This is a genomic window from Labrys sp. 22185 (assembly GCF_052045555.1).
Lineage (GTDB): Bacteria > Pseudomonadota > Alphaproteobacteria > Rhizobiales > Labraceae > Labrys > Labrys neptuniae.
The window spans coordinates 222032-279702 of the sequence record NZ_JBQEPH010000009.1; the positions used below are offsets into that span (position 1 = coordinate 222032).

General features: G+C 64.2%; 51 protein-coding genes (2 of these 51 running past the window's edge). 26 read left to right on the top strand and 25 right to left on the bottom strand.

The genetic code is table 11. The features are described 5' to 3' along the window. From ACTJKX_RS19475 to ACTJKX_RS19500, 6 genes are all read right to left on the bottom strand, one after another. Positions 1-371, bottom strand: the 5' end (the start) of a protein-coding gene (locus ACTJKX_RS19475) for a Gfo/Idh/MocA family protein (protein WP_311940979.1). Its footprint begins 763 nt before the window's first position; the window shows 371 of its 1134 coding nt (coding positions 1-371); it begins with the start codon at positions 369-371; its stop codon lies off the left edge, out of view. A 120-nt stretch (positions 372-491) separates the two neighbouring features. Next, a complete protein-coding gene (locus tag ACTJKX_RS19480; RefSeq protein WP_440726200.1) occupies positions 492-1250 on the bottom strand; it encodes a sugar phosphate isomerase/epimerase family protein in 759 nt (252 codons plus the stop codon). Between the two features lie 193 nt (positions 1251-1443). Then, positions 1444-2538, bottom strand: coding sequence for an ABC transporter ATP-binding protein (locus ACTJKX_RS19485; protein WP_440726201.1), 1095 nt, complete (start codon positions 2536-2538; stop codon positions 1444-1446). A gap of 5 nt (positions 2539-2543) precedes the next feature. Next, a complete protein-coding gene (locus ACTJKX_RS19490; RefSeq protein WP_440726202.1) occupies positions 2544-3431 on the bottom strand; it encodes a carbohydrate ABC transporter permease in 888 nt (295 codons plus the stop codon). Continuing rightward, a complete protein-coding gene (locus ACTJKX_RS19495; protein WP_440726203.1) occupies positions 3428-4342 on the bottom strand; it encodes a carbohydrate ABC transporter permease in 915 nt (304 codons plus the stop codon). Before ACTJKX_RS19495 ends, ACTJKX_RS19490 begins: the two co-directional genes overlap by 4 nt. A 138-nt stretch (positions 4343-4480) precedes the next feature. Next, positions 4481-5749, bottom strand: coding sequence for an ABC transporter substrate-binding protein (locus ACTJKX_RS19500; RefSeq protein WP_311940993.1), 1269 nt, complete (start codon positions 5747-5749; stop codon positions 4481-4483). A 179-nt stretch (positions 5750-5928) separates the two neighbouring features. Between ACTJKX_RS19500 and ACTJKX_RS19505 the strand changes: the two genes are divergently transcribed. The 9 genes from ACTJKX_RS19505 (at position 5929) to truB (ending at position 17092) form a co-directional block, all read left to right on the top strand. Next, positions 5929-6996, top strand: a complete 1068-nt coding sequence (locus tag ACTJKX_RS19505; protein ID WP_311940996.1) for a LacI family DNA-binding transcriptional regulator — start codon at positions 5929-5931, stop codon at positions 6994-6996. Beyond that, on the top strand, positions 6993-7955 hold the full coding sequence (locus tag ACTJKX_RS19510) for a hypothetical protein (RefSeq protein WP_440726204.1): 963 nt from the start codon (positions 6993-6995) through the stop codon (positions 7953-7955). The genes ACTJKX_RS19505 and ACTJKX_RS19510 overlap by 4 nt, the downstream gene beginning before the upstream one ends. A 70-nt stretch (positions 7956-8025) precedes the next feature. Continuing rightward, positions 8026-8970, top strand: a complete 945-nt coding sequence (locus tag ACTJKX_RS19515; RefSeq protein WP_440726205.1) for a hypothetical protein — start codon at positions 8026-8028, stop codon at positions 8968-8970. A gap of 173 nt (positions 8971-9143) precedes the next feature. Then, the gene (gene rimP / locus ACTJKX_RS19520) at positions 9144-9845 is read left to right on the top strand and encodes a ribosome maturation factor RimP (protein ID WP_440726206.1); all 702 of its coding nucleotides are present in this window, start codon (positions 9144-9146) and stop codon (positions 9843-9845) included. Positions 9846-9857: 12 nt separating this feature from the next. After that, on the top strand, positions 9858-11468 hold the full coding sequence (gene nusA, locus ACTJKX_RS19525; RefSeq protein WP_311941008.1) for a transcription termination factor NusA: 1611 nt from the start codon (positions 9858-9860) through the stop codon (positions 11466-11468). 6 nt (positions 11469-11474) lie between these two features. Then, positions 11475-12215: an RNA-binding protein gene (locus tag ACTJKX_RS19530; protein WP_367625298.1), complete on the top strand. Its 741-nt coding sequence runs from the start codon at positions 11475-11477 to the stop codon at positions 12213-12215. Positions 12216-12257: 42 nt separating this feature from the next. Continuing rightward, positions 12258-15605, top strand: coding sequence for a translation initiation factor IF-2 (gene infB / locus ACTJKX_RS19535; RefSeq protein ID WP_440726207.1), 3348 nt, complete (start codon positions 12258-12260; stop codon positions 15603-15605). 144 nt (positions 15606-15749) lie between these two features. Continuing rightward, positions 15750-16175, top strand: a complete 426-nt coding sequence (gene rbfA, locus ACTJKX_RS19540) for a 30S ribosome-binding factor RbfA (protein ID WP_440726208.1) — start codon at positions 15750-15752, stop codon at positions 16173-16175. Further along, entirely contained in the window at positions 16172-17092 is a 921-nt protein-coding gene (gene truB, locus ACTJKX_RS19545) for a tRNA pseudouridine(55) synthase TruB (protein WP_440726209.1), read from the top strand. The genes rbfA and truB overlap by 4 nt, the downstream gene beginning before the upstream one ends. Positions 17093-17233: 141 nt before the next feature. Here truB and ACTJKX_RS19550 read toward each other — a convergent pair whose 3' ends face one another. After that, positions 17234-18550 (bottom strand): class I SAM-dependent methyltransferase, encoded by a 1317-nt coding sequence (locus ACTJKX_RS19550; RefSeq protein ID WP_394313824.1) that lies wholly within the window; start codon positions 18548-18550, stop codon positions 17234-17236. A 225-nt stretch (positions 18551-18775) separates the two neighbouring features. Next, complete coding sequence (locus tag ACTJKX_RS19555; protein ID WP_440726210.1) at positions 18776-19702, bottom strand: LysR family transcriptional regulator; 927 nt, start codon at positions 19700-19702, stop codon at positions 18776-18778. Between the two features lie 93 nt (positions 19703-19795). On the opposite strand from ACTJKX_RS19555, the gene ACTJKX_RS19560 reads away from it, so the two are divergent. Continuing rightward, positions 19796-20587: an NAD(P)H-dependent oxidoreductase gene (locus tag ACTJKX_RS19560; protein ID WP_440726211.1), complete on the top strand. Its 792-nt coding sequence runs from the start codon at positions 19796-19798 to the stop codon at positions 20585-20587. A 22-nt stretch (positions 20588-20609) separates the two neighbouring features. On the opposite strand, the gene ACTJKX_RS19565 is transcribed toward ACTJKX_RS19560, so the two are convergent. The 3 genes from ACTJKX_RS19565 to ppk2 all read right to left on the bottom strand — a co-directional run bounded on the left by ACTJKX_RS19565 (position 20610) and on the right by ppk2 (position 23029). After that, complete coding sequence (locus ACTJKX_RS19565) at positions 20610-21527, bottom strand: cation diffusion facilitator family transporter (RefSeq protein WP_311944231.1); 918 nt, start codon at positions 21525-21527, stop codon at positions 20610-20612. A 129-nt stretch (positions 21528-21656) separates the two neighbouring features. Continuing rightward, complete coding sequence (locus tag ACTJKX_RS19570) at positions 21657-21896, bottom strand: DUF2934 domain-containing protein (RefSeq protein ID WP_311944229.1); 240 nt, start codon at positions 21894-21896, stop codon at positions 21657-21659. Positions 21897-22135: 239 nt separating this feature from the next. After that, complete coding sequence (ppk2, locus tag ACTJKX_RS19575; RefSeq protein WP_367625303.1) at positions 22136-23029, bottom strand: polyphosphate kinase 2; 894 nt, start codon at positions 23027-23029, stop codon at positions 22136-22138. A 199-nt stretch (positions 23030-23228) separates the two neighbouring features. Between ppk2 and ACTJKX_RS19580 the strand changes: the two genes are divergently transcribed. The 7 genes from ACTJKX_RS19580 (at position 23229) to phoB (ending at position 30187) form a co-directional block, all read left to right on the top strand. Next, the gene (locus tag ACTJKX_RS19580; protein WP_311944227.1) at positions 23229-24548 is read left to right on the top strand and encodes an ATP-binding protein; all 1320 of its coding nucleotides are present in this window, start codon (positions 23229-23231) and stop codon (positions 24546-24548) included. 366 nt (positions 24549-24914) lie between these two features. Further along, positions 24915-25961, top strand: a complete 1047-nt coding sequence (gene pstS / locus ACTJKX_RS19585) for a phosphate ABC transporter substrate-binding protein PstS (RefSeq protein WP_311944226.1) — start codon at positions 24915-24917, stop codon at positions 25959-25961. A 73-nt stretch (positions 25962-26034) separates the two neighbouring features. After that, complete coding sequence (pstC, locus tag ACTJKX_RS19590) at positions 26035-27039, top strand: phosphate ABC transporter permease subunit PstC (protein WP_311944225.1); 1005 nt, start codon at positions 26035-26037, stop codon at positions 27037-27039. 11 nt (positions 27040-27050) lie between these two features. Beyond that, positions 27051-27893, top strand: a complete 843-nt coding sequence (gene pstA / locus ACTJKX_RS19595; protein WP_311944224.1) for a phosphate ABC transporter permease PstA — start codon at positions 27051-27053, stop codon at positions 27891-27893. After that, a complete protein-coding gene (gene pstB / locus ACTJKX_RS19600) occupies positions 27890-28717 on the top strand; it encodes a phosphate ABC transporter ATP-binding protein PstB (RefSeq protein ID WP_311944223.1) in 828 nt (275 codons plus the stop codon). The genes pstA and pstB overlap by 4 nt, the downstream gene beginning before the upstream one ends. A gap of 35 nt (positions 28718-28752) precedes the next feature. Then, a complete protein-coding gene (gene phoU, locus ACTJKX_RS19605; RefSeq protein ID WP_068299159.1) occupies positions 28753-29472 on the top strand; it encodes a phosphate signaling complex protein PhoU in 720 nt (239 codons plus the stop codon). Between the two features lie 13 nt (positions 29473-29485). Next, complete coding sequence (phoB, locus tag ACTJKX_RS19610) at positions 29486-30187, top strand: phosphate regulon transcriptional regulator PhoB (protein ID WP_068299173.1); 702 nt, start codon at positions 29486-29488, stop codon at positions 30185-30187. Between the two features lie 148 nt (positions 30188-30335). Here phoB and ACTJKX_RS19615 read toward each other — a convergent pair whose 3' ends face one another. The 9 genes from ACTJKX_RS19615 to ACTJKX_RS19655 all read right to left on the bottom strand — a co-directional run bounded on the left by ACTJKX_RS19615 (position 30336) and on the right by ACTJKX_RS19655 (position 40304). Then, a complete protein-coding gene (locus tag ACTJKX_RS19615) occupies positions 30336-31598 on the bottom strand; it encodes an RNA polymerase sigma factor (RefSeq protein ID WP_440726212.1) in 1263 nt (420 codons plus the stop codon). Continuing rightward, on the bottom strand, positions 31595-31951 hold the full coding sequence (locus tag ACTJKX_RS19620) for a YciI family protein (RefSeq protein ID WP_311944220.1): 357 nt from the start codon (positions 31949-31951) through the stop codon (positions 31595-31597). The genes ACTJKX_RS19615 and ACTJKX_RS19620 overlap by 4 nt, the downstream gene beginning before the upstream one ends. A gap of 85 nt (positions 31952-32036) precedes the next feature. Further along, a complete protein-coding gene (locus ACTJKX_RS19625; RefSeq protein WP_311944219.1) occupies positions 32037-32987 on the bottom strand; it encodes an aldo/keto reductase in 951 nt (316 codons plus the stop codon). Between the two features lie 82 nt (positions 32988-33069). Further along, positions 33070-33516, bottom strand: a complete 447-nt coding sequence (locus ACTJKX_RS19630; RefSeq protein WP_440726213.1) for an RrF2 family transcriptional regulator — start codon at positions 33514-33516, stop codon at positions 33070-33072. 165 nt (positions 33517-33681) lie between these two features. Beyond that, positions 33682-33987: an RNA-binding S4 domain-containing protein gene (locus ACTJKX_RS19635; RefSeq protein WP_367625305.1), complete on the bottom strand. Its 306-nt coding sequence runs from the start codon at positions 33985-33987 to the stop codon at positions 33682-33684. An 82-nt stretch (positions 33988-34069) separates the two neighbouring features. Then, a complete protein-coding gene (locus ACTJKX_RS19640; protein WP_440726230.1) occupies positions 34070-37549 on the bottom strand; it encodes a helicase-related protein in 3480 nt (1159 codons plus the stop codon). Between the two features lie 857 nt (positions 37550-38406). Further along, entirely contained in the window at positions 38407-38757 is a 351-nt protein-coding gene (locus tag ACTJKX_RS19645) for a hypothetical protein (protein WP_394313815.1), read from the bottom strand. Between the two features lie 215 nt (positions 38758-38972). Next, positions 38973-39446: a cyclic nucleotide-binding domain-containing protein gene (locus ACTJKX_RS19650; protein ID WP_367625307.1), complete on the bottom strand. Its 474-nt coding sequence runs from the start codon at positions 39444-39446 to the stop codon at positions 38973-38975. 171 nt (positions 39447-39617) lie between these two features. Further along, entirely contained in the window at positions 39618-40304 is a 687-nt protein-coding gene (locus tag ACTJKX_RS19655) for a response regulator transcription factor (protein WP_440726214.1), read from the bottom strand. A gap of 299 nt (positions 40305-40603) precedes the next feature. Between ACTJKX_RS19655 and ACTJKX_RS19660 the strand changes: the two genes are divergently transcribed. From ACTJKX_RS19660 to ACTJKX_RS19670, 3 genes are all read left to right on the top strand, one after another. Then, the gene (locus ACTJKX_RS19660) at positions 40604-41134 is read left to right on the top strand and encodes a L,D-transpeptidase family protein (RefSeq protein WP_440726215.1); all 531 of its coding nucleotides are present in this window, start codon (positions 40604-40606) and stop codon (positions 41132-41134) included. 53 nt (positions 41135-41187) lie between these two features. Further along, positions 41188-41634: a hypothetical protein gene (locus ACTJKX_RS19665; protein WP_440726216.1), complete on the top strand. Its 447-nt coding sequence runs from the start codon at positions 41188-41190 to the stop codon at positions 41632-41634. A 77-nt stretch (positions 41635-41711) separates the two neighbouring features. After that, positions 41712-42569: a lysozyme inhibitor LprI family protein gene (locus ACTJKX_RS19670; RefSeq protein WP_440726217.1), complete on the top strand. Its 858-nt coding sequence runs from the start codon at positions 41712-41714 to the stop codon at positions 42567-42569. A 203-nt stretch (positions 42570-42772) separates the two neighbouring features. Here the strand turns inward: ACTJKX_RS19670 and ACTJKX_RS19675 are convergent, their stop codons facing one another. After that, positions 42773-43435 (bottom strand): YggS family pyridoxal phosphate-dependent enzyme, encoded by a 663-nt coding sequence (locus ACTJKX_RS19675; protein WP_440726218.1) that lies wholly within the window; start codon positions 43433-43435, stop codon positions 42773-42775. A gap of 239 nt (positions 43436-43674) precedes the next feature. On the opposite strand from ACTJKX_RS19675, the gene ACTJKX_RS19680 reads away from it, so the two are divergent. From ACTJKX_RS19680 to holA, 6 genes are all read left to right on the top strand, one after another. Beyond that, positions 43675-44466, top strand: coding sequence for a hypothetical protein (locus ACTJKX_RS19680; protein ID WP_440726219.1), 792 nt, complete (start codon positions 43675-43677; stop codon positions 44464-44466). A gap of 310 nt (positions 44467-44776) precedes the next feature. Then, entirely contained in the window at positions 44777-45331 is a 555-nt protein-coding gene (locus ACTJKX_RS19685; protein WP_440726220.1) for a hypothetical protein, read from the top strand. Positions 45332-45470: 139 nt separating this feature from the next. Further along, complete coding sequence (locus ACTJKX_RS19690; protein WP_440726221.1) at positions 45471-46562, top strand: nucleoside hydrolase; 1092 nt, start codon at positions 45471-45473, stop codon at positions 46560-46562. A 291-nt stretch (positions 46563-46853) separates the two neighbouring features. Beyond that, positions 46854-49481, top strand: a complete 2628-nt coding sequence (gene leuS, locus ACTJKX_RS19695) for a leucine--tRNA ligase (RefSeq protein WP_415086937.1) — start codon at positions 46854-46856, stop codon at positions 49479-49481. Continuing rightward, positions 49468-49998: an LPS assembly lipoprotein LptE gene (lptE, locus tag ACTJKX_RS19700; RefSeq protein WP_311944200.1), complete on the top strand. Its 531-nt coding sequence runs from the start codon at positions 49468-49470 to the stop codon at positions 49996-49998. The genes leuS and lptE overlap by 14 nt, the downstream gene beginning before the upstream one ends. A gap of 14 nt (positions 49999-50012) precedes the next feature. After that, positions 50013-51041, top strand: coding sequence for a DNA polymerase III subunit delta (gene holA / locus ACTJKX_RS19705; protein WP_440726222.1), 1029 nt, complete (start codon positions 50013-50015; stop codon positions 51039-51041). Positions 51042-51106: 65 nt separating this feature from the next. Here holA and ACTJKX_RS19710 read toward each other — a convergent pair whose 3' ends face one another. The 4 genes from ACTJKX_RS19710 to ACTJKX_RS19725 all read right to left on the bottom strand — a co-directional run. Continuing rightward, complete coding sequence (locus ACTJKX_RS19710) at positions 51107-51844, bottom strand: outer-membrane lipoprotein carrier protein LolA (RefSeq protein ID WP_367625320.1); 738 nt, start codon at positions 51842-51844, stop codon at positions 51107-51109. Positions 51845-52202: 358 nt separating this feature from the next. Continuing rightward, complete coding sequence (gene lpdA / locus ACTJKX_RS19715) at positions 52203-53603, bottom strand: dihydrolipoyl dehydrogenase (RefSeq protein ID WP_440726223.1); 1401 nt, start codon at positions 53601-53603, stop codon at positions 52203-52205. Between the two features lie 176 nt (positions 53604-53779). Next, on the bottom strand, positions 53780-55018 hold the full coding sequence (gene odhB, locus ACTJKX_RS19720) for a 2-oxoglutarate dehydrogenase complex dihydrolipoyllysine-residue succinyltransferase (RefSeq protein WP_440726224.1): 1239 nt from the start codon (positions 55016-55018) through the stop codon (positions 53780-53782). Positions 55019-55205: 187 nt separating this feature from the next. Further along, positions 55206-57671: the 3' portion of a 2-oxoglutarate dehydrogenase E1 component gene (locus tag ACTJKX_RS19725; protein ID WP_440726225.1), read on the bottom strand. 483 nt of this gene lie beyond the right edge of the window; only the last 2466 of its 2949 coding nucleotides appear in the window; the start codon falls outside the window, past its right edge — the gene reads right to left on this strand; it ends in the stop codon at positions 55206-55208.

Consider the following 57671-nt stretch of genomic DNA (forward strand, 5'->3'; position numbering starts at 1 on the left):
AGCACGGTATCGGGCGCGCAGCCGACCCTCAGCCCCTTCGATTTCGCCGCCTCCATCAGCGCAACGCCGTCGGTGAGGCGCGTGGCGAGCGGCTTTTCACCATAGACGTGCTTTCCGGCCGCAATCGCGGCGCGCGAGACCTCGGCATGCGCCTCGGGCACGGTAAGGTTGAGCACGATGTCGACATCGTCACTCGCCAGCAGCGCCTCGATGCTGCGCCGCTGCAGGTTGTATTTCTGGGCCTGTTTCTTAGCTGCTTCCTCCCTGAGGTCGGCGCAGGCGACGAAATCGAAATCGCGAAACAGGGCGGCGTTGAGAAGGTAGATGTCCGAAATATTGCCGCAGCCGATCAATCCGACGCGTAAGGGCATGGTGGTCTCCAGGAACTTTGGTGCGCCGGACTTCGGACCCGGCATAATTCTTCAAAATCAGGTGCCGGTCCCACGACATCGACAGTCAGTCGATGTCGCTGAGAGGGCCGGCACACTGCGTCACACGCCGGCCAGCTTGCGCATGGCCTCGCCGCTCACCGTGGCAAAACGCTTGAGGTCCGAGGGATTGTCGTGCTCGGCAACCATGATCTCCGCGCCCGCGGCCACGCAGAGCGGCCAGATCGTCGCCCAGTCGACCACGCCGGTGCCGACATCGGCCCAGCCATCCTCATTGACCTTCTCGCCGGCCGGCGCGATGTCCTTGACATGGACGAGCGGCATGATGGCGCCATAGCGCGCGATCCAGGGCTTGGGATCGGCATTGGCCCGTACGATCCAGGCGATGTCCGCTTCCCACTTCACGCCCTCGACCAGCAGGTGCTCGATCGGATAGGAGCCATCCGGCAGGGCGATGAACTCGAAGTCATGGTTGTGCCAGGCGAAGCCGTAGCCGGCCTGACCGGCCTTGCGAGCGACCGCCGCCAGCCGGGCACCGAACGCCTGCCAACCAGCAGTGTCGGTGGGGCGGGCGTCGGGCATCAGATAGGGCGCCACGATGGTTTCGATGCCCAGCGCCTCGGCAATGCGCAGATTGCCGTCGAGATCGGCCTCCAGGGCATCGATGCCGAAATGGCCGCTCTTGGCGGTCAGGCCGAACTGCTTGAACAGCCGGGCCGCGGCGGGCACGTCCTGGTAGAAGGCGCCATAGGGCTCGACATTGCTGAAGCCGGCCTCGGCGATCGTCCTGAGCTGCCCCTCGAGCGGTGGGAAGTTGCGGCCCGAATAGAGCTGGAACGACAGGGGATATTGCAAAGCCATGATAGATCCTTTCATGAAATGAGAAAAATCAACGGGTTGGGTGAAAAGAAGAGACTGTCATCCCGTGCGCGATGCAGCATGAAATGCTGCGTCGCAGACACGGGACCGCACGCAGAATGAATCTTGATCGGCGCGCGGTCCCGGATCTGCAACGCACCACTGCGTGCTGCGGCGCGTCCGGGATGACATCTCTTCACAGGCGTTCTCCGCTTTGTGCGTCGAACAGCGAGGCACGCCCGACGTCGAAGTGAAAACCGATCTCGTCCCCGGGCCCGCTTTCATTGTCTCCGTCGACGCGGATGGTAGCGGGCTTGCCGGCGAAGCTGGTCCACAACACCGTCTCGGCGCCCATCGGCTCGACGATGTCGATTTTTCCGCGAGCGCCATGCCGGCCCGACGGCGCGGAGCCGACATCGATATGCTCGGGCCGGATGCCCAGCACCGCCTTGCGTGCGCCGGGATCGGCAGAGAATGCGTAGGCGGCAAGGTCGATGCTCTCGCCGTCGGCTTCGAAACGCCAGCTGCCCGGCCCTCCCGAAAGCCGGCCTTCGATGAAGTTCATGCCGGGCGAGCCGATGAAGCCCGCCACGAACTGGTTGGCCGGCTTGTGGTAGATCTCGAGCGGACTGGCGAGCTGCTGGATGACGCCGCCCTTCATCACGGCGATGCGGTCGGCCAGGGTCAGGGCTTCGATCTGGTCATGCGTGACATAGATCATGGTGTTGCCGAGGCTCTGGTGGAGCTTCTTGATCTCGACCCTCAGCTCGTTGCGCAGCTTGGCATCGAGGTTGGACAGCGGTTCGTCGAACAGGAAGACGTCGACATTGCGCACCAGAGCGCGGCCGATGGCGACACGCTGGCGCTGGCCGCCCGACAATTCGGAGGGCTTGCGCTGCAGCAGCGGATCGAGATGCAGGAGCTTGGAGGCCTTGGCGACACGCGCGGCGATCTCCGCCTTGGGCACGCGGGCCATTTTCAGGCCGAAGGACATGTTGCCCTCCACGCTCATGCGCGGATAGAGCGCGTAGGATTGAAACACCATGCCGATGCCGCGGTCGGCCGGCTCGGCCCAGGTGACGTTCTTGCCGGAGATCCAGATCTCGCCGTCGCTGATCTCCAGCAGGCCGGCGATGGCGTTCAGCAAGGTGGACTTGCCGCAGCCCGAGGGTCCGAGCAGCACGATGAACTCGCCCTGGCGGATGTCGAGCTGGAGATTGTCGATGACGGAAACGGCACCATAGCGGATCGACAGGTCCTTGACGGTGACGGAGGAAGGCGTGGTGTGCATGCGCTTTATCCCTTCACCGCGCCGGCGGCGATGCCGCGCACGAACCAGCGTCCGGAGACGAAATAGACGATGAGCGGCACGGAGGCCGTCAGCAGGGTCGCCGCCATGTTGACGTTGTAGGCCCGCTCGCCCGTGGTGGAATTGACGATGTTGTTGAGCTGCACCGTCATCGGCGAATTGGCGCCGCCGGCGAAGGTGAGGCCGAGGATGAAGTCGTTCCAGATGCCGGTGACCTGCAGGATGGCGGCCACGATCAGCATCGGCGTCGACATCGGCAGGATGACGTGGAAGAAGATCTGCCAGAAGCCGCCGCCGTCAACGCGCGCCGCCTTGAACAATTCGGCCGGCAGGCTCGCATAGTAGTTGCGGAAGATCAGCGTCATCAGCGGCATGCCGAAGATGGTGTGCACGATCACGATGCAGGGCAGGGTCTGGAAGATGTTGGCGAGCGAGGAGATGCGCACCAGCGGATAGATGAAGACCTGATAGGGAATGAACGCGCCGACCAGAAGAATGCCGAACAGGAGGTTAGCGTAACGCACGTTCCACAGCGACAGCGCGTAGCCGTTGATCGCGCCGGCGGCGATGGAGATCACCACGCTCGGGATCAGGATCTTCACCGAATTGAGGAAGCCGACGCTGATGCCGTTGCAGGCCAGGCCCGTGCAGGCGGAGGACCAGGCCGTGCTCCAGGCTGTGAGGTCAAAGGCCTGCGGCAAAGCGAAGATCTGGCCCAGGCGGATCTCGTCCATGGTCTTGAGCGAGGTCAGCACCATCACCACGGCGGGCAGCAGGAAGAAGGCTGCGGCGACGACGAGGAAGACATAGAGGCCGATGCGGCCGGGGGTGAGGCGCGAGGGCTTGCGCCCGCGCGGTGTCTCAAGGGCGCTCATGCCGGCCTCCTCGACTGCCGGTGGAAATAGGTATGGTAGAGCCAGGGCGAGATCACGCAGATCACCGTGATCAGCATCACCGTCGAGGCTGCCGTGGCGAGGCCGATGTTCTGGCGCGCCCCGAGATTGTCCATCACGAACTTGGCCGGCATTTCCGAGGCCGTGCCCGGCCCGCCATTGGTGAGGGCGACCACGAGGTCATAGACCTTGATCACCGCGATCGAGAGCAGCACGGTGGCCGTGGTGATGGTGGGGGTCAGGATCGGCAGGATGATGGAGACATAGACCCGCCAGGTCGGGATGCGATCGATCTTGGCCGCCTTCCACAATTCGCTGTCGACGCCGCGCAGCCCCGCCAGCATCAGTGCCATCACCAGGCCGGAAGCCTGCCAGATTGCGGCAATCACCAGCGCGAACACGGCAAGGTGCGAATTCACCGCCCAGTCGAAGGTAAAGCTCGTCCAACCCCAGTTGCGCACCGTGTTCTGGATGCCGAGATTGGGGTTCATCAGCCACTGCCAGACCAGGCCCGTGACGATGAAGGACATCGCATAGGGATAGAGGAAGATGGTGCGGAACGTGTTCTCGAAGCGGATCTTCTGGTCGAGCGCCACCGCCAGCAGGAAGCCGACGATCAGGCAGCAGACAATGAAAAGCACGCCAAAGACGGCCAGATGCCACACCGAAACCTGCCAGCGATCCGAAGCAAACAACCGGACATACTGGTCCAAACCGACAAAATTGTAGACCGGCAGCAGCTTGGAACCGGTGAAGGAGATGACGATCGTCCAGATCACCGTGCCGATATAGGCGGCTACGACGATGATCCAGGCCGGTATCAAGGCCAGCGCCGCCATGCTCAGACGGTGAGGCCGACGATTTGGACGCGACAATCTTGCAGGCTCGGCCATTGCGACCTCCTTCAGGATCCGTCTTGCGGTGGGAATTGGGGCCCGGTCTTCTCGGCGATTTGACGGAAAAGTCGCAATCGCGAGACCGGCTTGCCGGTGCGCAGGCCGGGCGGGCCCGAAGACCCGCCCCTGAGTAGCTTACTGCGCCGACTTCAGCGCATCCGCGAACTTGGCGGTGAACTCGTCCGGCGTCTGGCTCTTGTTGTTCCAGAAATTGGTAATGACATCCTCGAGCGCACCAACCAGATCGGCACTGGCCAGCATGTCGATCACCGGCGTCTGATGCGCGGGATCGGCGAGCAGCTTCATGCCCTTCTGCGCGCATAGATCGAACTTGCTGGCGTCGACGTCGGTGCGCACCGGCATCGAGCCTTTCTGGATGTTGAACAGCACCTGGGTCTCAGGCGACAGCATGGTCGAAGCGAGGAGGTTCTGCGCCTTGACCTGGGCTGCATCGGTCGTCTTGGGGAAAACGAAGACGTCGCCGCCGATCACCAGTTCCTTGTCGTCGATGCCGATCTGGCAGTAGAAATCCTTGCCGGCCTCCTTGTTGGCCGCCTTGAATTCACCCTTGGCCCAATCACCCATGAACTGCACGCCGGCCTTGTTGGTGATCAGGAGAGCCGTGGTATCGTTCCAGTTGCGTCCTGGCGACCCGGCATCGGTGTAGGCACGCAACTTACCGAAAATCTCGACCGATTTCTTGAACTCGGGCGTATCGATAGCAGTGGCGTCGTTCTTGGCATAGAGCCGCATGAACGTATCCTTGCTGACCGATTGCAGCACGACATTGAACAGCAGGCGCTCCTGCCAGGGCTCGCCGCCTTGTGCCAGTGGGGTAAAGCCGGCCGCCTTGATCTTGTCGAGAGCAACGAAGAAATCGTCCCAGTTGGTGGGCACTGCGGTGACACCGGACTTATCGAGCACTTCCTTGGAATAGAAAGCCCAGTTCTGGCCATGCACGTTCACCGGAACGGCATACATATGCCCCTCCCGGCTCGCGGCTTCGATGAAGGAAGGCGGCAGGAAGCTCTTCCACTTGCCTTCCTCGGCAACCTGGTCGACGGTGTTGAGCAGGCCCTGGCTGACCAGATCGTCGAACTGCTTGCCGGTGTTGAACTGCGAGGCCGTGGGCGGATTGCCGCCGACGATGCGATTGATTGCAGCGGAGCGCGCGGCCTGGCCGCCGGCAACCGCCGAGTCGACCCAAATACCGCCGGCCTTGGTGTACTGGTCGGCGAAGACCTTGACGGCGGCGGCCTCGCCGCCCGATGTCCACCAATGCATCACTTCGGCCTTGGGCTTGTCCTGCGCCACGGCCGGCCCAGCGAGCGCCAGCGCAGCAAGTGCACCGACAAGCATGGAACGCACCGGAGCCCGTTGCGGAATCGCCCTCAATTTTTCCATGGACATCCTCCCTAAAGGATCGCATGCTGTGTTTATGTAATCGATTGCACGCGTCGGGATATTGATTGCGATCGGGGTTCGTGTCAAGGGGATTGACTCAGGGCTCCGGTCGCACCCGCAACAGGCAGATGGCAGAGCTTTTTCGAAGTTTTGCCAGCAGGTTGGAGAACGGTGGTCCCATGCCGCCCGCCAAGGAACGCACCAGACGCATCCAGAGACGCGCACCGCGCGATGTCTCTAAGACCCGCATCGGCGACGTCGCCCGCGCCGCAGGCGTCTCGACTGCCACCGTCAGCCGCGCCCTCACCTTTCCTGATCGTGTCCAGGCCGAGACGCGTGAGCGCGTGCTCGCTGCCGTGCGCGAACTCGGCTACATCCCCAACAGCGCTGCGCGGCAGTTGCGCGCCGGTTCTTCCCGCACTGTGCTGGTGGTCGTCGGCCCCCGCCGCAATCCGCCTTTTTTCAGCGAAGTTCTCCGGGGCATCGACGTCGCCCTCTCCCAAGCCGGCTATGCCGTGCTGATGGGCAATCTCGACAGCATCGATGGCAAGGAGAAATATCTGGTCGACCTCGTCTTCGGCGGCCATATCGACGGTGCCCTGGTGCTTGCCTCGACGGTGCCCTCGCATGCCGGCCGCACCATTGCCGATTCCGGCCTTCCTATCGTCGGCATCTGCGCCGAGACGGACGTTCCCGGCATACCGGCGGTGGTGGTCGACGACGAGGTCTGCTGCCGGGCCCAAACCCGCTATCTTCTCGACAGGGGCCATCGGCATCTGGCCTATCTCGCAGGCCCCAGGGGCAACTACAACGAACGCCATCGTTATGCCGGCTTCCAGGCCGAGATCGCCGCCGCCGGCCTTGGAGCCGACGATTTCGTGCGCTTCGAGGGCAATTACGACTTCGCCTCCGGCGTCGCCTCGGGCAGGGCCTTCCTGGCCCTCGACCGCCGGCCGACCGGCGTGGTCGCCACCAGCGACGAAATGGCGATCGCCTTCATGACGACCATCCGCCGCGGCGGCCTCAAGGTGCCGCAGGATGTGTCCATCGTCGGCTTCGACGGCATCGAGTTCGGCGATTTCGTCGAGCCCACCCTGACCACCATTCGCCAGCCGCGCTTCGAACTCGGTTCCACCGGCGCAGCTCTGCTTCTGGCGATGATGCGGGGCGAAACCGTCCCCGACCGCCTGACCATGCTGAAGGGTGCGCTCGACGAGCGGGAGAGCGCAGGATCGGTGATCGAGTGAGTGGCAGCGAGGGCAATAGAACGGCAAGATCGAAGATCGCCCCCTCCAGCACTATTCCTCTGCCGGGGCGCGGGCCCGGTTGGTTCGAACTTGCCTACGCAGTCACCCTGGATGGCCGGCTGGCCTGCCTCGATACGAATCGTGACATGCTGGCCCTGGGGGACGAGCCATCCTCCAAACCCATGTCGACGACAGGAAGGCTCACGAGCTTCGACGGCGAGTGGCAGGGAAATCAAACGCATTTTCCCTTGGAATTCGACTATCCGGCTTTCGACGAATTGCCGGGCGGTGGCTGGATCGTCGCCGATGCGCGCTGTCGCCAGGGGCAGGACAATGCCCGCCATCTGGCCGAGGACGGCACCGTGCTGCGGCATTTGTGCCTGGGCGATGCCATCGAACATCTGCAATGCGACGACGAGGGTAGGATCTGGTGCGGCTATTGGGACGAAGGCGCCTTGATCAATCGCGCCTGGGGCCGAGGAGGGCCGGGCATGCCGGCTAGCGGCCTGATGCGCTTCGACACCGACGGAACTGCGTTGTGGTCGCAGGGCATGGCCCGGGCTGGTTTGCCGATGGTGGACTGTTATGCGCTCAATGTCGGGCGCAGGGAGATCTGGAGCTGCTACTATACCGATTTTCCCCTCCTGCGCGTCGACGGGTCCGGCCATTGCCAGCTCTGGTCGAATGAGATCAGCGGTGTCAAAGCCGTCGCCATCGATCGCCACCTCGGCCTGCTGATCGGCGGCTATGGAGAAGACAGCCACCGCATCGCGCTGTTCCGGCGTGGCGGCCATGAGATCACGATTCTCGCCACCTTCGATCTCGACCTCGGCTATAGCCGCGAAAAGCCGGCGCGGCTGTTTGCGGCCCGCCACGACATGTTGCATGTCGTGTGGAACGAGCAATGGCACCGCCTGAGCGTGATGGATGTGGCTCTGGCCGCCGGGGTCTATTACTGAAACAGGCACAGGCCTCTCGCCGCTCCGTCAAATATGCGGATCCCCTTCCCCAATTCCTGCGTTCGGTGCCATGGCAGTCCAATCCAGAACAATGCAGGGCCTGTCGATTCCCCTGCCTTCCCCGGAAAACGGCTGGTTCGACATCAGCCAGGCCGTAACGCAGGCGGGGGCGCTCGCCATGCTGCAGGCCGATTGCGATGTCGCGGCGCTGTTTCGAGCCCGCAAGCCCTTGCCGGCCGGGGTGCGGGCACGCTTGTTCAGCTTCGACGGCAAGGCACGGGGCAAAACGGCGGAATTTGCCCTGGAGGACTGGTTTCTCCTTGTCGACCAGTTTCCCGATGACAGCTGGATCGTTGCTGGTGCGCGATGCCCGGTCGGACATGACAATGCCCGCCACCTTGCGGCCGATGGCACGCTCGTCAGCCGCTTCTGCCTCGGCGACGGCATTCAGCATCTGCAATGCGACACGGATGGCGGCATCTGGTGCGGCTATTTCGATGAGGGCGTCTACGGCAATCTGGGATGGGGCAATGCCGGCGGGCCCGAGCCGATCGGCGCCCCCGGCTTGCGGCGTTTCGATTGCCAGGGCCGTCCGTCCTGGTCCTATTCCTGGGAGGGTACGGGCTCCGTCATCGACGACTGCTACGCCCTCAATGTCAGCGGCAACCAGGTTTGGGCTTACTACTACTCCGACTTTCCAATCATGCGGATCGACGAAACCAGGCAATGCCGCCAATGGCCGACACCGATCCATGGCGCCGGCGCGGTTGCGGTGGATGGCTCCCTGGCCATGCTCGTGGGTGGATATGGCAAGGCCACCGACCTCGTCCTGCTGCGCTTGGGAACCGATGGCGCGGAAGTGCTGACGGAAGAAATCGCCGGCATCGCCTTCGACCGGGAGAACGCTCCTTCGCTCTTCCAGGCTCGGCACGACACCATGCATGTCGTCCAGGCCGGGCAATGGCGCAGGTTCAGCGTCGCTCAAGCGGCCGAGGCGGCTGGAATTGTCCCCTGAAATGGGCTTTGCGCGTCGCTCATCAACAAGGTGAACAAATCCTTCCTTGCATGACGGCAAAAAATCCCTATATTGCGCCTGTCTCGATGAGACATCTCATAGATGGTCCTCTGGATCATTGGTTTTGAGAGTGGGCCCCACCCGGGACCCGCTCTTTTTGTTTCGAGGGTTGCGTGACCGAACCCGAAGCCATTGTCAGCCAGGCCGATTCGTCGGCCGACGCGTTGAACGAACCGCGCCGTCTCACCGAGACGGGCGTTGCCGCGCGCGTGGCAGAAATCACCGAGCGCACCATCCTGCCGCTCGGCTTCCGTCTCGTGCGGGTGCGCCTCAACGGTAATAACGGCGGCACCGTGCAGATCATGGCCGAACGCCCCGACGGCACCATGACGGTGGAGGATTGCGAGCTGATCTCCAAGACGCTCTCGCCCGTCCTCGACGTCGACGATCCGATCGGCAAGGCCTATCACCTGGAGGTCTCCTCGCCGGGGATCGACCGCCCGCTGGTGCGCGTCAGCGACTTCCAGCGCTGGGCCGGGCACGAGGCCAAGATCGAGATGACCCTGATCGTGGCCGGCCGCCGCCGGTTCCGGGGCATCCTGCTGGGCGCCGAAGGCAACAAGGCCAGGATCCGCCGTATCGATGCCGGCCCCGGTGAGGCCACCGACGTGGAATTGAAGGTCGATGAGATGAGCGAAGCCCATCTCATTCTGACCGACGCGCTGGTGACGGAATCGCTGCGCCGGGCCAAGGCTGCTTCCAAGGCGCTGGCCGCACAACTCGAGGCTCAGGAAGCCGCCGAGCTGGAATCGGACGACAGCTCCGATACGGAATCGCCGTCCAAGCAGCCGCATAGACAACCAAAAACCCGCTGAGAGGAAAGAATCATGGCCGTCAGCGCGAACCGCCTGGAACTGTTGCAGATTGCCGACGCCGTCGCCCGCGAGAAGGTGATCGATCGTCAGATCGTGCTCGCCGCGATGGAAGACGCGATTCAGAAGGCCGCCCGCTCGCGCTACGGCCAGGAGACGGAAGTCCGGGCCGAGATCAATCCCAAGACCGGCGAGATCCGCCTGTCGCGGCTGCTGCAGGTGGTCGACCAGATCGAGAACGACGCCGTCCAGATCCTGCTCGAAGACGCCCGCCGGAAGAACCCGGCCGCGCAGGTCGACGACTGGATCGCCGAAACCCTGCCGCCCTTCGATTTTGGCCGCATCGCCGCCCAGTCGGCCAAGCAGGTCATCGTGCAGAAGGTGCGCGAGGCCGAGCGTGACCGCCAGTTCGACGAATTCAAGGATCGCGTCGGCACCGTGGTGAACGGCCTGGTCAAGCGCGTGGAATATGGCAATGTCGTCGTCGATCTCGGCCGCGGCGAAGCCGTGGTGCGCCGCGATGAGTTGCTGCCGCGCGAAGTCTTCCGCCCCGGCGACCGTATCCGCGCCTATCTCTTCGACGTGCGCCGCGAGCAGCGCGGTCCGCAGGTCTTCCTGTCGCGCACCCATCCCCAGTTCATGTCCAAGCTCTTCGAGCAGGAAGTGCCGGAGATCTATGACGGCGTGATCGAGGTGAAGGCCGTCGCCCGTGATCCCGGTTCGCGCGCCAAGATCGCCGTGATCTCGCGCGATTCCTCCATCGATCCGGTCGGCGCCTGCGTCGGCATGCGCGGCTCGCGTGTGCAGGCGGTGGTCGGCGAACTGCAGGGCGAGAAGATCGACATCATCCCCTGGTCGCCTGATGTGGCCACCTTCATCGTCAACGCGCTGCAGCCGGCCGAAGTGTCGAAGGTGGTGCTGGACGAGGATTCCGAGAAGATCGAAGTCGTCGTGCCCGAGGCCCAGCTGTCGCTGGCCATCGGCCGCCGCGGCCAGAACGTGCGCCTCGCCTCCCAGCTCACCGGCTGGGACATCGACATCCTCACCGAGGCCGAGGAAAGCGAGCGCCGCCAGAAGGAATTCGTGCAGCGCACCCAGACCTTCATGACCGCCCTGAACGTCGACGAGGTCGTCGGCCAGCTGCTTGCCTCCGAAGGTTTCCGCACCGTCGAGGAAGTCGCCTATGTCGACCCCTCCGACGTATCGTCGATCGAAGGCTTCGACGAGGAGACGGCCGAGGAGATCCAGACCCGCGCCCGCGATTACCTCACCGCCGTCGAGGAAGAATTCGATGCCAAGCGCAAGGCGCTCGGCGTGGAAGACGAACTGAAGACGGTCGAGGGCGTCTCCACCGCCATGCTGGTGGCGCTAGGCGAGAACGACGTGAAGTCGGTCGAGGACCTTGCCGGTTGCGCCACCGACGATCTCGTCGGCTGGACCGAGCGCAAGGATGGCGAGACCACCAAGCATGCCGGCTATCTCGATGCCTTCGAACTCAGCCGCGACGAGGCCGAGGCGATCATTATGGCCGCCCGCATCAAGGCAGGTTGGGTCGAGGCTCCTGCCCCGGCCGAAGAAGAGCCCGCCGAGGAAGAAGCCTCCACACTCTCCGAGCATGGAGCATGACCCATAGTGCTGACAGAACGCATCGAGGATGACGATGACCGCCGGGCGCGCGAGCGCCTGTGTGCGGCCACGCGCCTCGTGCGTCCTGTCGATACGCTGATACGCCTCGTCGCAGCGCCCGACGGCACCCTGACCCCGGATCTCAAGCGCGTCCTGCCCGGACGCGGCGTCTGGGTCACCGCCAACCGTGCCAGCGTCGAGGAAGCCATGCGCAAGCGGGCCTTCGCCCGCCTGCTCAAACGCCCGGTCGAGGTGCCGACCGATCTACCCGATGTCATCGAGCGGCTCCTGCGCAAGGCGGCCCTCGACATGCTCAGCTTTGCCAACAAGGCCGGACTCGTACTCTCCGGCTTCGCCAAAGTGATGGATGCCATCGACTCCGAACGTGTTTCACGCCGCCTCGTGGCCGTGATTCAAGCGCGTGACGGTGCCGAAGACGGTGGCCGCAAGCTTGCACAAGCCGTCAAACGGGCCTATTGGGATAAAAATGCACCAAACTTCATTACGATTTTCGATTCTGCCCATTTGGATTTGGCATTAGGGCGGACAAATGTGATACATGCTGCGCTCTGCGCGGGCCCGGCGGTTACCGGATTCCTGGATCGCGTTGCAGCGCTTGCTTTCTGGCAGGATGGCGGACTGGCTTCGGCTGAACCACATCCATCCTCCGAAGCCCCGCTGCAGGCGGACGACGAACCCTCAACGCAAGATGCCGCCCCGTCGCAAGACGGCGACGACGTCAGCTGAACTTTCGAATGAAACGGGGCGACCCGCAGGATTTGGCACGGAATGACTGATACGAAAAACCCGGGCGATACGCTGACTGTTCCGCCCACCAAGACGCTGACACTGAAGCGGCCCTCGAGCGCGCCGGATACGGTTCGCCAGAGCTTTTCGCATGGCCGCTCGAAGACTGTCGTCGTCGAGACGGTGAAGCGCCGTCCGTCAGGCCCCGTTACACCGCCTGCCGCACCGCCGCCTGCCGCGCCGCCCCCGCGCCAGGCCGCCCCCGTCGCGCAACCTCCGCGGCCGGCCGCACCTCCGGCGGCGGCAGTGCCCCAGCCGGCTCCGCCTCCGCGCGCTGCCGAGCCGGCGCCCGCACCGCCGCCCGTGGAAGCGCCCAAGGCCCCGACGCCCGCGCCGGTTCAGCCCGCGCCGGCCGCTGTCGAGAAGCCTGCCGCTCCGGTGGCTGCCGCTCCGGCTCCGACCCCGGAGGCAGAAGCACCGGCCCCGCGTCCCGCGGCTCAAGCTCCGGCTGCAGCGCCCCCGGCGGCTCCTCGCCCCGCGGCTCCCGCCGCTGCCGCTCCCCCGGCACCGCGTCCGGCCGCTCCCGCCCCGGGACGTTCCGGTGGGCCCCAGCAGGGTGGACGGCCCGGACAGCCGATGGGAGGCCGCCCCCAGGGGCAGCGTCCGAACCGTCCGGGTGCCGGCATGGTTCTGCGCACGCTCTCCAGCGAGGAAATGGATGCCCGCACCCGCGTGCTGGCAGAAGCCCGTGTCCGCGAAGCCGAGGAGCGCAAGCGCGCGGCCGAGGAAGCGGTGCGCCGCGCGGCCGAGGAAGCTCGCCGTGAGGAAGAGCGCAAGGCCGCCGAAATCCGCAAGCGCGAAGAAGAAGAGCGTCATCGCCGCGAGGAAGAAACCCGCCGTCATGGCGAGGCCGAGGCACGACGCCATCTTGGCGAAGCCACACCTGCGCCCCGCGAAGGGGCCGCACCGGCCCGGCCGAGCGGCTATGGCGACCGGCGCGAAGGCTCCGGCGATCGTTTCGGTGACCGGCGCCCGCCGCGCGAAGGCGGTTCCGGCTTCGGTGACAGGCGTCCCCGTGAAGGCGGCGCAGGGCCGGCCGGTGAACGCCGCGGTCCGCCGCGTGAAGGCGGTTCGGGCTTTGGCGAGCGCCGTGGTCCCCCGCGTGAGGGTGGAGGCTTCGGCGAACGCCGTGGTCCGCCGCGCGAGGGCGGCACCGGTTTCGGTGAACGTCGTGGTCCGCCGCGCGAAGGCGGTGGCGGCTTCGGTGACCGCCGTCCCGGCGGCTTCGGTGCCAATCGCGGCGCCACGGCCTTCACCCCTTCGGAGCCGGCCATCACGCCGCCCGCCGGCCGCAATGTCGGTGGACCGGTTCGTGCTCGCGCCGTTGCGGATGACGATGACGGCAACCGTGGCGTTCGTCGCGGCCCCGGCAGCGCCGGGCGTGGCAATGCCGCCGCGCCGCGTCGCGAGGCAACCCCGCGCACGACCGAACAGAAGGGCCGCGGCCGCCTGACCGTCACCAGTGCGACCGGGGACGAGGACGAGCGTACGCGCTCCGTCGCCTCCTTCCGCCGCCGCACCCAGCGCATGACCGGCCATCGCCATGTCGAGGCCAAGGAAAAGATCATGCGCGAGGTGGTGATTCCGGAAGCGATCACCATTCAGGAACTCGCCAACCGCATGTCGGAACGCGCGGTCGACGTCATTCGCCTGCTGATGAAGCAGGGCGAAATGAAGAAGATCAACGACGTCATCGACGGCGATACCGCACAGCTGATCGTGGAAGAGCTCGGCCATACCGCCAAGCGCGTCTCGGAAGCCGACGTCGAGGAAGGCCTGTTCGCCGAAGCCGACATCGACGATCATCTGGAGCCGCGCCCACCGGTGGTGACCATCATGGGCCATGTCGACCACGGCAAGACCTCGTTGCTCGACGCCATCCGTTCGGCCAATGTCGTCTCCGGCGAAGCCGGCGGCATCACCCAGCATATCGGCGCCTATCAGGTGACCTCGCCGCTCGGCGGCAAGATCACCTTCATCGACACGCCCGGCCACGCCGCCTTCACCGCCATGCGCGCCCGCGGCGCCAAGGTGACGGATATCGTAGTGCTGGTGGTGGCGGCCGATGACGGCGTCATGCCGCAGACGGTGGAAGCCATCAATCACGCGACCGCCGCCAAGGTGCCGCTGATCGTGGCGATCAACAAGATCGACAAGCCCGATGCCAAGCCGGAACGCGTGCGCACCGAACTGTTGCAGCACAACATCCAGGTGGAATCGATGGGCGGCGAAACCATCGAGGTCGACGTTTCGGCCAAGCAGCGTACCAATCTCGACAAGCTGCTGGAAATGATCCAGCTGCAGGCCGAAATTCTCAACCTGCAGGCCAATCCCGATCGTCCGGCCGAAGGCTCGGTGATCGAAGCCAAGCTCGATCGCGGCCGGGGTCCGGTTGCTACCGTGCTTGTGCAGCGCGGTACGCTCAAGGTCGGTGACATCGTCGTCGCCGGTGCCGAGTGGGGCCGCGTGCGCGCTCTGGTCAACGATCTGGGCGCCACGCTTCCGCAAGCCGGCCCGTCCCTGCCGGTCGAGGTGCTCGGCTTCAACGGCACACCGGAAGCGGGTGACCGCGTTGCGGTGGTCGAGAGCGAAGCGCGAGCCCGAGAGATCACCGAGTATCGCACGCGTCAGAAGCGCGAGAATACCGCGGCACGCCTTGGCGCCGGTCGTGGCACGCTCGCCGACATGATGGCGGCGGTGAAGGCCGGGTCGGGTGCCCGTGAACTGCCGCTGGTCGTCAAGGCCGACGTGCAGGGTTCGCTGGAAGCCATCATCGGTGCCCTCGACAAGGTGGGCAATGACGAGGTGAAGGCTCGCGTCATCCATTCGGGTGTCGGCGGCATCACCGAGTCGGACATCACTTTGGCCGAGGCCTCGGGCGCTGCCGTGATCGGCTTCAATGTGCGTGCGCACAAGGAAGCCCGCGAGGCGGCCGAGCGTACCGGCACCGAGATCCGCTACTACAACATCATCTACAACCTCGTGGATGACGTGAAGGGCGTGCTCTCCGGTCTGCTGGCGCCGACCCTGCGCGAAGAGTTCCTCGGCAATGCCCAGATCCTCGAGGTGTTCAACATCACGAAGGTCGGCAAGGTCGCGGGTTGCCGCGTCACCGACGGCCATGTCGAGCGTGGCGCCAATGTCCGCCTCATCCGCGACAATGTCGTCATCCACGAAGGCAAGCTCTCCACGCTCAAGCGCTTCAAGGACGAGGTCAAGGAAGTCCAGGTCGGCCAGGAATGCGGCATGGCCTTCGAGAACTACCAGGACATGCGCTCGGGCGATGTCATCGAGTGCTACCGCGTCGAGGAAATCAAGCGTACGCTCTGATCGATCTCGGCAGAAAGTCGCGCAATGGCCGGGTGCAAGCCCGGCCATTGCTGTTTTATGGAGCGCGGACATCCTGTCCGCTCTTGTTTCGGACAGCGCTCCAGCCCATGAAAAGAAAAGANTCCGCGCTCCCAGAAGAACACCATGCCCCGTCTTACCCCCTCCTCTTCCAAAGCCCCGTCGCAGCGGCAATTGCGTGTCGCGGAACTGATCCGCCACGCCATCGCCGATATCCTGCAGCGCGGCGAGATCATGGATCCCGTGCTCGAAGGCAAGGTCATCACCGTGCCCGAGGTCAGGATGTCGCCCGATCTCAAGGTCGCCACCGTCTATGTGATGCCGCTGGGCGGCGGGGACGGCGAGGCCGTGATCAAGGCGCTGGCCTCCCATGCCAAATATCTGCGCGGCCTGATCGCCCGGCGGGTGACCATGAAATACGCCCCCAATTTCCGCTTCCTCATCGATACGACCTTCGACTACGCCTCCAAGGTCGACACGCTCCTGCGCCAGCCGGACGTCAGCCGCGATCTCGAGCAAAAGCTGCCGGGCCGGGAGGAGGACGAGGAATGAGCGCTCCCCGTTCTACCCGTGTCGAGGTCAATGGCTGGATCATCCTCGACAAGCCCGTCGGCATGACCTCGACCCAGGGCGTCTCGGTGGTCAAGCGCGTGTTCAACGCCAAGAAGGCGGGCCATGCCGGCACGCTGGATCCCCTGGCCTCCGGCATCCTGCCCATCGCGCTGGGCGAAGCGACCAAGACGGTCCCCTATGTCATGGACGGCCGCAAGGTCTATCGCTTCACTGTGGCCTGGGGCGTGGAGACCAATACCGACGACACCGAGGGCGGCCCGGTGGCAACCTCCGACGCCAGGCCTGAAAGGGCCGAGGTCGAGGCTCTGCTGCCGCGCTATACCGGCGTGATCAGCCAGGTCCCTCCGCGTTTTTCCGCCATCAAGATCGATGGCGAGCGCGCCTATGACCTGGCGCGTGACGGCGAGGAGGTCGAGCTCGAGGCCCGCAACATCGAGGTGCACGCCCTGCGCATCGTGGAATATTCCCGCGAGGCCACCACCTTCGAGGCGGAGTGCGGCAAGGGCACCTATGTCCGGGCGCTTGCCCGCGACATGGGCCGGGATCTCGGCTGCTACGGCCATGTCACCGCCCTGCGCCGGGCAGTGGTCGGCACCTTCGACGAGCAGGATGCGGTGACGCCGGACGAACTGCGCGCCATGAAGGAAGGTGCCACCGATCTGCCGCCACTGACGGAAGCCTTGCTGCCGGTCGAAACCGCCCTCGAGGCCTTGCCGACCCTGGTGGTTTCCCAGCACGACGCCGGCCGCCTCGCCCGCGGCCAGGGCGTGATCCTGCGCGGACGCGACGCGCCGGTCTTCGAAGGCGTGGCGGCGGTGATGTCCGGCGGCACGCTGGTCGCCCTCGCCGAACTCGATAGCGGCGAATTGCTGCCCAAGCGCATCTTCAGACTATAGGGCGTCGTGCCAAAAGGCGGACACCGGTTTTTGGCAAAGACGACGATGCGACAGTCCCCACGGCATCGGACCTGGTCCCTGAACCGAGTCCGATGCCTTCATGTCTCGCAGGCCGATGAATTTACGATAGACAGCGGACATTCAGACTTCCTGAAACCACTCCGCTCTTCGCAGGGGCAGGATCGATGGACCATGAATGCGCCGGGTTGCCACGGTCTGGAACACATTGATACCGCCGCGCTGGAAACTGATGCAGCACATCGACAAATAGAGCAGCCATAGCCTCGTGCGTTCCCAGCCGACCATGGCGCTGGCCCTCTCCCGGTTCGCCCAGAGATTGTCGACCCAGCGCTTGAGGGTCAGGTAAAAATGCATGCGCATCGGCTCGATGTCGTGGATTTCGAAGCCATGCCGCTCCAGATTGGTCGCGGTCATGCCGATATGGTCCATCTCGCCCCCCGGGAAAATATAGCGACGGATGACCCTCATATAGGCCGTTTCCCGGCCGAACTTGGACATGTCGAACAAGGCACGCCGCACGCTGGCCTGATGGAGATAGCGGCCGTCGGGGGTCATCAGGTCACGCATGTGGATGAAATGGCGGTCGTGATTCTTCAGCCCCACATGCTCGAACATCTCGATCTGCGCGACCGCATCGAACTGCCCCGATGGCTCGATGTTGCGATAATCGCGCAATTCCACCTTGACCTTGTCTCCCAGCCCCTCCCGTTCGATTTTCGCCTGGCAGAATTCCAGCTGGCGCTGCGCCAGGGTCACGCCATAGGCCGTGACGCCGTAGTGCCTGGCGGCGTGGCAGACCAGCCCGCCCCAGCCGCAACCGATGTCGAGCAATCGGTCACCGGGTTTCAGCTGAAGCTTCTGGCAGATACGGTCGAGCTTGGTCCGCTGCGCATCTTCGAGCGAGGCTTCCGGGCTGGGGAAATAGGCCGCCGAATAGACCATCTCGGGATCGAGGAACAATTGATAGAACTCGTTCGAGACGTCGTAGTGGAACTGGATCAGTTCCTTGTCGTCCCGCCCCTTGGCATAGTGCATCGGGACGGAGCCATCGAAGCTGGGCAGCGGGGCTGCCTTGGCCATGCGGCCGAACAGGAAGGGCGTGGCAAACCCCAACAACTTCATTTTGGGGAATGACCGCCCCGTGGCGAGTGCCTTGCTGTGATTCCAGCGTGCCGCCGCCTGGAGGGGACTTCCGCCGACGATATCGACTTCCTGTTCGGCGTATAGCTCGAACAGCGTCATCAGCCTCGGGCGCGTCAACATCCGGCGTATCGCCTCGGGCGAGCGCAACACGAAGCGGATATCGTCTCTGGCATGAGGCCCGAGCGGCAGAACTTCGCCGTTCCACAATTCGAGGCTGAGATCCGCCCCAAGCTTGTCGGCGACCTCCCCGACGAGCCTACGCGTAACTGCAAGACGCTTTTCTTCCAGATTCATGGGCGCCGCTTCATGGGTTGGGAGGCCTGGCTGCACTCACCCCACCCGGCGTGAAGGCAATGCAGCGACGCGTCCCGAATCGATCAGCTCGGGCAAACGTCTCTCCATCCTTCTTTTGACAGGTTTGATATTACCTGCAACCCAGAGGTGCATTATCTCGCCATCGCAAGGAACCGGAACGATGCACGGCTGAGGCGCACGGCCATGGCGTTAGGGCGACAGCCCTCAGGGGGCCTTGGCGTCGATGCCCGGCAGGCGGGCAATCGCGCCGACGAGAAATTCGATCAACAGCCTGACACGCGCAATGCCGGCGCGTTCGGGCACGATGAGCATGTTCAAAGGTGTCGGCAGCGGCGCATAGTCAGGCAGGATCGGCTCCAGCCGCCCTTGCTCCAGGAGATCGTCGACCAGCCAGACATGGGTCGGGCCGAAACCGCGGCCGGCAGCAAACGCTTCGCGCGCCGCAAGTCCGTGGTCGACCTGCAGGCGACCGCCGAAGGGCACGGCATGGCGGCTTCCGTCCGGCCCCTCGAGAACGAGCGTCTCGCTGCCCGCGATGTTCGACATGCGTATGCCCTCGAGGCCTGCCAGGTCCTCCGGAGTCTCGGGCCGGCCGTGCCGGGCCAGAAAGTCCGGCGCTGCCACGAGGACCCGCCGGCTTCGGCCCAGCGACCGCCTCTTCATCGAACTCTCGCTCAGCGGTCCGAGCCGCAGCGCCAGGTCGACGCCTTCTCGGACGAGATCGATTCGCTCGTCCGTGAGACTGAATTCAACCCTGATGTCGGGATGACGATCCTGGAAGGCGAAGAGCAGGCGGGCAATATGCCGAACCCCGAGAGCCGCCGTGCAGGACAGGCGCACCGTGCCGGCATGCTCGCCATGCCCCTGTCGCGCCTCGTCGCCGGCCTGCTCGACGAGACGCAGGATCTGGACGGCATGGGCATAGTAACGGCTGCCCTCCTCGGTGAGAGAGACACGCCGGGTCGTGCGACTGAGAAGAGCCACGCCCAGCGCATCCTCGAGCTCGCTCAGGTGCCGCGTGACACTGGACTGGCCGATATTCAGTTCGCGCGCGACCGCCGAGAAGTTTCCACGCTCGGCGACACGGACAAAGCTGCGTATGCGCTCCAGAGTGACGTCTGATTTATCCATAATCCGGCACAATATTATGCATTCTCTCGATGTAGCGGATTATAGGAACCTTCCCTAGCTTTGAGGAATGATTTCTCATTCCTGGAAACACCCATGAAAGTCCTGCTCGTCTTCGCACACCCCGAACCCCGCTCGCTCAACGGAAGGCTCCGCGACGTCGCCATCGCCGAACTCGAGGCCCAGGGCCACGAAGTTCGCCTCTCCGACCTCTATGCCGACAACTGGAAATCCGAGGTCGACCAGGCCGATTTTCCGGCACTGGGAGCCGAAGCCAGGCTGATGCCGGTGCAAGCCTCCAAGAAGGCCTTCGAGGCCGGCACGTTGACCGACGACGTCAAGGCCGAGATCGAGAAATTGCTCTGGGCCGATGTCCTCATCCTGCAATTTCCCCTCTGGTGGTTCACCATGCCGGCCATCCTCAAGGGCTGGGTCGACCGCGTCTTCGCCTATGGTTTCGCCTATGGCGTGGGTGAGCACAGCGAGCAGCGCTGGGGGGACCGGTATGGCGAGGGAAGCCTGGCCGGCAAGCGCGCGATGCTGATCGTGACGGCCGGAGGCTGGGAAGAGCATTACACGCCGCGCGGCATCAATGGCCCGATCGACGACCTCCTGTTCCCGATCCATCACGGCATTCTCTATTATCCCGGCTATGACGTGTTGCCGCCCTTCGTGGCCTATCGCGCCGATGGCCTCAAGGAAGCGGGTTTCGAGCCCCTGGCCGAACGCCTGCGCGACAGGATGCGAACGCTGCAATCGACATCGCCCATCCCCTACCGGCGCCAGAATGCCGGCGACTATCTGATCCCGACCATGCAGCTGCGGGCCGGGCTCGAGACGCCAGGCGAAACCGGCTTCTCGCTGCATCGGCGCGCGGCCGTCGATTGAGCCTGCCGGATCCGGATAGCCGTTACAGCCTGGTTTCGCCTTCGGCCTCACGCAATGCCTGATCCTCGGTCTGGATCGTGACATGGCCGATGCCGAACTCATGCCCGACCAGTTCACGCGCCGCCACCAGCACCTCGCGCGCCCTCGCCATGTCGGCCAGCACCAGATGGCCGCTCATGGCATCGAGCCCCGAGGTGATCGTCCACACATGCAAATCATGCACGGCGACCACGCCGGGAATTTCGGCCAGCTTCTTCTCGAGCAGCGCGAGATCGACCTCGGGCGGCGTGCCTTCCATCAGGATGTGCACCGCCTGCTTCAGCAGGATCCAGGTGCGTGGCACGATGAACAGGCCGATCCCCGCGCCGATGATGGGGTCGACCAGCGTCCAGCCCGTCAGCATCACCACGAGGGCGGCCAGGATGACGCCGAGGGAGCCGAGCATGTCCGACAGCACCTCGAAATAGGCACCCTTGACGTTGATGCTCTCCGAGGAACCGCCGGACAGGAGCTTCATGCTGATCAGGTTGACCACCAGCCCTGTCGCGGCAACGGCCAGCATCGGGCCGCCAAGGATCTCGGGCGGATTGCGGAAGCGCTCATAGGCCTCATAGAGAATGTAGACGGTCAGCAGCAGCAGCACGACGGCATTGGTCAGCGCAGACAGGACCTCCGTCCGGACATAGCCATAGGTCTTCTGCGGCGTGGCGGGCCGTTCGGCGAAACGGATGGCGATCAGGGCCAGGGCCAGGCCGCCGGCATCGGTCAGCATATGCGCGGCATCCGCCAGCAAAGCGAGGCTGCCGGTCCACAAGCCACCGACCACCTCGGCCACCATGAAGGCCGCGGTCAAGGCAAGGGCAGCCAGCAAACTGCCCTTGTGGCGGCCAGCGGCCGTCTCTCCGCGCGAGACCGCCCCGTGCGCGTGCCCGTGTCCCATCCTAACCCCTCGCCACTGCCGCAACCCCAATGCCGCGGCGCAGGAGGGACCCTAACTCCTCTAGCCGCTAGAGAAGCAAGGCCCAAAGGCGATGGACAATGCGAATGTCCGGCAAGCCGCCGACACGGCTCAATGTTTGCGGGTCTTGGGCTTGGCAACAGCAGGGACAGCCTTTTCCTCCGGCTCCCCCTTCTCATTCAGCTCGTGCACGTCATAGAAACGGGAGGTCAGCGTCGATTTTGCCTCCTCGCCGACAATGAACTTCTTGGCCATCTCCCAGTGGCGAAGATCGCTGCCTTCCGGACAGCCTTCGCGCAGCCAGATCTCGTAGGCCTTCATTCGAATACGCTGTTCGGTCGTGTGTGGCATTGCTGCGCTCCCTCGTCGCGTTGTACGGGGCGGCACGGGTCGGGCACCGGGCAAAGTCATGGCACGACATTCGCCCAAACCGCGATCGGCCGGCCGCCACGATGAAAACGTGCGGGCGGGCGCCTGGTTCCCCAGGCGGGCAGGATTGGTGTGCCGGTCTCCTGCACTCCCTCACGAGGTGGAGATGATCGGCATCCGAGGATAGAGCCGGTCATCGGCGGACCCGCGTTGCAGGCGTCTCAGACCTCCCCGCCATTGGCGAGAAAACGCTCCGCGCTCAGAACGATCTTGCTGTCTTGCCCACCCACCAGCTTCTCGTCCTTGTCGGGATAGGGCAGATCCGTCAGCACGGCGCGGATGGCGGCAAGGCGGGTGCGCAGCTTGTCATTGGCCTTGATGATGGTCCAGGGCGTGTCGACGGTATCGGTCGCCGCCAGCATGCGGTCATAGGCCTGGGAATAGTCGTCCCATTTGCCCACCGCCTGGTGGTCGATCGGCGAGAGCTTCCACTGCTTGAGGGGGTCCGCATAGCGCGCATGCAGGCGCTTGAGCTGCATGGCCTGGCCGATGGTGAGGAAGAGCTTGAACAGCCGGATGCCGTCACGCACCAGCATCGCCTCGAATTGCGGCGCCTCGTGCAGGAACTTGTCGGTCTGTTCCGGCGTACAGAACCCCATCACCGGCTCGACGCCACCGCGATTGTACCAGGAGCGGTCGAAGATCGCGATCTCGCCCTTGGTCGGCAATTGGCCGACATAGCGCTGGAAATACCACTGTCCCTGCTCGGTGGGCGTGGGTTTCGACAATGCGACCACGCGCGCATCCCGAGGACTCAGATGCTGGGTAAAGCGATGGATGGCACCGCCCTTGCCGGCCGTGTCCCGCCCCTCGAACACCACCACCACGCGCTCGCCCTGCTCCTTGACCCAGGTCTGCGCCTTGAGGAGCTCGATCTGCAAGGCGCGAAGATCCCGTTCATAGGTCTTGGACTTCAGCTTTTCCTTGTGCGGGTAGTTGCCCGACCGGAAAGCTGCCTCGTCGATCTCCGGAGGCAGGTCGAGATCATCGAGACGAAACCCGGCAATCGCCTTCTTGAGCGCTTCATCCGTCTGCTTGCCCGCCTTCTTTGTCATGGAACCTCTCCAAATCCGCGCGATCGTCGTGAAACTGTCATCGCTCTGTCTACATTGCCAGCATGAACGATTTCCACAACGCCTGGAGCAAAGCGCATTCTGGTAGAAACGCCCTTTGCCCTGGCTCTCTGGTTGGACGCGTCCTTGCGATTCGAGACCAATCCGTCAAATCGCAAAACGCTTTGGATGGAAAGCCGCAATGTCGATGGTGATGGAACGCTCCTGGCTCTTGACGAAATTGGCCTGGAGCGGTGTAGCTGGTCCGGTGAGTTCGAACCGAAACATCCTGAACCGCATCTGGGGTCGCCGTTGGCTCGTGCTCTCGATCGCGGTTCTGCTGGCCGCTCTCGTGCTGTGGGACAGCGCCAATCCCTGGCATGGATTGCTCATCTTCGCCATGATCGTCGCCGCGACGGGCACCATTCCCTCAACCGGCGGGCATGACGGCAGCATCCAGCCCACTCTTCCCGAGGGTGGCGGCAAGCCTTCCTTCGACGATCTGGTGATGGCCATTCCGGATCCGGTCATCGTGCTCGATTCGGAGCTTGCCGTTCGTTATTTCAACCGCCGCGCCCGCGACATCGTGCCGAATCTGCGCATTTCGGAAGCCCTGACCTATGCACTGCGCGTGCCGGAACTGATCGATGCCATCCGCTCGGCCCTCGACACCGGGGCCAGCCGGCAGATCGAATATTCCGAACGCGTACCGATCGATCGCGTCATCGAGGCGCAGATCTCCACCATTGCCGGCGAGAACGGCCGCACGGCCTTCGTGGTGATCGTGCTGCGCGACGTCACCCAGCGCCACCGTGTCGAACAGATGCGGGTCGATTTCGTCGCCAATGCCAGCCACGAACTGCGCACGCCACTCGCCTCCCTGCTCGGCTTCGTCGAAACCCTGCAGGGTCCGGCCCGCAACGACGCGGCTGCACGCGAAAAATTTCTCGACATCATGCGGTCCCAAGCCAATCGCATGTCCCGGCTGATCGACGATCTCCTGTCGCTCTCGCGCATCGAGCTCAATGCCCATGTCCAGCCCGACAAGCCGGTCGAGCTCGGTGCGGTGGTCGGCCATGTCGCCGATACGCTCGGGCCCCTCGCCCAGGACCGCAGCGTCACGCTCAGCGTCGACAAGCGCGTCCCGATGCTGGAAGTACGGGGCGAGCGGGACGAGTTGATCCGTGTCTTCGAGAATCTGGTGGAAAATGCCATCAAATATGGCGCGTCCGGCGGCAAGGTCGAGGTTACCCTCGATTCGCAACCCAAGCCGCAGGGCAAGGGCCGCGAGGCGGTGGTGACGGTGCGCGATTACGGCCCGGGCATCGAGGCGGAGCATGTACCGCGCCTCACCGAACGCTTCTACCGGGTGGATGCCGCGAAATCCCGCGAGAAGGGCGGCACGGGCCTCGGGCTCGCCATCGTCAAGCACATCGTGGCGCGCCACCGCGGCCGCCTGGGCATCGAGAGCGTACCGGGTGAAAGCACGGTTTTCTCGGTCCGGATCGACCAGATCGACTGACACAGCGAGGCATTTTCAGGAACTGCCGGCTCCTTCGGCGATTTTCACCAAATCTTTGATTTGGCCTCGAAAATCGCCGGGCACGCGAACAAGGACAGGCCGGTATCCCCGAATCCGGCATGACGATCGAGGCTGCAGCCATCGTCATAGGGTTTCGACGGGTTTTAACAATCGCGTCACCACCGTTGCGACGCGGTTGACAGAATACCATCAACCAATTGAATTATAACGGTTTTATTTGTCATAAAACGATAGCCTAACTGTCATAGAACCGTTGCTGCCGGCTTGTTAGGAGTCGCGCCGTAGACAGGGTTGCCGACCGGTAAACGATCGTAGCGCCTGTCCAGAGAACAACGGAGATAGACCGTGAAGCTTTCCTTCCTCGCGCTCGCCGCTTCGGTAGCCCTGTCCAGCACGATCGCCGCGACCGCCGCCTTCGCTGCCGACATCACCGGCGCCGGTGGCACCTTCCCCGCCCCGGTCTACAATGCCTGGGGTAGCGATTTCAAAGCCAAGACCGGCACCGCGCTGAACTACCAGGCGATCGGTTCGGGCGGCGGCCAGACCCAGATCACCAACCGCACCGTCGATTTCGGCGCTTCCGATGCTCCGATGGCCACCGACAAGCTGACCGCTGCCAAGCTGCTGCAGTTCCCGACCGTCATCGGCGCCATCGTGCCGATCGTGAACATCGAGGGTGTGTCCGCCGACCAGCTCACGCTGACCGGCGCGATCATCGCCGACATCTACCAGGGCAAGATCACCAAGTGGAACGATCCGAAGATCGCCGAGCTCAACAAGGATGTGAAGCTCCCCGATCTCGACATCGCCCCGGTCTACCGCGCCGACGGCTCGGGCACGACCTATGTCTTCACGTCCTATCTTTCGGCCGTGAGCCCCGACTGGAAGAGCAATATCGGCGCCGCCACCTCGGTGCAGTGGTCGACCGGTTCGGGTGCCAAGGGCAATGACGGCGTCGCCGGCGCCGTGAAGAACACCCAGGGCGCCATCGGCTATGTCGAATATGTCTATGCCGCCAACAACAGCCTGACCACCACGCAGCTGCAGAACAAGGACGGCAAGGTCGTCAAGCCGACCGTTCCTGCGTTCCAGGCCGCAGCCGCCAAGGCCGATTGGAAGGGTGCCAAGGACTTCGCCGTCTCGATGATCGACGTCGGCGGAGAAACCTCCTGGCCGATCGTTTCCACCACTTTCATCCTGCTGCCGAAGGATCCCAAGGACGCCAAGCAGTCGGCCGAAGTCATGAAGTTCTTCGACTGGGCCTACAAGGATGGCGGCGCGACGGCCGAGAAGCTGCACTACATCCCGCTGCCCAAGGAGGTGATCGATACCGTTCGCACCGCCTGGAAGAGCGAAGTGAAGGCTGCCGACGGCAAGGCCGTCTACGAATAAGCTGAAACCCCGACCCGGCGCGGTTCTGCGCCGGGTCGTCGTCCCTGATCGAATCACAGGCTGGAACATCGCCATGAGCGCCGTAGCCGACTCCTCGCTGGACGCATCCAACTCGGCCGCAAAGGTCGCGCAGGGTTCTCCCTCGCCCGGGGCCAAGACGGTTCCGGGCGCCAACCTGGATCCCATCTTCAAGGCCGCCCTCTATGGCTGCGGCTCCCTCGTGCTGATACTGCTCTGCTCGATCGTCGTGCTGCTCTTCTATGGCGGCTGGCCGGCGCTGGCCCATTTCGGGCCGAGCTTCTACTGGTCCACCGCCTGGAACCCCGTCACCGAGAAATTCGGCGCCGGCGTCATGATCTACGGCACGCTGTTCACCGGCATTCTCGCTTTGATCATTGCCTTGCCGATGTCCTTCGGCATCGCCTTCTTCCTCACGGAGATCGCGCCCCAGAGCGTGCGGCGGCCGATCGGCATCGCCATCCAGCTCCTGGCGGCCGTGCCGTCGATCATCTTCGGCATGTGGGGGTCGCTGATCGTGGCGCCGATCCTGGCCCAGACGATCTACCCGCCGATCATCTCCGTCCTCTCGCACGTGCCGGTGCTCGGCTATCTGTTCAAGGGCCCCACCAACGGCGCCGGCATGCTCACGGCCGGCATCATCCTGGCCCTGATGATCATTCCCTTCATCACCGCGATGTTCGTCGAGATCCTCGAATCGGTGCCCGCCATGCTGAAGGAATCGGCCTATGGCGTCGGTGCCACCACCTATGAAGTCTTCCGCAACGTCTCGGTGCCCTATGGCCGCACGGCGCTGGTCGGCGCCGTCATGCTCGGCTTCGGCCGCGCTTTGGGCGAGACGATGGCGGTGACCTTCGTGATCGGCAACGCCAACCGAATATCGGCCTCGCTGTTCTCCTCGGGCGCGACCATCGCCTCCACCATCGCCAACGAATTCCCGGACGCGCCGGCCGGCTCGCTGCGCAGCCAGTCGCTGCTGGAGCTGGGCTTCGTGCTCTTCGTGATTTCCTTCATCGTGCTTGCGATCTCCCGCATGCTCGTGCGCACCAACGCCAAGTAAGGGAGAGCATCATGGCCCATCTCGCCCAAAGCAGCGCCCGTCTCGCCCGCCGCCGCGCCCTCGACTATGCCTACAAGGTCGTCTCGATCAGCTTTGCCGCGATCTCCCTGCTGGCGCTGGCCTGGATCCTGTTCACGCTGCTGCGCGAGGGTCTGCCCTCGCTGACCATGGACCTCTTCACCAAGGACATGGCCGATGGCGGCCTGCGCAATGCCATCGTCGGCTCTCTCGTCATGGTACTGCTCGCCCTCCTGATCGGTGCGCCGATCGGCATCATGGCCGGCACCTTCCTGGCCGAGGCCGGCCGCGGCAGCAAATTCGCCGATGCGGTGCGCTTCATCAACGACATCCTGCTCTCGGCGCCGTCCATCCTGATCGGCCTGTTCGTCTACCAGATGATCGTGGTGGCGACGGGCGGGTTCTCCGGCTGGGCCGGTGTGGTGGCGCTGGCCATCATCATCCTGCCGGTGGTCGTGCGCACCACCGAGGACATGCTGGCGCTGGTGCCGATCAGCCTGCGTGAAGCCGCCTTTGCCCTGGGATCGCCGATGTGGAAGGTCATCACCTTCGTGACCTGGCGCTCGGCTCGCACCGGTATCGTCACCGGCATCCTGCTGGCCCTGGCCCGCGCCGCCGGCGAGACCGCACCGCTGCTGCTCACGGCCTTCGGCAATTCCAACTGGTCGCTCAATCTCGGCAATGCCTTTGCCAGCTTGCCGGCTGCCATCTACCAGCTCGCGCCCTACCCCGATCCCAAGGCCGTCTCGGTGGCGTGGAGCGGCGCCCTCCTCATCACCGCCGGCGTGTTGGCGCTCAATATCCTGACCCGCTTCGTGCTCGCTCCCAAGAAATGAGTGCTCCCATGTCCGCTACCCCCCAAGCCTCCATCGCGGTTGCCGAACGCCCCCTCGCCGATCCAGCCGCCGCCGTGAAGCTCAAGGTCGAGAATCTCGACTTCTATTATGGCGAGAAGCATGCGCTCAAGGCCATCAATCTCGACATGATCGACCGGCAGGTCACCGCCATGATCGGTCCCTCCGGCTGCGGCAAGTCGACCCTGCTGCGCGTGCTCAACCGCATGTACGACCTCTATCCGGGGCAGACCGCCAAGGGCCGCGTGCTGCTCGACGGCCAGAACGTCATCGGCAAGGAGATCGACCCGGCGGTGCTGCGCGCCCGCATCGGCATGGTGTTCCAGAAGCCCACGCCCTTCCCGATGTCGATCTACGACAACATCGCCTTCGGCGTGCGGCTGCATGAATCCATCTCCAAGGCGGAGATGGACCAGCGTGTCGAATGGTGCCTGACCAAGGCCGCCTTGTGGAACGAGGTCAAGGACCGCCTGCACGCTTCGGCCCTCGGCATGTCCGGCGGCCAGCAGCAGCGCCTGTGCATCGCCCGCACCATCGCGGTGAAGCCCGAAGTCGTCCTGCTGGACGAGCCGACCTCCGCGCTCGATCCGATCTCGACCGCCAAGATCGAGGAATTGATCGACGAATTGAAGCGGGACTTCACCATCGTGATCGTCACGCACAATATGCAGCAGGCGGCGCGCTGCGCGGATGTGACGGCCTTCTTCTATCTGGGCGACCTCATCGAAGTCGGCCAGACCAACAAGATGTTCACCACCCCGAACGACAGCCGTACGCAGGATTACATCACCGGCCGCTTCGGCTGATCCCTCGGCCAGCGTCGAATTCATTTGGAGGCGGCATGTCCGACCATATCGTTACATCCTTCGACCAGGAACTGCGCGAGCTGCGCAACATGATCGCCGAAATGGGTGGCTATGCCGAGAAGAGCGTAGCCGACAGCGTCGAAGCCCTGCTCAAGCGCGACACCCAGCGCGCCAAAGCGGTGATCGATCTCGACGCCGCGATCGACAAGTTGCAGCGCCAGGTCGAGGACCGAGCCATCCTGATCATCGCCAAGCGCCAGCCGTTGGCCCTCGACCTGCGCGAGATCGTCTCGGCCCTGCGGGTGGCCAACGACCTCGAGCGGATCGGCGACCTCGGCAAGAATGTCGCCAAGCGCGTGGTGGCCATCCACAGTCACGCCCAGCCGGCCCAGCTCTTCGGCGGTTTCGACCACATGGCCGACCTGGTACTCGAGCAGCTCAAGCAGGTGCTCGACGCCTTCGCCCAGCGCAATGTCGAGGAAGCCCTCTCGGTCTGGCGCTCGGACGGCGAGATCGATGCGATGTATACCTCGCTGTTCCGCGAATTGCTGACCTACATGATGGAAGATCCGCGCAATATCGGCTTCTGCACCCATCTGCTGTTCTGCGCCAAGAACATCGAGCGCATCGGTGACCACGCCACCAACATCGCCGAGACGGTCCACTATCTCGTGACCGGTGAATCGCCGGCCGGAGAGCGGCCCAAGGCGGACAACAGCACCGATCTCGTCGACCTTCCTGTGCCGGCTAAATAACAAGGGATAGGCCATGCCTCCCAAGGTTCTGATCGTCGAGGACGAAGAAGCGCTGACCCTGCTGCTGCGCTACAATCTCGAAGCCGAAGGCTATGAGGTGGATAGCGTCGCACGCGGAGACGACGCCGAGATCCGCCTGCGCGAAAGCGTGCCGGACCTGGTTCTGCTCGACTGGATGTTGCCGGGCCTGTCCGGCATCGAATTGTGCCGGCGTATTCGCATGCGGCCGGAAACCGAGCGCCTGCCGGTGATCATGCTCACGGCGCGCGGCGAGGAAACCGAACGCGTGCGGGGCCTGGCCACCGGTGCCGACGACTATGTCGTCAAGCCCTTCTCCGTGCCCGAGCTCTCGGCCCGCGTGCGTGCCCTGCTGCGCCGGGCCAAGCCCGATCACGTCGCCTCCCTGCTCAAGGCCGGCGACATCTCCCTCGACCGCGAGACCAAGCGCGTCCATCGCGGCAATCGCGAGATCCGCCTCGGCCCGACCGAGTTCCGCCTGCTCGAATTCCTGATGCAGGCACCGGGACGCGTCTTCGCGCGCGAGCAGTTGCTCGACAGCGTCTGGGGCCGCGACGTCTATATCGACGAGCGCACGGTCGACGTGCATGTCGGCCGCCTGCGCAAGGCGATGAACCGCACGCGCGAGATCGATCCGATCCGCACCGTGCGCGGTGCCGGCTATTCCTTCGACGAGACCTTCGCCAAGCAATCCTGAGGGCGTTTCGTGGGCATTGCCCGCTCGCTCCGCTTCGCCAAGGCTGCGTTGCGCCCTCACCTCGTTCCTACGGGGAGAGGGTGAGGGGCTGCGCGACGTAGAGAGCAAGAGTGGGCGACGATATCCGCCCTCCTCCCTCGCCGCGCAGTCACGCCGCCAAATCCGCCAGGCGTGCCTGCAGATAGTGGCGGATGGCCGGATCGCTCTCCAGGCCGATCGCCCGCAAATAGGCATTGCAGGCCTCCTCCGGTCTGGCGGCCCGCACCAGCAAGTCCGCACGCGCGGCCCAATAGGGCTGGTAATCGACGATGCGTCCGTCACCGGCGACCTCGTCAAGTGCAGCCAGACCAGCCTGCGGCCCCATGAGGCGGGCGAGCGCCACGGCCCGGTTGATGGCGGCCACTGGAGAAGCTGTCAGCAGAACCAGGGCTTCATACAATATGACGATCGCGGCCCAGTCCGTCGTCGCGCAGATGCGTCGATGGGCATGGGCCGATTGCAGCGCGGCTTCCAGCTGATAGCGGCCGATCTGGCGGACCTGGCCGGCCCGGGCAAGCAAGGCTTCGGCCTCCTCGATCAGCCCCGCATCCCAGAGCGCGGTGTCCTGCTGCTCCAGCGGAATATAATCGCCATCCTGGCCGCGGCGCGCCGCCCGCCGCGCTTCGGCGTGCAGCATCAGGGCCAGCAGCCCCAGCACTTCAGGCTCGCCGGGCAGGAGCGAGGCGAGCAGCCGGCCGAGCCAGATACCCTCCGTCGACAGATTGCGCTCGCGGGCATGAGCCCCTTCCGGATCGGCCCAGCCTTCGGCATAGACGGCATAAACGGCCTCCAGCACCGCGTCGAGACGGCCGGGCAACTCGTCGGGCTCCGGGATGCGGAAGGGGATGCCGGCTTGCTTGATCTTGGCCTTGGCCCGCACCAGTCTCTGGCTCATCGCCACGGGCGAGACCAGGAAGGCGCTGGCGATCGCGCCGGCATCGAACCCCAATATCACCTGCAGGATCAGGGGCGCACGCACGGTGGCATCGAGGGAGGGATGGGCGCAGGCGAACATCAGGCGCAGGCGCTCATCGGGCACGGCATGCCGCTCGCCCTGCTCCGAGGCGAGGGCCTCGACATGGCGGCCGACCTCGTCCGCCTTTTCGCCGCGCAGCCTGGCGCGGCGGGCCGCATCGATCTGGCGGCGCCGGGCCGCGGTCAGCAGCCAGGCTTCGGGATTGGCGGGCACGCCGCCCGCCGGCCAATGTTCCATGGCCGCAGCAAAGGCGTCGGCCAGGGCATCCTCGGCCCCCGCAATGTCGCCCGAGCGCGCCGCGAGAAGAGCGACGAGCCGGCCATAGCTGCGTCGCGCCACGATTTCGGCAAGCTCGGCTGCGGGGGCTGAAGACACCGGCTCGGGCCGTTCGCTCAATAGTCCTTCGGGTCCCATATCGGCCGGACCTCGATGGTCCCGATGGCGGCGCTCGGGCAGCGCGCCGCCCAGCCGATCGCGGCATCCAGGTCCGGCACGTCGATGATATAGAAGCCGCCGAGCTGCTCGCGCGTGTCGGCGAAGGGCCCGTTGAGCACCTGGGTCTTGCCGTCGGCGATGCGCACGGTGGTGGCCGAAGCCGTTGGGCGCAGGCGGCTCCAGGGGCCGAGGGCACCGGCCGACTGGAGCGCCTGCGTATAGGCCTGATAGGCTGCCAGGATCTGCTGCTTGTTGGCGGGATCCGCCTTCAGCATGGCTTCTTCGCTGCTGTAGATCAGAATTGCGAACTGCATGGGTTCCTCCTGTCTCCGCCGGCGCATGATGCGCCGGCATGACAATGACGCGCCATCCCGTTCGCTTTCGACAGCGACAGGAAAATTATGCGCTCGCCTTGGTGAGCTGCTCGATCTCGGCCGAACCAAGATTGAGCTCGGTCGCCTTGATCAGGTCGGAGAGCTGCTCGACGCTGGTGGCGCTGGCGATCGGAGCGACGATACCGGGCCTTGCAATCAGCCAGGCAATGGCGACTTGGGCGGGCGTGGCGTTCTTGGCCTCGGCCACCGCGTCCAGGGCGGCGAGGATGCGCAGGCCACGCTCGTTGAGGTAGGTGCCCATGTCGCCGCCACGCGCATTGCTCTTGGCGAAATCGGCTTCGCTGCGATATTTGCCGGACAGGAAGCCCTTGGCCAGTGAGAAATAGCTGGTCACGCCAATCTCGTTCTTGAGACAGAAAGCCTCGAGCTCGCGCTCATAACCGGAGCGATCATAGAGATTATATTGCGTCTGCAGGTTCTCGAAACGCGGCCACATCTCCTTGGTGCTGATCGCCAGCGCCTTGAACATGGTATTGGCGCTATGATTGGAATTACCGATCACCCGCACCTTGCCGTCCTTGACCAGCTCGGCATAGATGCCCAGCGTTTCCTCGAGTTCGACCTCCGGATCCTCCCAATGGGAGAGATAGAGGTCGATATAGTCGGTCTGCAGGCGCTTGAGCGAGTCCTCCACCGCCTGGACGATGTAGTCGCGCGACAAGCCCTTCTTGCCCGGCCCCATTTCCGAGCCGACCTTGGTGGTGAGCACGATGTCGGCGCGATTGCCGCGAGCCTTCATCCACTTGCCGATGATGACCTCGGATTCGCCGCCCTGATTGCCGGGAACCCAGGATGAATAGACATCGGCAGTGTCGATCAGGTTGAAACCACCCCCGACGAAAGCATCGAGGACGGCGAAGGAGGCTTTCTCATCCGCGCTCCAGCCAAAGACATTGCCACCCAGGCCAAGCGGAGCAACCGACAGATCCGACCGTCCAATCGCACGTTTTTCCATGAATGCTCTCCATATTCATGACAACAAATGGACCCGTCCGGCACTTGGCCGTGCCGGTTCGGGCTCAAGGGCCGCAGGGAGTTCAAATCGAATAGGTCAGCTCTTGTTCCCCGCCCCCTGCCTGACGCATCTCTTCCACCGACATGTTGTCGAGCAGGTTGGAAGAGAGGTCCCGCACACGCCGCATCAAAAGGCGTACGGTGCAACCTGGAACATCCGGGCAGTCGAGGCAAGGCTGATAAGCGGTGTGGCTGGCGCAGGCGATCGGCGCGAGCGGGCCGTCGAGAACCCGGATGGCATTGCCGACGCTGATCTGGCTGGCTTCGCGCGCCAGCATGTAGCCGCCGCCCTTGCCTTTCTTGGAGCGTACGATGCCGGCCACGCGCAACTCGCCTAGGATCGCATCGAGAAACTTCTTGGGAATGCAGTTGGCTTCGGCGATTTCCTGGCTTTGCGCCGTCTCGCCGGCCGGCAGGCTGGCGAGGTGCGCCAGCGCCTTGAGACCATATTTGCCCTTGTTCGTCAGCATTGCCCGATTCGCTCCACGCAGGACAAAGTCCATCCTGTCTATCACGAATATAGGGATTATGGACCGAATCGATAAGGGCCCGGACGGGTGTGTCGATCTCCAGACCGGCACACCAATTCTGCCTCAACCGCGCAAAGGCCGCCTATACCGGCATTGCCGATGGCCTCAGGTCACCGCCAGCCGGCCCGGCGGCTCGGGTGACAGGTCCTCGTAGAGCGTCTGGGCCTCGCTCGCCGGGCCGCGTCGATCGCCTAAGGCGAGAACGCGATAGACCCGGACGGTACGCTCCAGGGCGATGGTGAGCACATCGCCCACCTTGACGGCCTTGGCCGGGCTATCCGTGCGCGTGCCGTTGAGGCGGACATGACCGTCCGCCACCAGTTTCGCGGCCAAGGAGCGTGTCTTCACCACGCGTGCGTGCCAGAGCCATTTGTCGATCCGAAGACGATCCTGGCTTCCGGCCTGGCTCATAAGACGGTTCCCTAGAGCAAAACGCGTTCAGACGCGTCTTTGCGATTCGGGGTGACTCCGTCAAATCGCAAAACGCTGTGGATCAGGTCTTGTCCGGCTTGCCGCCCTGCATCTGCTCCTTGAGGGCGAGCAGCTTGGCGAAAGGCGAATTGGGATCCGGCGCGCGATTGGATTCGCGTCCACCCTGCGGCTTGGAGTCGCTCGACCAGTTGCGCGGGCGGTCGCCGCCCCGCTCCTGCCGATCGGGACGCGGTCCGCGGTCGGGACGGGCATCCCCCCGGGGCCGCCCGCCTTCGCCACCCTGCTTGCGCTCGCCGAAGCCCCTGTCCTCCCGCGGCCGGCCATTGCCGCGATCATCGCGGCGCGGCCGGTCGAAGCGGTTGGGCCGGTCACCTTGCCGGGCCTCCACACCTTCGGCAGGAGCTGCGCCTTCCGCTGGCGCCGGACGACCACGGCGGAAGCCGCCGCCTGCCTCCGGCTTGCGCTCGGCGCCGGGCTGGCGGTTGCCATGCTGGGGACGGCCATGGTGATGCGGACGCTGGTGCCGCTCGAAGCGTGCCGGTCGCCAGACCTCGATCTCCGGTACTTCCTCGACCGCCGCCTCGGCGGCGGGCGCCTCGGAGGAGGTTTCGGCCGTGGTCGCAGCCTCTGCACCTTCGACGCCTTCGCTTGCCTCAGCGGCCTCCTCAGAAGCCGCAGTCTCGGCTCCGGTCGTTTCCTCGACCGGGGCTTCGGAGACCTGAGCCTGCTCGGCTTGGACTTGCTCGCCTTGGATCTGCTCGCCTTGAGCTTCCTTGCCTTGGGCTTCCTCGGCCAGGGCCTCCGCGATCTGCACTTCCTCGGTCGGAGCCTCGGCGCCGGGCGTGTCGTCGGCCGGCGCGTCGCTCACCGCCTCTCCGGCAGCCTCGGCGACTTCCTGGAAGCTGTGCTCATGAGGCGGCGAGCCGATCGCCTCCATGGCATCGATCTCGGCGGGCGTCGGAGCGGCTTCCTGGCTCGATTCGGCAGCCTCAGCACCTTCTGCGGCCTCAGCCGCGGCAGCCTCGACTGGCGCGGCAGGCTCGGTCGGCGCCGGCAACCGGATTTCCTGGGTGATCGCCGGGCCCTTGCGCTTGTCGGAGCGATAGCCCAGGCCCCGCAGGATCGAGGCGAAATCCTCGCCCGAGCAGCCGACCAGCGAGGTCATCTGCACGGTGGCGACGAAACCATCACCATCGGCGGTACCGGCCGGCGGCTGGCCCACCGTGGTGCCGGGGCGATAGGCGATCGCCGGGCGAATGAGGTCGGCGAGGCGCTCGAGAATGTCGACGCGCACCGCCCGCTCGCCGCAGACGCGATAGCCGACCAGGCGATAGAGCCCCTTGTCGATGGTCTTGTCGGCCGGCATGGAGGTCCGGCCCGAGGCCGCCAGATGCGGGATCTCGTCGAGCCCCTTCTGGTCGAGGCCGCCATGGGTGAGAGCCCACAACTGCGCGGCGAGCGCGCGGGGCGCCGGCTTCATCAGCATCGGCAGATAGATGTGATAGGCGCCGAAGCGCACGCCATGCTTGCGCAGCGAAGCGCGCTGATTCTGATCGAGTTGCTTGAGGTCCTCGGCCACCTTGGAGCGATCGAGCACGCCCAGTGCCTCGACGAGCTGGAAGGCGATGCCCTTGGCCAAGCCTTGCAGGTCCTCGGCCTTGTCGAGCAGCAGCAGCGGCCCGAGCAAGCGGGTGATGTGGTTGCCGATCCAGATATCGAGCCGCGTCTGCACGGAATCGCGCGCCGGGCCCGTCAGCTGCTCATCTGCCAGCAAACGGATGCGCGGCGTCAGCGGCTTCTCCCCGCCGATGAGCTTGGCCACGGGCTCGCCGATCCAGCGCACCGTGCCATCCGCCGCCAGGGCGAATTCGGTATCGGGCGCCTGCGCGAATTTCTGGCTGCGCGCGTCGATCTCGCCTGCCAGAGCCTTGGCCGCCGCGGCCCGCAAGGCGCGGCCGCTCTCACCGTCGCCGGCACTCGGGTCGGGCGCGAACTGGAAACCCTGCAGCGTTCCGACATGTTGTCCCTCGACAATCACATCGCCGGTTTTGGTAATTTCAGTCTCAAGCATGGCGTTTTCTCTAAGGCGCCGCATCAGCACGCTGGTGCGACGGTCGACAAAGCGTTGGGCAAGCCGTTCATGCAATGCGTCGGAGAGCTTGTCCTCCACACTGCGTGTCACACCTTGCCAATGAGCGGGGTCTTTCAGCCAGTCAAGCCGATTTGCCGCAAAAGTCCAGGTTCGGATATGGGCGATACGCGTCGAGAGCGTATCGATGTCGCCGTCGGTCCGATCCGACATGGCAACTTGACGGGCGAACCAGTCGTCCGGGACCTTACCCTCCCGCATCAAAAATCCATAGAGATTCGTGATGATGTCGGCATGGGAATGAGGGGAAATCTTGCGATAGTCGGGCAAGCCGGCCACTTCCCACAGCCGCGCCACCGCCTGGCCGCCCTTGGCGAGGCGCCTCACCTCCTCGTCACGGGCGAGGATGGACAGGGCCCGGATGTCGTCGGCGTCGGGAGCCCGGGTCAGTCCTTGCTCCTCGGGCGTTGCCGACAGCGAGGCCTGCAGCGCTTCCAGCGAAGAGAAATTGAGGGCGGGATTGCGCCACTGCAGCACTTTAACGCTGTCGAAGGAATGCCCCTCGATGGCCTCCACCAGTTCAGGCTCGAACGGATCGCAGCGCCCGGTCGAGCCGAAGGTGCCGTCGCGGACATGGCGCCCGGCGCGGCCGGCGATCTGGCCGAACTCGGCGGGCGTCAGGCGGCGGAACTGGTAGCCGTCGAATTTGCGGTCGCCGGCAAAGGCGACATGGTCGACGTCGAGATTGAGGCCCATGCCGATGGCGTCGGTGGCGACCAGGAAGTCGACATCGCCGTTCTGATACATCGCCACCTGGGCATTGCGGGTGCGCGGCGACAGGGCACCCAGCACCACGGCGGCGCCGCCGCGCTGGCGGCGGATCAGTTCGGCGATGGCATAGACCTCGTCGGCCGAGAAGGCCACGATGGCGGTGCGCCGTGGCAGGCGCGTCAGCTTTCGGTCGCCGGCGAACAGGAGATGGGACAGGCGCGGCCGCGTCACCACATTCACGCCCGGGATCAGCTTCTCGACGATCGGCTTCATCGTCGCCGAGCCGAGCAGCAGCGTCTCATGCGTGCCGCGCCGGTTGAGCAGCCGGTCGGTGAAGACATGCCCGCGCTCGAGATCGGCGGCGATCTGGATCTCGTCGAGCGCCACGAACGGCACTTCGAGGTCCCGCGGCATGGCCTCCGCCGTCGCCACCCAGTAGCGGGCCTTGTCGGGCTTGATCTTCTCCTCGCCGGTCACGAGCGCCACGAACTCGGCGCCCACACGCTCCACCAGCTTGTTGTAGACCTCGCGCGCCAGCAGCCGCAGCGGCAGGCCGATGATACCGGCGCCATGGCCGAGCAGGCGATCGATGGCCAGATAGGTCTTGCCGGTATTGGTCGGCCCCAGCACCGCTGTAACACCGCGGGCGCGCACGGATGGGGGCAGGATGGGAGGCAGCATCAAGGTCGGCGGTCTTTCGGGCGTCATTTCGCAGAGCAAAGCGCGTTTCGGCGGCAACGCTTCCTGGCTCTAACTCGTTGTTTCCAAGCCAATCCAATCGATTGGCCAGAGCGTCTTTGAGATTTGGCCTGCTTTGGTCAAATCTCAAGACGCCCCGAGGGAAGCCGGAGCACCCCGGTTTCAGGATTCGCCAGACACCCAATACCCCGCGACGTCAAGGAAATACGGCCTTTGTGCGCATTTCCTGCATTCTGGTACCAGACACATATCATTCTGTCTCGCCATGAAACGCAAATATGGGCGTGAATGGCCGAAATTTAACCCCCCGAACGAGACTGGAACGGAAGGCGCCCGAATCGCTGCCCGGGCGAAATTCCCGCTTCACTCGTCTGTCGTCGGCAGGCATGCACCATTGGTGCGCCATGTCTGAACAGGGTTAAGGACGGGCCTGGCCAATGCCGGCAATGCGAGGAACTCGTTCCCATTTTGGGTCGAGCTTTCGGCATTTCGTGGTGGGTCGTTAATGTTGGGAACGGCCTTTGAACGAAGCGGGAGCGAATCACCGACCGTCCCGCCGGGCCGCGTTCCGCAATCCCCGAAAGCCTCGCGCCGAGCAATGCAGCTCCGCACCTGCCTCCCTTCGTCCATGGAGAAAGCGTTGCAGCCACTTCCTTCCGGCCGGCATGGATTAATTCCCGGAATGGGCCACCCGGCCTGGTTTTCGGCAGCGCAGCTTAAGGCCTGGTACGGGCATGGAACAAAGGGCGCCCGAATCACCGACTTCGTCCGGCAAAAAAACGGGCCGGTCGTGAGACCGGCCCGCGAACCACGTCGTCTTTAGGTGACGAAGCGCGCTCCTACCAGCGATGCCAACGGCGATGGCCCCATCCCCAGCCCCGATGGTGATAGTAGCGGGGGCGATAATAGGGACGGTAATAGGGCCGATAATAATGACGCCGGTAGTAGGGGCGATAATAATAGGGGCGGTAGTAATGGCGCCTGTAATAGGGACGGTAATGGTAGCGGTAATAGGGACGCCAATGGCGGCGATGGCGGATAGTCTGGACCAAGCCGTTATTCAGCGCCTGACCGTCGGCTCTGGTTTGGCCGGCGGGGGCGATGGGCATGGCCGATGAACTCTGGGCGGTCGCAAAGAAACCAATCGCAGCAAAGCAAGCTGCGAAGATCAACCCGATAGGCGTTCTCATCCTGCACTCTCCTTGACCGTTTTACGGCTCGGTAATAACGCCAGGCACCGTAAAGACGCGTCGAAACAATGAGGGTTTCTGGGTATCGAATTTAGCAGGCAGCGGCTGAACCGTAGCTGAACGGCACAGGTGCATGTCCCGCAGTGGAACAACTTGAGCCTATTGCAGCCAACACTTTAGGAAAGCGAACAGCACTGGAACGAAAAGCGAGCGAATCAGCTTTCCTCGTCATGATGGTCGATGCCGATACGGCGCAGGCGGTCCTTCACCCCGGCCAGCTCGCTCGACATGTCCTGCACGCGGCGGCGAACCTCGTCGGCGATGCGGGCCGCCGTCGCCGGATATTCCTCCAACGTGCGCCTGAACATCTGGCGCGACACGCGCAGCACCACGCTGGCCTCCCGCGCGATCGCCGTGGTGGGACGGCGGGTTTCCGACAGCAGGGCCATTTCGCCGATCAGGGTGCCGGGTCCGACGATGGCAGTGGCGACGTCGTCGTCGATCAGCGTGATCGCGCCCGAGGCGACGACGAAGCCATATTCGGAGATGTCGTCCTTGCGAAACAGCGTGTCGCCGGCACGCAGCCGTCTGGTCTCGGACGAGAAGGCGAGCAGGCGCAGGGCATCACGGTCCATGGAGCGGAACAGCGCCACTCTTTCCAGCAATGCCATATCGTCTTCGAGCGCCATCTGCGGCCTTGGGTTCGGAAGGAAACGTCCTACGCGCAAACAATAATTCACACCATCATTGCGAGCGTAACGAAGCAATCCAGGCAAAGGGCTGGGACCCTGCCCCCTTGATTGCTTCACTGCGTTCGCAATGACGAGATTCCAGCCACACGATCACGTGCAGTGACGATCTCACGGCACGAGCTTGTAGCCGCCGCCCTCGGTCACCAGCAAGGCCGCGTTGGAGGGATCTTTCTCGATCTTCTGCCGCAGGCGGTAGATATGGGTTTCGAGCGTATGGGTGGTCACGCCCGAATTATAGCCCCAGACCTCCTGCAGCAGCACATCGCGCTGCACCGCCTTCTGGCCAGAACGATAGAGATAGCGCAGGATCGAGGTTTCCTTCTCGGTCAGCCGGACCTTGGAACCCTTCTCGGTCAACAGGAGCTTGGAGGCCGGCTTGAAGGTGAAGGGGCCGATGTTGAACACCGCGTCTTCGCTCGTCTCGTGCTGGCGCAGATGGGCACGCACACGCGCCAGCAGCACGGCGAAACGGAAGGGTTTGACGACATAGTCGTTCGCCCCGGCTTCGAGGCCGAGAATGGTATCGGCATCGGAATCGTGGCCGGTCAGCATGATGATCGGCGATTTGAAGCCATTCTTGCGCAGGAGCTTGACCGCTTCCCGCCCGTCCATATCCGGCAGGCCGACATCCATGATCACCAGATCGAGATGGTCGGACTTGGCGATCTGGACGGCACGGCTGGCGGATTCGGCCTGATCGATCTCGAACTCGTCATAAAGCGCCAATTGCTCGGCCAGCGCCTGGCGCAGGTCGTTATCATCGTCGACGATCAGAATTTTGCGGCTGCCGGACATGACATTCCCCAGAAGGCGAAAGCGATCGATCAGGAGGAATCTGCCTGGGCGCTCGGCGTGCGCGGCAGGAAACCCGGTATGCTTTCGCGCTTTGAATACCAAAGCAGAGCGCGTTTTAGCGAAAACGCCCTTTTGCTCCGGCTCCTTGTCTTGACGCGTCTTTACGATTCTTGGTGATTCCGACAAATCGCAAAACGCTTTAGCGCTCTATCGCATTATGACGGCGTGCGCCATGATTTGTGAATCGCATGACGGCACTTTCGACAGGGATTTGCGGTGAAAAATTTGGAAGTCGGCCCTTGAAGCGCAAGATCGATCTCATTCGCGTGCAGGCATCCCCGCTTTCGCGCAGCCGTGGCCGCCTGACGGTGGGCGGGGTTTCCTATCCCTGCGTGCTGGGCCGCAGCGGCATTGCCGTCACCAAACGGGAGGGAGATGGCGTCACGCCCCGGGCCGTGCTGCCGCTCCGCGGCTTGTTCCAGCGGCTGGACCGCGCCCCCCGCATTCCCAGCCAGTTGCCCTTCCGCGCCATTCGCTCGCAGGATGCCTGGTGCGACGATGTCTGCGACCGGCGCTACAACACGCTGATCCAGCGCCCCCTCGACCAGAACGCCGAGGAAAGGCTGGCCCGCGGAGACCGGCTCTACGACGTCATCGTGCCGCTCGGCTGGAACGATGCACCGATCGTCAGGGGGCGGGGCAGCGCCATTTTCTGGCATGTTTCCCGCGAGAACAACGCGCCGACCGCCGGCTGCGTCGCCGTGGCACCGGAGGTGTTCCGCAAGGTGCTGCCGAGACTGTCGCGCCGTGCCGTGATGGTCATCGACTGACGGAGGCGTCCGCCCCGCGACGTCGGCAGGATATTTCATAGCAAGGGTTATTGATGAAACAGATCATTTTTGCAGCAGCCGGCTGTGCGATTGCCGCCCTGGCTTTCGCCGATGCGGCGGCGGCCATGAGCATGCAGGATACCGCTGCCGGCACCTATGTCCGCCGGGAAAACGGCGAAGCCACGCTCATCGTCAAGCGCACCGGCGAGCATTGGCGGGTAAGTGCCGCCGTCGGCGGCGTTCCGAACGACGCGGCAACGGTTGCCGATTGCGGCTTCATTGCCGAAGGCTCGATCACGGGCCACGCCTTCGAAGGCAAGGTCACCCGCGTCAACATCGTGGCCGGCCTCGATGAACAGGGTGATGCGGCCAAGCCCGGTCTCGGCTTCTCCTTCTCCATCGACAAGGGCGCGATCACGGTTCGTGGCGCCGATGCCGCTGCCATCTGCGGCGGCGAGGGCAGCCTGATAGACGGCACCTACCAGCGCAGAAGCCGCTGACGCCTGAACTTTCCCGCTCGCCTTGCCCCCCGACTCCGCTGCCGCTCCTCCTTTGCCCTTTCCTTGGAACATCCGCAATGAAACGCCTGGCTTTCAGCATCGCTGCCCTGACCGTGCTCCACACCCTGCCCGCCCACGCCATCGACTGCAAGAAGGCCTCGACCTCGATCGAACGCCGCATCTGCGCCGACAAATCGTTGCGGCAGGCGGACGCCGCCATGGGCGCGGCCTATGCCAGGATCCTCAAGGCCAGCCAGGATCCCGAGATCCGCGCCATGCTGATCGAAAGCCAGAAACACTGGCTGGCACGGCGGGATCTTCGTCTCGACCAGGAGGACGGAGCGGAAGGTGCCGAAGATAGCGGCGAGGAAGCACCCAAAAACAATCTCCTCAAGGCAATCCAAGCGCGCACCGCGGATTTGGCCGAATTCTCCAAGACCGATGCCAAGCTGCCGCGGCTGATCGAGATCGCCCTCAACCAACGCCGGTTCAACGCCCAATTCACCGGAGGCCCCTTCGCGGGCTACAGCGCGGATTGCGACTTTCTGCCGAGCGGCAGTGATCAGATCTATACCTGCCTGGGAACGCGCACCTACCAGAACGAGGACCGGGTCTGCTCCGTGACGACGGACTTCGCCACCAACGCGCTCTACATCACCCAGACCGTGGCCGAGGTATCCGATGGCAAGCTCAAGACGATCGCGACCTGCGGCGACGAGAACGGCAGCAGCCCCTGCCCCGACGGCCAGCCTTCTGCCGACCGGCACTGGAACCTCCAGCCGGCTGCAACCGCCAATGCCAGCGGCACGAACACACCGTCGCCCAAGATCAGCGCCGATCTCGGCGAGGATGAGGACAGCCCCTGGTTGCGCGCCTGCCTGACCGACAAGAGCTATCCTCTCGCCGATCCCGCCAGCGACGGCAGCAAGAAATAGCGGTCCCACACCTCCCAACGGAGCATTATCGCAATAAGATCAACGGACTATGTCGGGCCTGTCATTCCCAGCGCCGCTGCAAGCGGCGGAAAGGGAATCCAGGGGCTAAAGGGATATATGCGTGGCCCCTGGATCCCCCTCCCGGAGCCAAAGGCACCGCCGGGGATGACATGCGCGATTTCTCGAAAAGCCCGGAAAAGGGCTCAGCGCGTCCCGAAGATGGCGCTGCCCACACGCACATGGGTGGCGCCAACCTCGATGGCCGTCTCGAAATCGCTCGACATGCCCATGGACAGCATCGAAAGCCCGTTGCGGGCGGCGATCTTGGAGAGCAGGGCGAAATGCGGTCCGGGCGACTGCTCGAACGGGGGGATGCACATCAGCCCGTCGATAATAAGACCATAGTCATCCCGGCAGGCCGCAATGAAGGCATCGGCCTCCTGGGGCGCGACACCGGCCTTCTGGGCTTCCTCGCCGGTATTGACCTGCACCAGCAGGCGCGGCGCCTTGCCTTGCCTGGCGATTTCCTTGGCGAGCGCCTGGGCCACGGAGGAGCGATCGACCGTGTGGATCACATCGAACAGGGCCACCGCCTCCTTGGCCTTGTTGGACTGCAGCGGACCAATGAGGTGAAGCTCGATATCGGGATAGACAGCCTTGAGAGCAGGCCATTTGCCCTGCGCCTCCTGCACGCGATTCTCGCCGAAGACCCGCTGGCCCGCGGCAAGCACCGGCTCGATCGCTTCCGGCCCGAACGTCTTGGAAACGGCGATCAGGGTCACCGCGCCTGCAGGGCGCAGCGCGTCGGCCTCAGCGCGGGCGATGGCAAGGCGAACCTCCGCAAGGCGGGCCGGAGCGTCGGACATGGCATGATTTCCAGAGAGTGGCGAAAGGACGAAACAGGCCTCCGACATAATAGGACGGACGGGCTATTGCTACCGGAACCTAGCCGGACCATGCTAAAAGCCCCGCATGGACAAGGGTTGCCTAGAGCAAAGCGCGTTTGGACGAAAACGCTATTTTGCTCTAGCTCTTTGATTCGACGCGTCTTTGCGATTCTTGGTGAAACGACCAAATCACAAAACGCTTTGCGGAGGGCAGGCCGATGATGCAATTCAAGGTGGCCAAATCGATCTTGGCAAGAAGCACCCTGGCAGCGCTCCTGATCTGCGGCCTGGGACGGCCAGCCTCCGCCCTCGATATCGGCCCGACCACGATATCCCTGCCGGTCTTTGGCATTCCCCTCGACATTCCAATCCGCGCATCGCTCGACAGCAAGAGCGAGGCGGGCGGCGTCCAGCTCGATCTCACCGTCACCGGCGACCTGAAATCCCTGCAGGACAATGCGCTGGCCATCGCCCGCAAATTGCCGTTTCCCGAGGATGCCTGTGCCCGCAAGGGCCCCAATCTCGTGGTCAACAGCATCGACAGCGCCCATATTCGCGCCGAGGGCGACACGGCGGTGATCGACGTTGCCGGCAAGGTGACGGCCTGGGGCTGCGCCAAAGTGCTGGGGCAGAAGATCAAGACCAAGATCGCCACCGACAGGATTGCCATCACCATCCCGGTCGAGCTCTACATCCCGACGCCGCGACAGGTCGCCTTGCGGGTGAAGGGCGAAGCCTCGATCAAGACCGGCGATCCGCAAATCACCGAGATCGCGACCGCCCTGCTCGGCAATCTCAACCAGCGCTTCACCGATGCCGTGGCCAAGGCCCTCGACAAGGACAAGGCCCGGGCCTCCGTGCCGGCGATACCGGGCCTCGACGTCAAGATCGAGCGGGCCGTCTTTGCCCAGGATCAGGACAAGCTGCTGGTCAAGGCCAAGGCCGACGGCCACGCCACGTCAGCCGCATTCGAGAGCCTGATCGGGCTGACGGGCAAGAAAGCGCCGTAAACAGCCTCAAAGCTGCTGCCTGAGAACTACCTGCGCGGGCGAACCCCGGCGCTCAGCGCGATCATCGGCGATGCATTGCCGCAATTGTAATGGGCCCCAATTTGTCGCTTACTTGATCAACCTACTGCCTAGCGATGCATGCCTGTCTTCGGCAAATCACGGGGTCTGTGAAATGAGAGGGCTCCTCGTAGCTATACTGGCGCAGGTTTGGTTGATTACGCCGTCGACCGCCAGCGAGAGCTGCGATGTTCGCTTGATGCGAGACAGCGATGCTCAATATTTCGTCTCCTCCCAGGGAGACTCGTGCCAGGTGCGGAAACTGGTCACGCCTCACTATGACTGTCAGTTATGGTACGGAGTTGACCATGGCTGGCAGGGCCTCTTGTGCGGCGATCTGCAAGGCCTGTGGGGAGTAGAGGGCAATGCCGCTCCGGCATATGGGATCACTACCTTCGGCACCAATCGCAAGGTAAAGCTTCCCAAGCATGCCGGCGCCAGAAAATCGTGGCTAGCGCCACTGGATACGGAAGGCCTGCATCTGAGCTATCCGATCAGTATGGACGATTATATCGACCATTATCCAAGAAACTTCAGCAAGATCGGCGTCAAGGCCTCGCCGCCGAACCCGGAAATTGCGGTTGCCCGCCAATCCATCGAATACGTGACTATGAAGGGCGAAAGGCGTGTGGCCGTGACGGGCAACGCGCAGATTGCCTGCCACAGACTCTATTTTCTAACCTGGGTATCGCCGGCAAAAGCATCCACAACCGAAAAAGACATGGACACTTTTCTATCGGATTTGCGATTGCAGCCTGCCAAGCTAAGCCATGACAAGCAGCAGATAGCCTGTATAGCGAAAGATTGACTTCCATGCACGTTACTTTTCCGAGAGGTATAATAATCGATAGAATACCTCGGCGAACAATCACCCCCTCTTGCTCACAAAACCTCACAAGAATACTTATTGATATATGATCAAAAACTACTGCAGGAGGAAATTTTCGATGAAGCGATTAATGGCCGCTCTTGTACTGGCCGCGGGTGCATTTCTGGCCTCGCCCGCCCAGGCGGCTCCCGAAAAGATCATTCTCGACACGGATTTCTCGACGATCGGCGATGACGGCCAAGTGCTGATCATGGCGGCCCAGTTGCAGAAGGACAAGGCGATCGACCTTCTGGGCATCACCGTGGTCACCGGCAATGACTGGCTGAAACAGGAAGTCGCCGATGCCCTGCGCGCCGTCGAGCGCCTCGGCATCGAGGACAGGATCGGCGTCTATGCCGGCGCGAACCTGCCCCTCGTCCACGATCCCAGGAGCTTCGAGCATGAACGGGCCCTTTTCGGCTTCGGCGAAAGCTACAAGACCTCGTTCCATCGCCCGCAGCCCAAGGATGCCGACCTGATCGCCCCGCCGGACGGCTTCGCCAAGAAGGCCAAGCTGCGCAAGGAAGATGCCGTCGACTTCATCGTCGACACGGTCAAGGCCAATCCGCACGAAGTCTCGCTCCTGGTGATCGGCCCGGCCACCAACATCGCCCTGGCGATCCGCAAGAACCCGGAAATCGTGCCGCTGATCAAGCGTATCGTCTACATGGCCGGCGCAGTCGACGTGAAGGGCAACACCACGCCCGCCGCCGAGATGAATGTCTGGATCGATCCGGAAGCCGCCCGCATCGTCATGCGCGAGCCGATCGAGCAGGCCCTCATTCCCCTCGACGTCACCGATATCACCCAGATCGGCAAGCCCGAATTCGACCGCCTCACCGCCGGCGAAGGCCCGGTCCAGAAGCTCTTCCGGGACAGCTGGATGGCCAAGAAGTTCGCCAAGGAGGACAAGGCCAAGGCCAGCGTGTTCGATACGCTCGCCCTCGCCTATCTGGTCGATCCGAGCTACGCGACCAAGGTCGAGGATCTCTATATCGACGTCGATGTGGCGTTCGGGCCGGGCTATGGCCGCACGCTCGGCTATTGGCAGAAGCAGCCGACGGACCTGCTGCAGAAGGTTAAGGTGGTCAAGCAGTTCGACAACAAGCGCTTCTTCGACTTCTACGTCGACCTCCTGACGCGCCCGGTGCCGGTCAGGCTCGCCGAGTAGGCAGGGTCTGTCCGACGTTCGGCCGTCGACGTCGGCTCAACCCTTGTCATTGCCGGGCTCGACCCGGCTATCCAACTCTCGTTTCCAGCGCGGAAATCCGTCGGCGCTGGATGCCCGGGTCAAGCCCGGGCATGACAAAACCGTGCCTGTGCCGACCCTGTCGGGTGATTTCCCGCAGATTCTTCAGGCCTTCGAAAGGAGACGAGGCTAGCTTTGCACCGCCGCGCCCGCTAAAAGCGGCGTTTCAAAATCAACTTTCAGTTGACATTCAACCTCCGAGTTCCCTTCCCCATGACCACCGAGCGCTATAACGCCCGCGACGCCGAGCCCAGATGGCAGAAGACCTGGGCCGACCAGGCGATCTTCGAAACCAGGAATGAGGATCCGCGTCCGCGCTACTACGTGCTCGAGATGTTCCCCTATCCCTCCGGGCGCATCCATATGGGTCATGTGCGCAACTACACCATGGGCGATGTGGTGGCGCGCTATCGCCGGGCCAAGGGCTTCAACGTGCTGCACCCGATGGGTTGGGACGCCTTCGGCATGCCGGCCGAGAATGCTGCGATGCAGAACAAGACGCATCCGGCCAAATGGACCTATGCCAATATCGACACCATGCGCGGCCAGCTCAAATCGATGGGCCTGTCGCTGGACTGGAGCCGCGAGATCGCGACCTGCGATCCTTCCTATTATCGCCACCAGCAGGCGATGTTCCTGGATTTCCTGCAGGCAGGCCTGGTGGAGCGCAAGATCTCCAAGGTCAATTGGGATCCTGTCGACCACACCGTGCTGGCCAATGAGCAGGTGATCGACGGCCGCGGCTGGCGCTCGGGCGCCCTGGTCGAGCAGCGCGAGCTGACCCAGTGGTTCTTCAAGATCACCGATTACTCGCAGGACCTGCTCTCGGCCCTGGACACGCTGGATCGCTGGCCGGAGAAGGTCCGGCTGATGCAGAAGAACTGGATCGGCAAGTCGGAAGGCTTGCAGGTGCGCTTCGAGCTCGACGCGGCCACCGCGCCTGCGGGCGAGAACGAACTGCTGATCTACACCACGCGCCCCGACACGCTGTTCGGCGCCAAGTTCATGGCGATCGCGGCCGATCATCCGCTCGCCAAGGCCGCTGCGGCGAACAATCCGGAACTGGCTGCGTTCATCGAGGAGATCCAGCGCACGGGCACCTCGGCAGCCGTGATCGAAACGGCCGAGAAGAAGGGCTTCGACACCGGCATCCGCGCCGTGCATCCCTTCGATCCGGACTGGAAGCTGCCGGTCTACGTCGCCAATTTCGTGCTGATGGAATACGGCACGGGCGCCATCTTCGGCTGCCCGGCGCATGACCAGCGCGACCTCGACTTCGTCAATGCCTATGGCCTGGGCAACACGCCGGTGGTGTGCCCGCCCGACCAGGACCCGGCCAGCTTCGTGATCACCGACGTCGCCTATGACGGCGACGGGTTGATGATCAATTCGCGTTTCCTCGACGGCATGACCATCGAGCAAGCCAAGGAAGAGGTCGCCCGTCGCCTGGAAAGCCGGACGCATGGCAATGCACCCGTGGCCGAGCGCAAGGTCAATTTCCGCCTGCGCGACTGGGGCATTTCGCGCCAGCGCTACTGGGGTTGCCCGATCCCGGTGATCCATTGCGAGGTCTGCGGCGTGGTGCCGGTGCCCAAGAAGGATCTGCCGGTCAAGCTGCCCGACGACGTCACCTTCGATCGGCCCGGCAATCCGCTCGACCATCATCCGACCTGGCGCCATGTCGACTGCCCGCAATGCGGCAAGCCGGCCCGTCGCGAGACGGACACGATGGACACCTTCGTCGACTCCTCCTGGTATTTCGCCCGGTTCACCGATCCGTGGATCGAGACGGCGCCGACGGTGCGCAAGGAAGCCGATGCCTGGCTGCCGGTCGACCAATATATCGGCGGCATCGAGCATGCCATCCTGCATCTGCTCTATAGCCGCTTCTTCGTGCGCGCCATGAAGAAGACCGGCCATGTCGGCCTGGACGAGCCGTTCAAGGGCCTGTTCACCCAGGGCATGGTGGTGCACGAGACCTACCGCGCTGAAAATGGTGAATGGGTGGTGCCGGCCGACGTACGCATCGAGGGCGACGGTGCCGAGCGCCGCGCCTTCAACAACCGCACCGGCGAGCCGGTCGAGATCGGCTCGATCGAGAAGATGTCGAAGTCGAAGAAGAATGTCGTCGACCCCGACGACATCATCGCCGACTACGGCGCCGATACTGCGCGCTGGTTCATGCTGTCGGATTCGCCGCCCGAGCGCGACGTCATCTGGACCGAGGACGGCGTCCAGGGCGCCGGCCGCTTCGTGCAGCGCATCTGGCGCATCGTCAACGAGATCGCCGCTCATTCGGCCTCACCGGCTAGCCCTGCCGCAAGCGAGGATGACATCCTCGCCGTGCGCAAGGCGGCGCACCGCGCCCTGGCAGCCGTCGAAGGCGATATCGAACGTCTCGGCTTCAACCGCTGCGTCGCCCATATCTACACGCTGGTGAACAGCCTCGGCCGCACGCTGGACGGCACCAAGAACGGCGAGGCCGTGCCTGCCAATCTGGCCGCTGCGCTGAAGGAAGCCGGCGTCATGTTGGTGCAGTTGATCGCGCCGATGATGCCCCATCTGGCCGAGGAATGCTGGAGCGTGCTCGGCGGTCAGGGCCTGGTGGCGCAGGCCTCCTGGCCGGTGGCCGATCCTGCGCTGCTGGAGGACGATACCGTCACCCTGCCAGTGCAGTTCAACGGCAAGAAGCGGGCCGATCTGACGGTGCCGAAATCGGCATCGCCAAAGGAAGTCGAAGCTGCCACATTGGCGAACGAAACCGTCCAGCGCGTGCTGGAAGGGCGCGCTCCCAAGAAGATCATCGTGGTGCCGGGAAGGATTGTGAATGTCGTCGTCTAGTCAGACCTCGCGCCGCGGCGCGCTGTTGGCCCTCGCCCTCCTGCCGGCGGTGATGCTGGGCGGCTGCTTCCGTCCGATGCTGGCCGAGCCCGGCAACGGTTCGCCTGGGCTGAAGGGGAGGCTTGCCGCCATCGCCATCGACCCGGTCGAGGATCGTGTCGGCCAGCAGGTGCGCAACCGGCTGTCGTTCAATCTCACGGGCGGCGCCGAGGCTCCGCCGGCACGCTACCGGCTGGTGCTTGTAACCTCCTCCAGCTCCGATTCGGCGCTGGTCGACGCGCTGAACGCCACGCCGCAAATCGACACGGTGACACTGACGACCGACTACACGCTGCTCGACCCGGCCACGGACAAGATCCTGCTCAAGGCGAAGAACTTCACGCGCAAGTCCTATAATTCCGGCCTGCAGCGTTTCGCCACCGTGCGTGCCCGACGCGATGCGGAGAACGATGCGGCCGACGTGATGGCTGACCAGATCCGCCTGAGGTTGGCGACCTGGCTCGCCGACCATCCCTGATGGCTGATTGAGACATGGCCTCCATCGAACGGCGCGCCGTCGATGCCTTCATCAAGAAGCCGGACGCCCATTTCGCGGTGATCATGGTCTATGGGCCGGATACCGGCCTGGTGAGCGAGCGGGTGCGTGCCCTGGTCGCGGCCTCGGTCGACGATGTCGAGGATCCCTTCCAGCTCGTTCGCCTTGACGGCGACGAGATCAGCAGTGATCCGGCGCGGCTCGCCGACGAGGTCTTCACCATTCCCCTCTTCGGCGGACGCCGCGCCGTACGCCTGCGCGCCGGCAGCCGCAACATCGTGCCGGCGGTCGAGCCCGTGCTCGCCAACCCGCCGACAGCCTGCCGGGTGGTGATCGAGGCGGGCGACCTCAAGAAGAACCATGCCCTGGTCTCCTTGGTGGAGAAGTCCCGCGCCGGGGCGGTGATCGCCTGTTTCGGCGACGAGAATGCCAATATCGGCCAGATCATTGCCGAGGAAGTCGCCATTTCAGGCCTCACCATCGCGCCCGAAGCCCGGGAGACGCTGATCGGGCTTCTCGGCGGCGATCGCCTGGCGACCCGCAGCGAATTGAAGAAACTCACGCTCTACGCCCATGGCGCCGGGCGCATCGAGCTCAGCGACGTCGAGGCCGTGGTGGGCGATGCCAGTGCGCTCGCCACCGACGAGATCATCGATGCCGCCTTTTCCGGCCGGGCGGATCTGCTCGACGCCACCTTGGCCAAAGCCTGGAACGAGGGCGTCAACACCTCGCAACTGGCGGGAACGGCCCTGCGCCACGCTCTGCTGCTTCACCGCCTGCGCGGCGAGGTCGAGAAGGGCCGCCCGGCCGCCAATGTGGTCGATTCGATGGGCATGCAGGTACATTTCCGCCGCAAGGCCGGCGTCTCGGCCCAGCTCTCTGCCCTGACCATGGCTCGGCTCGACCGCATCGTAGCCGATCTGTCGGAAGCCGTGCTCGATGCCCGCCGCAACGCCGTTCTGGGGCAGGCCATCGTCTCGCGCGCCTTGATGCGGATCGCCCTGATGGCGAAACCTCGGAGGTAACCCGGGCGCGCGCTGTACGAATTCGCATTGAGACGCCTGTGATGGGGCGCCCTGCTCCCGCCCGGCTACTTCAGGATCTTGGTCTGGTCGATATAGAAGATCTTGTCCGGCAGCTGCAGCTTGCGGTCGATGCCGGAGATCGTCACCGTGGTGTCGTAGCCCTGCGGATCGGTGACGGTCCACTGCTTCAGCTCGTAATTCGGTGCCGGAAAGGTCAGCTGGATGCGCGACTTGCCGCCGCTGGCAGCCGAGCCCTCCTCCAGGATGACGCTGATTCCGGCCGGCTCGCGGCCGACAGCCAGCACCCTGGAATCCTCGATCAGGTCGAGCCTGTCGGCCAAAAGGAAGCGCAGCGGCGTCTGCTTGATGAAATAGAGATCCTGGGTGTTGAGCTTGCGGTTGCGCACGGCCACGGAGGTGCCGTCGGCCAGGAGTTGCAGCGAGGACGGCGGGTCGTAGTCGAAGCGCATGCGGCCGGGCTTGGAGACCCAGAACTTGCCGTTGATGCGCTTGCCGTCCGAACCGACCTGCACGAAATTGCCGGAGAAGAATTTGATATTGTTGAAATAGCTGTCGATCTGGTCGAGCGTCGCCTTGTCGGCCGCACTCAGCGCCTTGGGATTGATGCGATGGGTGTCGATCTCGAGCGGCTGATTGGAGGCGACAAGATCAGGTGCCGGCACAGCGTCGGCGGCAGCCGGCACCGTGGCGGCGGGTGGCGCACCGGACTCGTTCTGCGCAAAGGCGGTGCCCGCCAGCAGGGGCAGGCTCAGGGCGACGAGAACGGTACGGGCAAAGGGCATTGCAAACTCCGAGACGGCCGGTCTGCGGGACCGGAACCGGCACCTGGCAACAAGATGGGCACATTCCAAAACGTTTTGCGATTCGACGATGTCACCAAGGAATCGCAAAGACGCGTGAGCGCGAACGACTAGAGCAAGGCAGCGTTTTCGCCAAACGCGCTTTGCTCCAAGCACAGTCCTCTTGATCGAGCCGCAGGCACGATCAAGAGGACTGTGCAGGATACCAAACATTTGCAGAGTCTCCCGGCGAGACCCATTGTGGACCTCGCCGGGAGACTTCTGCTTGGGAAATGTGCCCTATAGCCTGTCTATGGCCTTTTAGCGGCTTTGTGACAACAAAGCGGTGCAGAAGCCGCGATCAAATATGGATCGCGCGCCCCTCGACGGCCAGCGCCGCCTCCTTGACGGCTTCCGACATGGTCGGATGCGCGTGGCAGGAACGGGCGAGATCCTCGGAGGAGCCGGTGAACTCCATCAGCACGACGCCCTCATGGATCATCTCGCCGGCGCCGGCGCCGAGGATATGCACGCCGAGCACGCGGTCGGTGGTCGCATCCGCAATCACCTTGACGAAGCCTTCGGTGGTGCGGTTGGCGCGGGCACGGCCATTGGCGGTGAAGGGGAACTTGCCGACCTTGTAGGCGATGCCGGCCGATTTGAGCTCTTCCTCGGTCTTCCCCACCGAAGCGATCTCGGGATAGGTGTAAACAACCGCCGGAATGACATCGTAATTCACATGGCCGTGCTGGCCCGCCAGGATCTCGGCGACGGCGATGCCCTCGTCCTCGCCCTTATGCGCCAGCATCGGCCCGCGCACCACGTCGCCGATGGCGTAGATGCCGGGGACATTGGTGGCGAAATGGTCGTCGATGATCACGCGTCCGCGCTCGGTGACGACACCGGCCTCTTCCAGGCCGAGGCCGTCCGTATAGGGCCGGCGGCCGGTGGCGACCAACACGATATCGGCTGCGATGGTCTGCTTGTCACCACCGGCGACCGGCTCGACGGAGACCACGGCACCCGAGGCGCTGGTCTCGACGCCGGTCACCTTGGTGGCAAGCTTGAATTCGATGCCCTGGCGGCCGAGCAAGCGCTGGGCCTGCTTGGCGACTTCCAGATCCATGCCCGGCAGGATGCGATCGAGGAACTCCACCACGGTGACCTCGGCGCCGAGGCGGCGCCAGACCGAGCCGAGCTCGAGGCCGATGACGCCGGCGCCGATGACGACCAGCTTCTTCGGCACGGCAGCCAGTTCGAGTGCGCCCGTGGAGGAGACCACGGTCTTCTCATCGATGGTGACGCCGGGGAGCTGGGCGACGTCCGAGCCGGTGGCGATCACGATCGACTTGGTGTCCAGCGTCTGTTTCGAACCGTCATCGGCCGTCACTTCGACCTTGCCGGCAGCCAGGATCTTGCCGGTGCCGCGATAGGCCGTGATCTTGTTCTTCTTGAACAGGAAGGCAACGCCCTGGACGTTGGCGTCCACGGTCTCCTGCTTGTGCTTCAGCATCTGGGGCAGATTGAGCACCGGCGCGGGGACTTCGATACCGAAGGCCTTGAAACCATGCCCGGCCTCGTCGAACAATTCGGAGGCGTGCAGCAGCGCCTTGGACGGGATGCAGCCGACATTGAGGCAGGTGCCGCCATAGGTGGCGCGCTTCTCGACCACGGCGACATTCATGCCGAGCTGGGCGGCGCGGATGGCGCAGACATAGCCGCCGGGGCCAGTGCCGATAACGACGAGATCATGAGAGGGCATGGGGGCTCGCTTTCACTTCACCCTCCCCTGTAGGGGGAGGGTCGGCCGAAGGCCGGGGTGGGGTGACTTCCGCGCGCATCAACTGGATAAGGCGCGGCGGTTCTCCGCAACATCGAACCACCACCCCACCCCGACGCTGCGCGTCGACCCTCCCCCTTCCAGGGGAGGGTGAAGATTTACAGGTCCAGCACGAGGCGAGCCGGATCCTCCAGGCTCTCCTTGACGCGCACCAGGAAGGTGACCGCTTCCTTGCCGTCGATGATGCGGTGATCATAGGACAGCGCCAGATACATCATCGGGCGTGCCACGATCTGGCCACCGACCACCATCGGGCGCTCCTGAATCTTGTGCATGCCGAGAATGGCCGACTGGGGCGCATTGAGGATCGGCGTCGACATCAGTGAACCATAGACGCCGCCATTGGAGATGGTGAAGGTGCCGCCCTGCATCTCCTCGATCTTGAGCTGGCCGTCACGGGCCCGCTTGCCGAAATCGGCAATGGTCTTTTCGATGCCGGCCAGGCCGAGCGTCTCGGCATCCCGAATCACCGGCACGACGAGGCCCTTGTCGGTGCCGACGGCGACGCCGACATGGCAATAGTTCTTGTAGATGATGTCCTGCCCGTCGATCTCGGCATTGACCGCCGGCATCTCCTTGAGGGCCTGGGTGCAAGCCCGCACGAAGAAGGACATGAAGCCGAGCTTCACGCCATGCTTCTTCTCGAACAGGTCCTTGTACTGGTTGCGCAGCGCCATGACGTTGGTCATGTCGACCTCGTTGAAGGTCGTCAGCATGGCGGCGTTGGCCTGGGCTTCCTTCAGGCGGCGGGCGATGGTCTGGCGCAGCTTGGTCATGCGCACGCGCTCCTCGCGTGCGGCATCGGCTGGCGGCGAAGCAACCCGCGGCGCCGATGGCACCGGAGCAGCGGCGGGAGCCGGAGCGGGAGCAACCGCAGGAGCCGGCGCAGCGAGCACGTCGCCCTTGAGGAGCTGGCCGCGGCGGCCCGACCCTTCGATCTGGGCCGGATCGAGCCCACGATCGGCGGCGATCTTGGCCGCAGCGGGCGAAGGCGGTGCAGCGGGCGAGGCCGGTGCGGCAGCAGCCGGCGCGGCGGGGGCCGACGTCGGGGCAGCGGGGGCTGGAGCGGGTGCGGCCGCCGGGGCAGCGGCAGCACCGGAGCCGGCCGCGATGGTGCCGAGCGTGGCCCCCGGGCCGACCGTCTCGCCGGTCTTGGCCAGGATTTCACCCAGCACGCCGGCGGCGGGAGCATTGACTTCCAGCGTCACCTTGTCGGTCTCGAGCTCCACCAACGGCTCGTCGGCCTTCACGGCCTCGCCCGGCTTCTTGAACCATTTGCCGATGGTGGCTTCCGTGACCGACTCGCCCAGGGTCGGCACCTTGATTTCCGTCGCCATGATTTCACGCCCGCCTTCAGGCGCCCTCTTTTCAAAGCGTTTTGCGATCTGGCTGTTACGCCAAGAATCGCAAAGACGCGTCCAAACAAAAGTCGGAGCAAGGAAGCGTTTTCACCAAAACCTGCTTTGCTCTGGGGAGTTGCGACAAGCGGAAGCGGGTCCCGCCTGTCGATGCGAAATGAGCCCGTCAGATCGTCAGGGCTTCGTCGGTGAAGGCCTGCAGTTGGGCCAGATGCTTGGACATCAGGCCCGTCGCGGTCGCAGCAGAGGCCGGCCGGCCGGCATAGGCCGCCCGCTTGGCCTTGGTGCCCGCCTGTCCCAACACCCATTCCAGATAGGGTTCGACGAAGGACCAGGAGCCCATGTTCTTGGGTTCTTCCTGGCACCAGACCACATCCGCCTTGCGGAAGCGCGACAGCTCGTTGGCCAGCGACTTCAGCGGGAAGGGATAGAGCTGCTCGACGCGCATCAGATAGATGTCGTCGATGCCCCGCTTCTCGCGCTCGTCGAGCAGGTCGTAATAGACCTTGCCGGTGCACAGGATGACGCGCCGGATCTTCTCGTCCGCCACCAGCTTGGTGGTGGAGTTGCCGAACTGGGCGTCGTCCCACAGAATGCGGTGGAAGGTGGTATCGGCCCCCAGCTCGCTGAGCTTCGACACGCAGCGCTTGTGGCGCAGCAGCGATTTCGGCGTCATCAGGATCAAGGGCTTGCGGATGTCGCGCTTGAGCTGCCGGCGCAGGATGTGGAAATAGTTCGCCGGCGTCGTGCAGTTGGCGACCTGCATGTTGTCCTCGGCGCACATCTGCAGGAAGCGTTCGAGGCGAGCCGAGGAATGCTCGGGCCCCTGCCCTTCATAGCCATGCGGCAGAAGACAGACGAGGCCCGACATGCGGAGCCATTTGCGTTCGCCCGAGGAGATGAACTGGTCGAATACCACCTGGGCGCCGTTGGCGAAGTCACCGAACTGGGCTTCCCACAGGGTCAGCGCCTTGGGCTCGGCCAGCGAATAGCCATATTCGAAGCCGAGCACGGCTTCTTCCGAGAGCATCGAGTTGATGACCTCGTATTTGCCCTGGCCCTCGCGGATGTTCTTGAGCGGCGTGTAGCGCTTCTCCGTCTCCTGGTCGATCAGCACCGAATGGCGCTGGGAGAAAGTGCCGCGCTCGCAGTCCTGGCCCGACAGCCGCACGCGATGGCCCTCGTCGCAGAGCGTGCCGAAGGCCAAAGCCTCGGCCGTCGCCCAGTCGATGCCTTCGCCGGTCTCGATCATCTTGCGCCGCGTGTCGAGGAAGCGCTGGATGGTCTTGTGGACCTGGAAGCCCTCGGGAACGGTGGTCAGGGCATTGCCGATGGCGGTCAGCTTGGCGGCGTCGACGCCGGTGGCGCCGCGGCGCGGATCGTCGTCGGTGGCGCCGATGGCGCGCAGCCCCGCCCATTGCCCGTCGAGCCAGTCGGCCTTGTTGGGCTTGTAGGCCTGGCCGGCTTCGTGCTCGGCTTCCAGGCGCGCGCGCCAGTCGGCCTTCATCTTCTCGACCTCACCGGCCGTGACCACGCCGGTCTCGATCAGCCTGTTCGAGTAGATCTCGACCACGCCCGGATGCGAGCGGATCTTGCGATACATCAAGGGCTGGGTGAAGCCCGGCTCATCGCCTTCATTGTGCCCGAAGCGGCGATAGCAGAACATGTCGATGACGACGGTCTTGTGGAAGGTCTGGCGGAACTCCGTCGCGACCTTGGCGGCAAACACCACCGCCTCGGGATCATCGCCGTTCACATGGAAGATCGGCGCCTCGATCATCTTCGCCACGTCGGAAGGATAGGGCGAGGAGCGCGAATAGCGCGGATAGGTGGTGAAGCCGATCTGGTTGTTGATGATGAAATGCATCGAGCCGCCGGTGCGGTGGCCCTTCAGGCCCGACAGGCCCAGGCATTCGGCGACCACGCCCTGCCCGGCGAAAGCGGCATCGCCATGGATAAGCAGGGGCATCACCTTGGCACGGGAATCGGTATCGTCCTGCTGGTCCTGCTTGGCGCGCACCTTGCCGAGCACCACGGGATCGACGATCTCGAGATGGGAGGGGTTGGCGGTCAGCGACAGATGCACCTTGTTGCCGTCGAACTCGCGGTCCGACGAGGCGCCCAGATGGTATTTCACGTCGCCGGAGCCTTCCACGTCATCGGGCGCGTAGGAGCCACCCTTGAACTCGTGGAAGATGGCGCGGTGCGGCTTGCCCATCACCTGGGCCAGCACGTTGAGGCGGCCGCGATGGGCCATGCCCAGCACAATGTCCTGCACGCCGAGCGCGCCGCCACGCTTGATGATCTGCTCCAGCGCGGGAATGGCCGATTCCGAGCCGTCGAGGCCGAAGCGCTTGGTGCCGGTATATTTGACGTCGATGAACTTCTCGAAGCCCTCGGCCTCGATCAGCTTGGACAGGATGGCGCGCTTGCCCTCGCGGGTGAAGGTGATCTCCTTGTCCGCCCCTTCGATGCGCTGCTGGATCCAGGCCTTCTGGGCAGGATCGGAGACATGCATGAACTCGACGCCGAGGGTCGAGCAATAGGTGCGCTTGAGGATGGCCTCGATCTCGCGGACGGTGGCGAATTCGAGCCCCAGGACATGGTCGATGAAGATCTTGCGATCGAGGTC

Coding starts and splice junctions, on each gene's coding strand:
- ACTJKX_RS19480 (WP_440726200.1), bottom strand. CDS start 1,250: ATGGCTTTGCAATATCCCCTGTCGTTCCAGCTCTATTCGGGCCGCAAC.
- ACTJKX_RS19485 (WP_440726201.1), bottom strand. CDS start 2,538: ATGCACACCACGCCTTCCTCCGTCACCGTCAAGGACCTGTCGATCCGC.
- ACTJKX_RS19490 (WP_440726202.1), bottom strand. CDS start 3,431: ATGAGCGCCCTTGAGACACCGCGCGGGCGCAAGCCCTCGCGCCTCACC.
- ACTJKX_RS19495 (WP_440726203.1), bottom strand. CDS start 4,342: ATGGCCGAGCCTGCAAGATTGTCGCGTCCAAATCGTCGGCCTCACCGT.
- ACTJKX_RS19500 (WP_311940993.1), bottom strand. CDS start 5,749: ATGGAAAAATTGAGGGCGATTCCGCAACGGGCTCCGGTGCGTTCCATG.
- ACTJKX_RS19505 (WP_311940996.1), top strand. CDS start 5,929: ATGCCGCCCGCCAAGGAACGCACCAGACGCATCCAGAGACGCGCACCG.
- ACTJKX_RS19515 (WP_440726205.1), top strand. CDS start 8,026: ATGGCAGTCCAATCCAGAACAATGCAGGGCCTGTCGATTCCCCTGCCT.
- nusA (WP_311941008.1), top strand. CDS start 9,858: ATGGCCGTCAGCGCGAACCGCCTGGAACTGTTGCAGATTGCCGACGCC.
- infB (WP_440726207.1), top strand. CDS start 12,258: ATGACTGATACGAAAAACCCGGGCGATACGCTGACTGTTCCGCCCACC.
- rbfA (WP_440726208.1), top strand. CDS start 15,750: ATGCCCCGTCTTACCCCCTCCTCTTCCAAAGCCCCGTCGCAGCGGCAA.
- truB (WP_440726209.1), top strand. CDS start 16,172: ATGAGCGCTCCCCGTTCTACCCGTGTCGAGGTCAATGGCTGGATCATC.
- ACTJKX_RS19550 (WP_394313824.1), bottom strand. CDS start 18,550: ATGAATCTGGAAGAAAAGCGTCTTGCAGTTACGCGTAGGCTCGTCGGG.
- ACTJKX_RS19555 (WP_440726210.1), bottom strand. CDS start 19,702: ATGGATAAATCAGACGTCACTCTGGAGCGCATACGCAGCTTTGTCCGT.
- ACTJKX_RS19560 (WP_440726211.1), top strand. CDS start 19,796: ATGAAAGTCCTGCTCGTCTTCGCACACCCCGAACCCCGCTCGCTCAAC.
- ACTJKX_RS19565 (WP_311944231.1), bottom strand. CDS start 21,527: ATGGGACACGGGCACGCGCACGGGGCGGTCTCGCGCGGAGAGACGGCC.
- ACTJKX_RS19570 (WP_311944229.1), bottom strand. CDS start 21,896: ATGCCACACACGACCGAACAGCGTATTCGAATGAAGGCCTACGAGATC.
- ppk2 (WP_367625303.1), bottom strand. CDS start 23,029: ATGACAAAGAAGGCGGGCAAGCAGACGGATGAAGCGCTCAAGAAGGCG.
- ACTJKX_RS19580 (WP_311944227.1), top strand. CDS start 23,229: ATGTCGATGGTGATGGAACGCTCCTGGCTCTTGACGAAATTGGCCTGG.
- pstC (WP_311944225.1), top strand. CDS start 26,035: ATGAGCGCCGTAGCCGACTCCTCGCTGGACGCATCCAACTCGGCCGCA.
- pstA (WP_311944224.1), top strand. CDS start 27,051: ATGGCCCATCTCGCCCAAAGCAGCGCCCGTCTCGCCCGCCGCCGCGCC.
- pstB (WP_311944223.1), top strand. CDS start 27,890: ATGAGTGCTCCCATGTCCGCTACCCCCCAAGCCTCCATCGCGGTTGCC.
- phoU (WP_068299159.1), top strand. CDS start 28,753: ATGTCCGACCATATCGTTACATCCTTCGACCAGGAACTGCGCGAGCTG.
- phoB (WP_068299173.1), top strand. CDS start 29,486: ATGCCTCCCAAGGTTCTGATCGTCGAGGACGAAGAAGCGCTGACCCTG.
- ACTJKX_RS19620 (WP_311944220.1), bottom strand. CDS start 31,951: ATGCAGTTCGCAATTCTGATCTACAGCAGCGAAGAAGCCATGCTGAAG.
- ACTJKX_RS19625 (WP_311944219.1), bottom strand. CDS start 32,987: ATGGAAAAACGTGCGATTGGACGGTCGGATCTGTCGGTTGCTCCGCTT.
- ACTJKX_RS19630 (WP_440726213.1), bottom strand. CDS start 33,516: ATGCTGACGAACAAGGGCAAATATGGTCTCAAGGCGCTGGCGCACCTC.
- ACTJKX_RS19635 (WP_367625305.1), bottom strand. CDS start 33,987: ATGAGCCAGGCCGGAAGCCAGGATCGTCTTCGGATCGACAAATGGCTC.
- ACTJKX_RS19640 (WP_440726230.1), bottom strand. CDS start 37,549: ATGCTGCCTCCCATCCTGCCCCCATCCGTGCGCGCCCGCGGTGTTACA.
- ACTJKX_RS19645 (WP_394313815.1), bottom strand. CDS start 38,757: ATGAGAACGCCTATCGGGTTGATCTTCGCAGCTTGCTTTGCTGCGATT.
- ACTJKX_RS19650 (WP_367625307.1), bottom strand. CDS start 39,446: ATGGCGCTCGAAGACGATATGGCATTGCTGGAAAGAGTGGCGCTGTTC.
- ACTJKX_RS19655 (WP_440726214.1), bottom strand. CDS start 40,304: ATGTCCGGCAGCCGCAAAATTCTGATCGTCGACGATGATAACGACCTG.
- ACTJKX_RS19665 (WP_440726216.1), top strand. CDS start 41,188: ATGAAACAGATCATTTTTGCAGCAGCCGGCTGTGCGATTGCCGCCCTG.
- ACTJKX_RS19670 (WP_440726217.1), top strand. CDS start 41,712: ATGAAACGCCTGGCTTTCAGCATCGCTGCCCTGACCGTGCTCCACACC.
- ACTJKX_RS19675 (WP_440726218.1), bottom strand. CDS start 43,435: ATGTCCGACGCTCCGGCCCGCCTTGCGGAGGTTCGCCTTGCCATCGCC.
- ACTJKX_RS19680 (WP_440726219.1), top strand. CDS start 43,675: ATGATGCAATTCAAGGTGGCCAAATCGATCTTGGCAAGAAGCACCCTG.
- ACTJKX_RS19690 (WP_440726221.1), top strand. CDS start 45,471: ATGAAGCGATTAATGGCCGCTCTTGTACTGGCCGCGGGTGCATTTCTG.
- leuS (WP_415086937.1), top strand. CDS start 46,854: ATGACCACCGAGCGCTATAACGCCCGCGACGCCGAGCCCAGATGGCAG.
- lptE (WP_311944200.1), top strand. CDS start 49,468: ATGTCGTCGTCTAGTCAGACCTCGCGCCGCGGCGCGCTGTTGGCCCTC.
- holA (WP_440726222.1), top strand. CDS start 50,013: ATGGCCTCCATCGAACGGCGCGCCGTCGATGCCTTCATCAAGAAGCCG.
- ACTJKX_RS19710 (WP_367625320.1), bottom strand. CDS start 51,844: ATGCCCTTTGCCCGTACCGTTCTCGTCGCCCTGAGCCTGCCCCTGCTG.
- lpdA (WP_440726223.1), bottom strand. CDS start 53,603: ATGCCCTCTCATGATCTCGTCGTTATCGGCACTGGCCCCGGCGGCTAT.
- odhB (WP_440726224.1), bottom strand. CDS start 55,018: ATGGCGACGGAAATCAAGGTGCCGACCCTGGGCGAGTCGGTCACGGAA.